This window comes from Bradyrhizobium sp. GW821-FHT12B03, from assembly GCF_058807535.1.
On the sequence record NZ_JBXAQU010000007.1, the window covers coordinates 1 to 56001 of the forward strand.

At 65.1% G+C, this 56001-nt stretch carries 56 protein-coding genes, 1 tRNA gene and 1 pseudogene (1 of these 58 only partly in view); 31 read left to right on the forward strand and 27 right to left on the reverse strand.

Features of this window, described 5'->3' with window-relative positions:
• A pseudogene (locus tag AC1RUR_RS15280) lies at positions 1–473 on the forward strand (hypothetical protein); the annotation flags it as partial.
• Between the two features lie 280 nt (positions 474–753).
• Entirely contained in the window at positions 754–2442 is a 1689-nt protein-coding gene (locus AC1RUR_RS15285) for a methyl-accepting chemotaxis protein (protein ID WP_492845301.1), read from the forward strand.
• A 3-nt stretch (positions 2443–2445) separates the two neighbouring features.
• On the opposite strand, the gene AC1RUR_RS15290 is transcribed toward AC1RUR_RS15285, so the two are convergent.
• The 7 genes from AC1RUR_RS15290 to ygfZ all read right to left on the reverse strand — a co-directional run bounded on the left by AC1RUR_RS15290 (position 2446) and on the right by ygfZ (position 9077).
• Positions 2446–5145, reverse strand: a complete 2700-nt coding sequence (locus tag AC1RUR_RS15290) for a DUF2339 domain-containing protein (protein WP_492845303.1) — start codon at positions 5143–5145, stop codon at positions 2446–2448.
• A gap of 50 nt (positions 5146–5195) precedes the next feature.
• Entirely contained in the window at positions 5196–6164 is a 969-nt protein-coding gene (locus AC1RUR_RS15295; RefSeq protein WP_492845305.1) for an NUDIX hydrolase, read from the reverse strand.
• A 19-nt stretch (positions 6165–6183) separates the two neighbouring features.
• Entirely contained in the window at positions 6184–6690 is a 507-nt protein-coding gene (locus AC1RUR_RS15300; protein ID WP_492845307.1) for a tyrosine phosphatase family protein, read from the reverse strand.
• A 70-nt stretch (positions 6691–6760) separates the two neighbouring features.
• Complete coding sequence (locus AC1RUR_RS15305; protein ID WP_492845309.1) at positions 6761–6934, reverse strand: hypothetical protein; 174 nt, start codon at positions 6932–6934, stop codon at positions 6761–6763.
• A gap of 33 nt (positions 6935–6967) precedes the next feature.
• On the reverse strand, positions 6968–7582 hold the full coding sequence (locus AC1RUR_RS15310; RefSeq protein WP_492845311.1) for a YfbR-like 5'-deoxynucleotidase: 615 nt from the start codon (positions 7580–7582) through the stop codon (positions 6968–6970).
• Positions 7579–8205 (reverse strand): DNA-3-methyladenine glycosylase I, encoded by a 627-nt coding sequence (locus tag AC1RUR_RS15315; RefSeq protein ID WP_492845313.1) that lies wholly within the window; start codon positions 8203–8205, stop codon positions 7579–7581. Before AC1RUR_RS15315 ends, AC1RUR_RS15310 begins: the two co-directional genes overlap by 4 nt.
• Entirely contained in the window at positions 8202–9077 is an 876-nt protein-coding gene (gene ygfZ / locus AC1RUR_RS15320) for a CAF17-like 4Fe-4S cluster assembly/insertion protein YgfZ (protein WP_492845316.1), read from the reverse strand. Before ygfZ ends, AC1RUR_RS15315 begins: the two co-directional genes overlap by 4 nt.
• A gap of 101 nt (positions 9078–9178) precedes the next feature.
• Here ygfZ and AC1RUR_RS15325 point away from each other — a divergent pair, with 101 nt between their 5' ends.
• On the forward strand, positions 9179–10513 hold the full coding sequence (locus AC1RUR_RS15325; RefSeq protein ID WP_492845317.1) for a dihydroorotase: 1335 nt from the start codon (positions 9179–9181) through the stop codon (positions 10511–10513).
• A 194-nt stretch (positions 10514–10707) separates the two neighbouring features.
• Positions 10708–11577 (forward strand): sulfurtransferase, encoded by an 870-nt coding sequence (locus AC1RUR_RS15330; RefSeq protein WP_492845319.1) that lies wholly within the window; start codon positions 10708–10710, stop codon positions 11575–11577.
• A gap of 75 nt (positions 11578–11652) precedes the next feature.
• Here the strand turns inward: AC1RUR_RS15330 and AC1RUR_RS15335 are convergent, their stop codons facing one another.
• The 5 genes from AC1RUR_RS15335 to AC1RUR_RS15355 form a co-directional block, all read right to left on the reverse strand.
• The gene (locus AC1RUR_RS15335; protein WP_492845322.1) at positions 11653–12453 is read right to left on the reverse strand and encodes a toll/interleukin-1 receptor domain-containing protein; all 801 of its coding nucleotides are present in this window, start codon (positions 12451–12453) and stop codon (positions 11653–11655) included.
• Between the two features lie 326 nt (positions 12454–12779).
• Positions 12780–13046, reverse strand: a complete 267-nt coding sequence (locus AC1RUR_RS15340) for a hypothetical protein (protein WP_200453665.1) — start codon at positions 13044–13046, stop codon at positions 12780–12782.
• 210 nt (positions 13047–13256) lie between these two features.
• On the reverse strand, positions 13257–13634 hold the full coding sequence (locus AC1RUR_RS15345) for a TIGR02301 family protein (protein ID WP_270167908.1): 378 nt from the start codon (positions 13632–13634) through the stop codon (positions 13257–13259).
• Positions 13635–13680: 46 nt separating this feature from the next.
• Positions 13681–14115 (reverse strand): NUDIX hydrolase, encoded by a 435-nt coding sequence (locus tag AC1RUR_RS15350; RefSeq protein WP_492845325.1) that lies wholly within the window; start codon positions 14113–14115, stop codon positions 13681–13683.
• A 19-nt stretch (positions 14116–14134) separates the two neighbouring features.
• Positions 14135–14635 carry a hypothetical protein gene (locus tag AC1RUR_RS15355; RefSeq protein WP_492845327.1) on the reverse strand — a complete coding sequence of 167 codons (501 nt, stop codon included), beginning with the start codon at positions 14633–14635 and terminating at the stop codon, positions 14135–14137.
• Positions 14636–14698: 63 nt separating this feature from the next.
• Here AC1RUR_RS15355 and AC1RUR_RS15360 point away from each other — a divergent pair, with 63 nt between their 5' ends.
• Positions 14699–15460, forward strand: coding sequence for an SOS response-associated peptidase (locus tag AC1RUR_RS15360; RefSeq protein ID WP_492845329.1), 762 nt, complete (start codon positions 14699–14701; stop codon positions 15458–15460).
• Positions 15461–15622: 162 nt separating this feature from the next.
• Here AC1RUR_RS15360 and AC1RUR_RS15365 read toward each other — a convergent pair whose 3' ends face one another.
• From AC1RUR_RS15365 to AC1RUR_RS15390, 6 genes are all read right to left on the reverse strand, one after another.
• Positions 15623–16816, reverse strand: a complete 1194-nt coding sequence (locus AC1RUR_RS15365) for a CaiB/BaiF CoA transferase family protein (protein ID WP_492845331.1) — start codon at positions 16814–16816, stop codon at positions 15623–15625.
• A 36-nt stretch (positions 16817–16852) separates the two neighbouring features.
• Positions 16853–17782, reverse strand: coding sequence for a glycine reductase (locus AC1RUR_RS15370; protein ID WP_492845333.1), 930 nt, complete (start codon positions 17780–17782; stop codon positions 16853–16855).
• 276 nt (positions 17783–18058) lie between these two features.
• On the reverse strand, positions 18059–18640 hold the full coding sequence (locus AC1RUR_RS15375) for a GDP-mannose pyrophosphatase (protein ID WP_492845335.1): 582 nt from the start codon (positions 18638–18640) through the stop codon (positions 18059–18061).
• A 13-nt stretch (positions 18641–18653) separates the two neighbouring features.
• Complete coding sequence (locus AC1RUR_RS15380; RefSeq protein WP_492845337.1) at positions 18654–19094, reverse strand: GNAT family acetyltransferase; 441 nt, start codon at positions 19092–19094, stop codon at positions 18654–18656.
• Complete coding sequence (locus AC1RUR_RS15385; RefSeq protein ID WP_492845939.1) at positions 19091–20518, reverse strand: FAD-binding oxidoreductase; 1428 nt, start codon at positions 20516–20518, stop codon at positions 19091–19093. The genes AC1RUR_RS15380 and AC1RUR_RS15385 overlap by 4 nt, the downstream gene beginning before the upstream one ends.
• A gap of 23 nt (positions 20519–20541) precedes the next feature.
• Positions 20542–21531: an L-threonylcarbamoyladenylate synthase gene (locus tag AC1RUR_RS15390; protein WP_492845339.1), complete on the reverse strand. Its 990-nt coding sequence runs from the start codon at positions 21529–21531 to the stop codon at positions 20542–20544.
• Positions 21532–21599: 68 nt separating this feature from the next.
• On the opposite strand from AC1RUR_RS15390, the gene AC1RUR_RS15395 reads away from it, so the two are divergent.
• Together AC1RUR_RS15395 and AC1RUR_RS15400 are read left to right on the forward strand one after the other, a co-directional pair.
• A tRNA-Pro gene (locus AC1RUR_RS15395) sits at positions 21600–21676 on the forward strand.
• A gap of 271 nt (positions 21677–21947) precedes the next feature.
• Positions 21948–22157 carry a hypothetical protein gene (locus tag AC1RUR_RS15400; protein ID WP_492845341.1) on the forward strand — a complete coding sequence of 70 codons (210 nt, stop codon included), beginning with the start codon at positions 21948–21950 and terminating at the stop codon, positions 22155–22157.
• On the opposite strand, the gene AC1RUR_RS15405 is transcribed toward AC1RUR_RS15400, so the two are convergent.
• Entirely contained in the window at positions 22141–22656 is a 516-nt protein-coding gene (locus tag AC1RUR_RS15405; protein WP_492845343.1) for an Lrp/AsnC family transcriptional regulator, read from the reverse strand. The two genes, AC1RUR_RS15400 and AC1RUR_RS15405, sit on opposite strands and share 17 nt — an antisense overlap.
• A 112-nt stretch (positions 22657–22768) precedes the next feature.
• On the opposite strand from AC1RUR_RS15405, the gene AC1RUR_RS15410 reads away from it, so the two are divergent.
• From AC1RUR_RS15410 to AC1RUR_RS15435, 6 genes are all read left to right on the forward strand, one after another.
• On the forward strand, positions 22769–23056 hold the full coding sequence (locus AC1RUR_RS15410; RefSeq protein WP_492845345.1) for a hypothetical protein: 288 nt from the start codon (positions 22769–22771) through the stop codon (positions 23054–23056).
• Positions 23053–24282, forward strand: coding sequence for a thiamine pyrophosphate-dependent enzyme (locus AC1RUR_RS15415; RefSeq protein WP_492845347.1), 1230 nt, complete (start codon positions 23053–23055; stop codon positions 24280–24282). Before AC1RUR_RS15410 ends, AC1RUR_RS15415 begins: the two co-directional genes overlap by 4 nt.
• Positions 24283–24284: 2 nt before the next feature.
• Positions 24285–25298, forward strand: a complete 1014-nt coding sequence (locus tag AC1RUR_RS15420; protein ID WP_492845349.1) for an alpha-ketoacid dehydrogenase subunit beta — start codon at positions 24285–24287, stop codon at positions 25296–25298.
• Between the two features lies 1 nt (position 25299).
• Positions 25300–26565: a dihydrolipoamide acetyltransferase family protein gene (locus AC1RUR_RS15425; protein ID WP_492845351.1), complete on the forward strand. Its 1266-nt coding sequence runs from the start codon at positions 25300–25302 to the stop codon at positions 26563–26565.
• Between the two features lies 1 nt (position 26566).
• On the forward strand, positions 26567–27973 hold the full coding sequence (gene lpdA / locus AC1RUR_RS15430) for a dihydrolipoyl dehydrogenase (protein ID WP_492845353.1): 1407 nt from the start codon (positions 26567–26569) through the stop codon (positions 27971–27973).
• 138 nt (positions 27974–28111) lie between these two features.
• On the forward strand, positions 28112–29563 hold the full coding sequence (locus tag AC1RUR_RS15435; RefSeq protein WP_492845355.1) for an aldehyde dehydrogenase family protein: 1452 nt from the start codon (positions 28112–28114) through the stop codon (positions 29561–29563).
• A 46-nt stretch (positions 29564–29609) separates the two neighbouring features.
• Here the strand turns inward: AC1RUR_RS15435 and AC1RUR_RS15440 are convergent, their stop codons facing one another.
• Entirely contained in the window at positions 29610–30356 is a 747-nt protein-coding gene (locus AC1RUR_RS15440; RefSeq protein WP_492845357.1) for a glucose 1-dehydrogenase, read from the reverse strand.
• Between the two features lie 132 nt (positions 30357–30488).
• Positions 30489–31208 (reverse strand): GntR family transcriptional regulator, encoded by a 720-nt coding sequence (locus tag AC1RUR_RS15445; protein WP_492845359.1) that lies wholly within the window; start codon positions 31206–31208, stop codon positions 30489–30491.
• A 129-nt stretch (positions 31209–31337) separates the two neighbouring features.
• On the opposite strand from AC1RUR_RS15445, the gene AC1RUR_RS15450 reads away from it, so the two are divergent.
• The 8 genes from AC1RUR_RS15450 (at position 31338) to AC1RUR_RS15485 (ending at position 39822) form a co-directional block, all read left to right on the forward strand.
• The gene (locus AC1RUR_RS15450; protein WP_492845361.1) at positions 31338–32759 is read left to right on the forward strand and encodes a sulfatase family protein; all 1422 of its coding nucleotides are present in this window, start codon (positions 31338–31340) and stop codon (positions 32757–32759) included.
• A 117-nt stretch (positions 32760–32876) separates the two neighbouring features.
• Positions 32877–34457 (forward strand): ABC transporter substrate-binding protein, encoded by a 1581-nt coding sequence (locus tag AC1RUR_RS15455; protein WP_492845363.1) that lies wholly within the window; start codon positions 32877–32879, stop codon positions 34455–34457.
• A gap of 31 nt (positions 34458–34488) precedes the next feature.
• Positions 34489–35442, forward strand: a complete 954-nt coding sequence (locus AC1RUR_RS15460; protein WP_492845365.1) for an ABC transporter permease — start codon at positions 34489–34491, stop codon at positions 35440–35442.
• The gene (locus AC1RUR_RS15465) at positions 35435–36343 is read left to right on the forward strand and encodes an ABC transporter permease (protein WP_492845367.1); all 909 of its coding nucleotides are present in this window, start codon (positions 35435–35437) and stop codon (positions 36341–36343) included. The genes AC1RUR_RS15460 and AC1RUR_RS15465 overlap by 8 nt, the downstream gene beginning before the upstream one ends.
• A 3-nt stretch (positions 36344–36346) precedes the next feature.
• A complete protein-coding gene (locus AC1RUR_RS15470) occupies positions 36347–36730 on the forward strand; it encodes a hypothetical protein (RefSeq protein WP_492845369.1) in 384 nt (127 codons plus the stop codon).
• Positions 36731–36732: 2 nt separating this feature from the next.
• Positions 36733–37734 (forward strand): ABC transporter ATP-binding protein, encoded by a 1002-nt coding sequence (locus tag AC1RUR_RS15475; protein ID WP_492845371.1) that lies wholly within the window; start codon positions 36733–36735, stop codon positions 37732–37734.
• Positions 37727–38692 carry an ABC transporter ATP-binding protein gene (locus AC1RUR_RS15480; protein WP_492845373.1) on the forward strand — a complete coding sequence of 322 codons (966 nt, stop codon included), beginning with the start codon at positions 37727–37729 and terminating at the stop codon, positions 38690–38692. Before AC1RUR_RS15475 ends, AC1RUR_RS15480 begins: the two co-directional genes overlap by 8 nt.
• Before the next feature lie 248 nt (positions 38693–38940).
• Positions 38941–39822 (forward strand): toll/interleukin-1 receptor domain-containing protein, encoded by an 882-nt coding sequence (locus AC1RUR_RS15485; protein ID WP_492845375.1) that lies wholly within the window; start codon positions 38941–38943, stop codon positions 39820–39822.
• Positions 39823–40015: 193 nt separating this feature from the next.
• Here the strand turns inward: AC1RUR_RS15485 and AC1RUR_RS15490 are convergent, their stop codons facing one another.
• The 5 genes from AC1RUR_RS15490 to AC1RUR_RS15510 form a co-directional block, all read right to left on the reverse strand.
• Entirely contained in the window at positions 40016–40927 is a 912-nt protein-coding gene (locus AC1RUR_RS15490) for a nucleotide-binding protein (RefSeq protein ID WP_492845377.1), read from the reverse strand.
• Between the two features lie 180 nt (positions 40928–41107).
• On the reverse strand, positions 41108–41434 hold the full coding sequence (locus AC1RUR_RS15495) for a hypothetical protein (RefSeq protein WP_492845379.1): 327 nt from the start codon (positions 41432–41434) through the stop codon (positions 41108–41110).
• A gap of 95 nt (positions 41435–41529) precedes the next feature.
• Positions 41530–41754 (reverse strand): hypothetical protein, encoded by a 225-nt coding sequence (locus AC1RUR_RS15500; RefSeq protein WP_492845381.1) that lies wholly within the window; start codon positions 41752–41754, stop codon positions 41530–41532.
• A gap of 394 nt (positions 41755–42148) precedes the next feature.
• On the reverse strand, positions 42149–43630 hold the full coding sequence (locus AC1RUR_RS15505; protein WP_492845383.1) for an NCS1 family nucleobase:cation symporter-1: 1482 nt from the start codon (positions 43628–43630) through the stop codon (positions 42149–42151).
• Positions 43631–43989: 359 nt separating this feature from the next.
• On the reverse strand, positions 43990–44937 hold the full coding sequence (locus AC1RUR_RS15510; protein WP_492845385.1) for a TetR/AcrR family transcriptional regulator: 948 nt from the start codon (positions 44935–44937) through the stop codon (positions 43990–43992).
• Positions 44938–45017: 80 nt separating this feature from the next.
• Between AC1RUR_RS15510 and AC1RUR_RS15515 the strand changes: the two genes are divergently transcribed.
• The 5 genes from AC1RUR_RS15515 (at position 45018) to AC1RUR_RS15535 (ending at position 49280) form a co-directional block, all read left to right on the forward strand.
• Positions 45018–45977, forward strand: coding sequence for an N-carbamoyl-D-amino-acid hydrolase (locus AC1RUR_RS15515; RefSeq protein ID WP_492845387.1), 960 nt, complete (start codon positions 45018–45020; stop codon positions 45975–45977).
• 559 nt (positions 45978–46536) lie between these two features.
• The gene (locus tag AC1RUR_RS15520) at positions 46537–47091 is read left to right on the forward strand and encodes a TetR/AcrR family transcriptional regulator (RefSeq protein ID WP_492845389.1); all 555 of its coding nucleotides are present in this window, start codon (positions 46537–46539) and stop codon (positions 47089–47091) included.
• Between the two features lie 52 nt (positions 47092–47143).
• Complete coding sequence (locus tag AC1RUR_RS15525) at positions 47144–48337, forward strand: MFS transporter (RefSeq protein WP_492845391.1); 1194 nt, start codon at positions 47144–47146, stop codon at positions 48335–48337.
• Between the two features lie 175 nt (positions 48338–48512).
• Positions 48513–48932: a DUF4118 domain-containing protein gene (locus AC1RUR_RS15530; protein ID WP_492845393.1), complete on the forward strand. Its 420-nt coding sequence runs from the start codon at positions 48513–48515 to the stop codon at positions 48930–48932.
• Between the two features lie 138 nt (positions 48933–49070).
• Positions 49071–49280 carry a hypothetical protein gene (locus AC1RUR_RS15535; RefSeq protein WP_492845395.1) on the forward strand — a complete coding sequence of 70 codons (210 nt, stop codon included), beginning with the start codon at positions 49071–49073 and terminating at the stop codon, positions 49278–49280.
• 254 nt (positions 49281–49534) lie between these two features.
• Here AC1RUR_RS15535 and AC1RUR_RS15540 read toward each other — a convergent pair whose 3' ends face one another.
• Complete coding sequence (locus AC1RUR_RS15540) at positions 49535–50512, reverse strand: LysR family transcriptional regulator (RefSeq protein WP_492845397.1); 978 nt, start codon at positions 50510–50512, stop codon at positions 49535–49537.
• 118 nt (positions 50513–50630) lie between these two features.
• Between AC1RUR_RS15540 and AC1RUR_RS15545 the strand changes: the two genes are divergently transcribed.
• The 5 genes in view from AC1RUR_RS15545 to AC1RUR_RS15565 are tightly spaced (at most 32 nt apart) and all read left to right on the forward strand, a layout consistent with a single transcriptional unit that may run on beyond the window.
• Positions 50631–51668: a class 1 fructose-bisphosphatase gene (locus AC1RUR_RS15545; protein WP_492845400.1), complete on the forward strand. Its 1038-nt coding sequence runs from the start codon at positions 50631–50633 to the stop codon at positions 51666–51668.
• Positions 51669–51680: 12 nt separating this feature from the next.
• The gene (locus AC1RUR_RS15550) at positions 51681–52556 is read left to right on the forward strand and encodes a phosphoribulokinase (protein WP_492845401.1); all 876 of its coding nucleotides are present in this window, start codon (positions 51681–51683) and stop codon (positions 52554–52556) included.
• Between the two features lie 14 nt (positions 52557–52570).
• Entirely contained in the window at positions 52571–54589 is a 2019-nt protein-coding gene (gene tkt, locus AC1RUR_RS15555) for a transketolase (RefSeq protein ID WP_492845404.1), read from the forward strand.
• A gap of 12 nt (positions 54590–54601) precedes the next feature.
• Entirely contained in the window at positions 54602–55687 is a 1086-nt protein-coding gene (gene fba, locus AC1RUR_RS15560) for a class II fructose-bisphosphate aldolase (RefSeq protein ID WP_492845406.1), read from the forward strand.
• A 32-nt stretch (positions 55688–55719) separates the two neighbouring features.
• Positions 55720–56001, forward strand: partial view of a form I ribulose bisphosphate carboxylase large subunit gene (locus AC1RUR_RS15565; RefSeq protein ID WP_492845408.1) — the start only. The gene runs 1179 nt beyond the window's last position; 282 of the gene's 1461 nt are visible here — the first part of the coding sequence; it begins with the start codon at positions 55720–55722; its stop codon lies beyond the right edge, outside the window.

Genomic DNA, 56001 nt, shown 5'->3' on the forward strand with positions numbered 1-56001 from the left:
GCCGCGCAGATGCTGTCCGGCGACAGCAGCCGCCTCAAGCTCGAGGTCGGCAAGTTTCTCGACACCGTACGCGCGGCCTGACGGCGGCCATACTCACCGGTCATCCACTGCAACCGTCGCGCGAGAGCGCGCTCGCCGAGCAGAACGCGAAAGCCACGGGTGAGATCGGCCGACACATCGGCGCGATCAAGGAGATCGGCGACACCATCGCGCGGATGTCGGAGATCTCGTCGACCATCGCAGCCGCGCTGGAGGAGCAGGGCGCCGCAACGCAGGAAATATCCCGCAACATCCAGCACGCCGCGCACGGCACTTCCGAAGCTTCGGCCAATAGCGGCGACGTCCAGCGCGGCGCCGGCGAGACCGGGGCCGCCTCGGCGCAGGTGCATTCGGCGGCACGGTCGCTGCCGCAGGAGGGCAACCGGCTGAAGAGCGAGGTCAGGCGCTTCCTGGAGTCGGTGCGGGCGGCGTGACGCCGTCGGCGACCTCGTTGGGGTGTTGCGAAGCATCAACGGCGTCGCAGCACGGGATATCGGCGCGGGCGCAACAGATGGTTGCAGGGAAAATGACGGCGCGGCGGCGGTTCCGTAATTTTACGTAGGTTCCTGTTAACGGCTGTTTGCAATTATAGGTGCAATCTTACGGGATAAGAACCAGCCAGCATTGATGAACTGCCCTCCGCCCTGTCGTCCGTTGCGACGATTGTGGTGCAGGTGATTTGTGTGTTGCCAGGGATCATCGGGATTTGTCGTGATGTCGAAGTTGTCGATCGTTTTCAAGCTTTTGACCGTGTTGTCGGTGCTCGTGCTGTCGCTCGCCGGCGTCGGCGTGACCGCGATCGGCACCATGCAGAACATCAACGCTCATACCGTCGAGATCGCGGAGAGCTGGCTGCCGAGCGTGCGTGCGCTCGGTTCGCTTCGCGCCGACATCAACGAGCTGCGCGTCGCGCTCCGTCTGCACCTGATGCAGGAAACCGCCGAGGGCAAGGAGGCGGCAGAGAAGCGCCTCGCCTCGCTGCGCGAGCGCATCGAGAAGACCCGCAAGGTATACGAACCTCTGATCACCGCCGCCGAAGAGCGTTCGCTCTACGAGCAGTGGACCAAGGCATGGGCCGAGTATTTGAACGGCGTGCAGGAGGTGATGGCGCTGTCGCGCAAGAGCATCGGCAAGTTCCCGGCCGACGCCAACGAGCTGTTGCAGACCAAGGTCGCGAAGATGGCCCAGGCGGCCGATCCGCTGCTGCAGAAGGGCATCGAGCTCAACAACCGCGGCGCCGAGCTTGAGACGAAGCAGGCGGCCGACAGCTACGCCACGATCTTCCGCGTGCTGGTCGGCATCATCGTCTTTTCGGTCGTGATCGCGATCGGTGCCGCCTATTATCTCGTGCGCGACGTCTCGCGCGGTATCGCCTCGATCATCCGTCCGATGCAGTCGCTCGGTGAGGGCGACCTTTCGGCCGAGGTGCCGCATCGCGGCGAGAAGACCGAGATCGGCTCGATGGCGGATGCACTCCAGATCTTCAAGGAAGCGCTGATCGCCAAGAAGGCCGCTGACAAGGCTGCTGCGGCCGACGCCGAGGCCAAGATCGAGCGCGGCCGCCGCGTCGATGCCATCACCCGCAAGTTCGAAGCCATGATCGGCGAAGTCGTCGGCACCGTCTCCTCGGCCTCGACCGAGCTCGAGGCGTCGGCATCGACGCTGACCAGCACCGCGCGGCGCGGCCAGGAGCTCGCGACCGTCGTTGCGGCAGCTTCCGAGGAAGCCTCCACCAACGTCCAGGCCGTGGCCTCCGCCTCGGAGGAGCTGTCGTCCTCCATCACCGAGATCAGCCGCCGCGTGCAGGATTCGGCACGGATGGCCGCGGAAGCCGTCGAGCAGGCGGCGCGGACCAACGAGCGCGTCAACGCGCTGTCGCAGGCCGCCTCCCGCATCGGCGACGTCGTCGAGCTCATCAACACGATCGCGGGCCAGACCAATCTCTTGGCGCTGAACGCGACCATCGAGGCGGCGCGCGCGGGCGAAGCCGGCCGCGGTTTCGCGGTCGTCGCGTCCGAAGTCAAGGCCCTGGCCGAGCAGACCGCGAAGGCGACCGGCGAGATCGGAGCGCAGGTGTCCGGCATCCAGGCGGCGACGCAGGAATCCGTCAGCGCGATCCAGGAGATCGGCGGCACCATCGAGCGGCTGTCGGAAGTGTCCGCGGCGATTGCTGCGGCCGTCGAGGAGCAGGGCGCGGCCACGCAGGAAATCTCGCGCAACGTCCAGCAGGCCTCGGTCGGCACGCAGGAGGTTTCGGCTAATATCACCGACGTGCAGCGCGGTGCGATCGAGACCGGCGAGGCTTCGACCGAGGTGCTGTCGGCGGCGAAATCGCTGGCGACCGACAGCACGCGCCTCAAGGTCGAGGTCGCGCAGTTCCTGGATTCGGTCCGCGCGGCCTGATCCTCAACTTCCCGTCTGTGGAGCCGGCGGCAGAGCCTGGCGCCGGAACAGGATGCGCTGGTAGAGCCAGCCGATCGCCACCAGCACGACACCGAGGCACATGAACGACAGCGCGCGGTAGACGCCCGTCAGCGTCGACATGTCGATGACGAAGGCCTTCAGGATCGTCAGTGCGATGACGGCGGCAGATGCCAGCCGCGCGCGCTCCGAGTTGACGAGAATGCCGACACCGAGCAGCACCACGCCGAAGCCGAGCCAGCCGATCGAATAGGTGTATTGCTCCGCGCCCGTCGTCGGTCCGGTGGAGAGGATCGGGCCGTGATAGAAGCGGCGGATCTCCAGCGTGACATAGGCGAGCGCGAACACGAGCGCGCCGCCCGCGATGGTGTTGGCGTAGGCCTTGCCGCGCGCGCCGACCACCGCATAGGAGAGCAGCAGCATCAGCACCGCCGGCAGCGCATAGCCGAGCAGCAGCAGGTTGAACACGGCGCCGCCGACGTCAACGTGCCAGATCAGCGGGTTCTCGAGGATCAGCAGGCCGAACACGCTGATGAGGCCCGCGATTGCGGTGAGCACGACCGCGCCGACATTGTGCACGATGCTGTGGCTGCGCAGCCGCAAGCGCTCGAGCCCGATCGCCATCGCAAGCGCAATGCAGACCTGAAGTGCGCATTCGAGCAGTGACGGCGGCGACGTCATCTGGCCACCGGTGGCGAAATGGCGGATCTCCGTGAAGGCGAGCAGCGCCGTGAACAGGATTGCGGCGGCCTCGACCACGCGCAGCGGCGGATCGTCGGCGCGTCGGCGCAGGAAGACGCTCGCGCCCCAGAACGAGGCGGCCGGCAGGCCGTAGCCCCACAGCAGCCAGTTGAAGATCGGGGTCGTGCCGACGGCATCGCCGACGATGCGGGGATCATAGGCGATACGGGCGGTGACGATCGCGGCGAAGATGGCCGCGAGCCGGCGCAGGACCGGGATCGGCCGCTGCAACGAGATCCAGGCGGTGCCGAGCGACATCAGCGCCAGCGCGATGGTGAGCCAGCCCTTTTCCAGCGCAAAAGTCAGTGCCAGCGCCAGCGCACCGAGCGTGCCGGTCGCGAACAGTGCGGTGGAGGTCGCCAGTCCAGGCCGATCTTCGCGGCGGTTAAGCGCCTCGGTTGCGGCGCCAAAGGCCGCGGCAAGCAGCACCGCGAGGATCGCGAACGGGATCGAGCGGTCGAGATGGGCGATGCGCGCATAGAGCGCAACCAGGATTGCGATCGGCGTCGCGACCGCCGCCGCCGACCACACCACCGGAATGATCGCCGAGTTGGACCGGCCCTGCGCGAGGAAGCCCGCGACGCCGAAGCCGGCGGCGAAGATCGCGGCCATCACCAGATGCAGCGTGACCGCACTATCGGTCGCGACCGGTCCCACGCCGGGCAGCGGCCCGCCCGGCAGCACCAGCATGTCAGGATTGGCGCGCACCGCCCACTCGGCGAACACGATGAAGACGGTCGCTGCGGCCGCGCCCAGCGCACCGGTCGCCGCCGGCGCGCGCCAGGCGACGAACAGCGTCGCGCCGACCAGCAGGGTGAAGGCGATCAGCGCCAGATCGGCATGCGCGCTCGACAGCACGATCAGCATCGCGCCGAACAGATAGGCGCCGAGCGCGCCCGACGAGATCGGTTCGATCTCGCCGTCCTCGATGGTGGGGCCGAACATGAAGCCGCAGACGACGAGCAGCGCGGCGAGCACGAAGCCTGCGATCACATGGAAGGCGTGCGGCGCGACCTGCAAGTCGCTGGCGTCGAGACCCGGGAAGATCCAGAGCACGGCGAAGGCGATCGTCGTCACCGCAAGCCAGCGCCACAGCCGGATGCGGGCAAGGCCGAAGCTCGCGGCGGTGACGATCGCCAGATAAATGTAGAGCGCCCAATAGTCCGGCTTGCCGCTGGAGACGAGGACCGGCGTCACGAACGCGCCGACCACGCCGAGACCGGCAAGCGCGGGCCCGTGCAGCAGCGCTGCGGCCAGCGTGCCGAGCGCGACGAGACCGAGCAGCACGAAGGCGGTCGCAGGCACGAGGAAGCCGTAGAGCGCATAGGCCGCATAGATGGTCGCGAACGCCACCGCCGTGCCGGCCGCGGTGAGGATCGCGGGAATGTTGGCGATCGGCAGCGCCGCGATGTTGGAGATGCTCTCCTTGCGTCGCGACCATTCGCCGGCAGCCAGGAGAGCCAGTGCGAAAAGCCCGCCGAGGAACACGCGCACGCCGGGGCCGAGGAGGCCGGCCTCGATCGAATAGCGCACCATGAAGAAGCCGCCGAGCGCGAGCGCAAGGCCGCCGATCCACACCACCCAGCGGGTGCCGAGGCGCTCTTCGAAGCCGGGCGCCGCAGCCGGTACCGGCGGCGGTGCGCTGGTCCCGGGACTCGCTTCGAGCGGCGGCGGCGAGATCTCTTCGGTGACGGGCGGAGGCGGCGCTGGTGCGGCTTCGGGTGCGAGCGGCGGCGGTTCGACGGCGGTTGTTGCGGGCGCTTCAGCCTGCACTTGCGCGGGCATCAGCGGTGGTGGCTGCACGCGCCGCTGCGCTGAAAACATCTCTTCGAGCGAGGCTAGCTGGCGGCGCAGCTCGGCCGCCTGGCTGGACGCCTTGATGGCGATTATGAAGGCGATGACCGCAATGATCAGCGCAAAGACGTCAAACGGGCCGTCGAACATGAAGCCTCCAGGCAACCGGCGGGCAGGGGCCGATCGCGCAAATCTTGGGTCTAGCGCCGGGAGCGCATGCGCAAGCCCGGTGCGGGCCGCTCCTGGAGCACGTCGCGGCGGAAGCGGTAGAGCGCCGCCGGCCGTCCGCCGGTCTGTGTCGACATCACCCCGGTCGGTTCGACCAGAGCTTCCATTTCGACCAGGCGGCGGAAATTCTGTTTGTGCAGGTGCCGGCCGGAGATCGCCTCCACCGTGTGCTGCAACTCAGTGAGTGTGAACTCCGCGGGCAAAAGTTCAAACACCACAGGACGATACTTCAGTTTTGCGCGCAGCCGCGCGATCGCGGTGGCGAGTATCCGGCGATGATCGAACCGCATGGAGGTGCCGAGCGCGGGAAGCGTGTTGCGCGCTAATGCCGCAGGACGGCCGTCGCGCCGCGCCTCCTCGATCAGCCCGGCCTCATAGAGCAGCTCGTAGCGGTCGAGCACGCGCTCCTCGTCCCAGGGCGCACCGTCGAGGCCGAAATAGAACCGCACGCGATCCCGGCGCGGCAGCGCGCGGGTCGTCTCAGGCGTCTCCTGCTCGGCCCAATCGGTCAGCGCCGGAATGATATCGCGGGCGATGATCGCGGGCGGCGCCTCGCGCCAGTCTTCCCAGGGCAGGAAGCGATACCACGGCTCGAAGCTCGCGCCGGTTGCCGCGAGCTCGCCGTCGACGGCGCGTGTCAGTGCGAGATAGCCGATCGACACCATATGCGCGCCGGTGTCGCCGGCCTCGGCATGGCGGCCGCGATCGCCGAACGTGTAGAGCTGCTCGACATAGCCGAGCCGCAGTCCCGCCTGTTCCTCGACCCAGGCGCGCAGGCCGATCTCGAAGGTGCGATGGCTCAGCGCGTCGAACGGGCCGAACGGCAGGCCGGCCAGCCCGTCACTGCCGCGTGCGGTGAGGATCAGCGGCTCATGGTCCTCGATCGCGACGATCGCGGCAGTCAGGCCGATTTCGATCGGCGTCAGCAGCTTGTCGCTCATGCGGGCGATGTCGTGGGTGTCATTCGAGCTCGATCACGAAGGGGCGACCCTCGACCATCATCGCGCCCGGACCCATCTCGTCGAGCGCGCGCAGCATGCGGCCCTCGCGCCCCAGCGCGCGGTCGGCGAGGCCGACGATGCGCCGGTTCGGGGAAGCGATCGGCGAGGCGGCGCGGATCTTCTTCGCGATCTCGATCTCGTCGCGATGCGGATTGAGGGCGCAGGCGGCGGCGAACGCGCTCGCGGTGGAGCGGCTGATGCCGGCATAGCAATGCACCACCAGCGGCGCGCTGCGGTCCCAGCCGCGCACGAAATTCAGCACCTGGTCGATATGAGCCTCGGATGGCGCGGTGAAGCCGTCCATCTCCTCGGTGATGTCGTCCATCGACACCTTGAGATGATTGGCCGGCAACACCGACACCGGCCGCACCACCTGATCGACATTGGCCATCACGGTCAGCACATGGCTGGCCCCGGTCAGGCGGACGGTTTCGGGAAGGGCGGCGAGGGAACAGACGTGGATCATGGGGGACCTTTTTGGTCAGTATAGCCGCCGCCGTAGGGTGGGCAAAGGCGCAACGCGCCGTGGCAATGGCTCAGCTTGAAGTTCGGACGACGCTCCAGCCGGCTCGACGAAGTTCCTGGAGAACGCACCAAGCCATGTAATCGTCGGCCGCAACAGGCTGCCCCGGCTTCGGGTTGCGGCGAGCCACATCGATTCCATGCTCAATGACCGCAAGGATCGGCTCATAGTCAGCGTAGTCGGTCATGCTGATACCTGCTTCCTGTCAAGGACCGGTAGGCTACGCAAACACCACGCCAAACCGCTCCAAAAACTGCTTCTCCGCCCGCGCCGCCGTCCAGGGCGTCAGATAATCGCGCCGGACGCTGTCGGAGAGGCCGGGATCCCGGCCGAACAGGCGCTTGGCCTCGGCATCGCTGAAGCCGGCGAGCTCGGTGGCCTCGAGGTACGCCGCGCCGCGATCGGCGGCCTTGATGGCCAGTGTGATCTCGTCCGGCAGCACCGGCGGCAGGCCGAAGCGGATGTGGATGGCACCGAGCAGGCGCTTCTCGACCGCCTTGTAATGGCCGTCGAGCACGGCCTTGAACGGCGAGATCATGTCGCCGATCACATATTCGGGCGCATCGTGCAGCAGCGCTGCGAGCCGCACGCGCTGGTCGACGCGCGGCGCCTCGTGCCGCATCACGGTCTCCACCAGCAGCGTGTGCTGCGCGACCGAGAAGATGTGCGCACCTGTGGTCTGCCCGTTCCAGCGCGCCACACGCGCCAGCCCATGCGCGATGTCGGCGATCTCGATATCGAGCGGAGAGGGGTCGAGCAGATCGAGCCGCCGGCCCGACAGCATGCGCTGCCAGGCGCGGGATTCCGCGCCACGCGCGGTCTTCTTTGCGCTCATTTGAGCTTGAGGCGCGCTTTGCGCTGCGTCTTGCCGCAGCTCGCGTGGCAATGGCAGTCGACGAGATGGTCGTTGACCATGCCGGTCGCCTGCATGAAGGCATAGACGATGGTCGGGCCGACGAACTTGAAGCCGCGCGAGGACAGGTCCTTGGAGATCTGCACCGACAGCGGCGTCGAGGCCGGCACGCTGGCGGTGGTCTTGAAATTGTTGACCTTGGGCTTCCCGCCCATGAAGTCCCACAGCAGTTTTGAGAAGCCCGGGCCCTTCTCCATGATGTCGAGATAGGACTTCGCGCTCAGGATCGCGCCGTCGATCTTGGCGCGGTTGCGCACGATGCCGGCGTCGTTCATCAGCGCGTGAACTTTCTTTTCCGTGTAGCGCGCGATCTTCTCCGGCTGGAAATCGTCGAAGGCTTTGCGGAAATTGTCGCGCTTGCGCAGGATCGTGATCCAGGACAGGCCGGCCTGGAAACCGTCGAGGATCAGCTTCTCGTAGAGCGCGCGGTCGTCATATTCCGGCACGCCCCATTCGGTGTCGTGATAGGCGACATAGAGCGGATCCTCGCCAGGCCAGGGGCAGCGCGTCTTTCCGTCGGGATGCAGGCGAGGGGCACGGCTCATGCGATGGGTTGCTTCGTTGGAATGCGCACGACCTCGGGTTCCGCAAGCGTCAGTGCAAGCCCACCGGCGGTGAGCGGCTGGCCGGCATCGAGCGCGTCGGCGACACGATCGATACGCACCAGCGCGATGCCCTTTCCTTTCGCCGACGAGCCCATCGTGCCGACGGACTTGTCGCCGGCCATGACACTGACGCCGGCTTCCGGCGAGAGGTCGTCGAGCAGCACCTTCACGCTGCGGGTGCGCGCGGTGCCGCGATGTTGCATCCGCGAGACGACCTCCTGGCCGACATAGCAGCCTTTGTCGAAGTCGACGCCGGCGAAGCGATCCATGTTGGTCTCGTGCGGGAATGCGTCGCTGTACATGAAATCGAGCCCGCCGCGCGGCACGCCGAGCGCGATGCGGTGGGCCTCATATTCGGCGGCATCGACCAGCTCGGCGCCGATGAGATCGGACAGCTTCTGCTTGAGATCTTCGGGGATCAGGATGCGATAGCCGAGTTCGCCATGGCGCGGATCAGCGAAGGCAAGGTCCGGTTGCGCCGCAAGCTGGCCGTCCCAGGCGGCGAGCACGCCGAGATCGAGGTTTTCCACCGTAACCTTGGCGCGCAGCTTGTAGAATTTCAGCTTGGTGGCGAGGCCATCGGCCAGCGCTTTCGGGCAATCGATCAGGAACCCGCCGCCATGGCCGGCCGGCACCTCCGTGATCAGGAAATCGACGATGATCTTGCCCTGCGGTGTCAGCAGCGCGCCGAATCGCCCCAGGCCCGGCTTGAGCCTGTCGAGGTCGGTCGTGACGAGGCCGTTGAGGAAGTTGCGCGCATCCTCGCCCGCGACCTTGACCACGCTCCGGTCGGGAAGAAACGCTGATTTCATGCGAAAATCTCTTGCGACATGTTGCTCCGGAACGTAAGCCCGCGGGGATTAAACGACAAGACCTCGAGCCCTGCGCTTGGGGACGAGAGAGGCCTCCAGCCATGACCCAGCGTTTCGATGTGATCCTCAAAGGCGGCACCGTCGTCAACCAGGACGGCGAGGGCGTTCGCGATATCGGCATCGCGGGCGGCCGCATCGCCGAACTGGGCCCGCTGTCGCAGGCTTCCGCTGCCGAGGTGATCGACTGCAAGGGCCTCCACATCCTGCCCGGCGTGATGGACACGCAGGTGCATTTCCGTGAGCCGGGGCTGGAGCAGAAGGAAGACCTCGAGACCGGCTCGCGCAGCGCCGTGATGGGCGGCGTCACCGCCGTGTTCGAGATGCCGAACACATCGCCGCTCACCGTGACGGAGGCCACCTTCACCGACAAGGTGAAGCGCGCCCATCACCGCATGCATTGCGACTTTGCCTTCTTCATCGGCGGCACCCGCGAGAACGTGCAGGACCTGCCGGTGCTCGAGCGCGCGCCGGGCTGCGCCGGCGTCAAGGTGTTCATCGGCTCTTCGACCGGCGCCCTCCTGGTGGAGGATGACGAAAGCCTGCGCCGCATCTTCCAGGTGATCCGCCGCCGCGCCGCGTTCCACGCCGAGGACGAATACCGCCTCAACGAGCGCAAGCCGCTGCGCATCGAGGGCGATCCGCGCTCGCATCCGGTGTGGCGCGACGAGACCGCGGCGCTGATGGCGACGCAGCGGCTGGTCAAGCTCGCGCATGAGACCGGCAAGCGCATCCATGTGCTGCACATCTCGACCAAGGAAGAGATCGAGTTCTTGCGCGACCACAAGGATGTCGCCTCCTGCGAGGCGACGCCGCATCATCTCACGCTGGTCGCGCCCGAATGCTACGAACGGCTCGGCACGCTGGCGCAGATGAACCCGCCGGTACGCGGCGCCGACCACCGCGCCGGCATCTGGCGCGGCATCGAGCAGGGCATCATCGACGTGCTCGGGTCCGACCATGCCCCGCATACGCTGGAGGAGAAGCAGAAGACCTATCCGGCCTCGCCCTCCGGGATGACCGGCGTGCAGACGCTGGTGCCGCTGATGCTCGACCACGTCAACGCCGGCCGGTTGTCGCTGGCACGTTTCGTCGATCTCACCAGCGCCGGCCCCGCGCGTCTCTACAACATGGCCTGCAAGGGCCGCATCGCCGCGGGCTACGATGCCGACTTCACGGTCGTCGACTTGAAGCGCAGCGAGACCATCACCAACAAATGGGTCGCGTCCAAGGCCGGCTGGACGCCCTACGACGGCGTCCGCGTCACCGGCTGGCCCGTCGGCACCTTCATCCGCGGCCGCCGCGTGATGTGGCAGGGCGAGCTCGTGACGCCATCGCAGGGCGAGCCGGTGCGGTTTCTGGAGACGCTGAAGCAGTAAGTAATTTGCAGTTAGGCAGCACAAGCGCGCAGCAATACTCGATGTCGTCCCGGCGAAGGCCGGGACCCATACCGCGAGGTGTCTCGGTTGCGGAAAGTTGCAGTACCGAACGACTAGCCTCCGCCTAACTTCTCCCTGGGGTTATGGGTCCCGGCTTTCGCCAGGACGACATTGGGGAGACATGGGAGCGCACAATGACTACGCCAGAAGCCCTTATCACCACTGCGCAACTCGCCGCCATGCTCGGCGATCCCAACCTCCGTCTCTACGACTGCACGACCTACAACGAGCCGGTGCCGCCGGGCAGCGACGTGCCGTATCGCGCGGTGCCGGGCGACAAGACGTTCGCGGCGGGCCACATCCCCGGCGCCGATTTCCTCGATTTGCAGGGCGAGTTCTCGGATACCTCCGCACAGCAGTTCTTCATGATGCCCGGCGTGGCGCAACTCGAAGCCGCCTTCGGCCGCCACGGCGCCGACGCATCCAAGACCATCGTGCTCTACAGCATCGGCACGATGATGTGGTCGACGCGGTTCTGGTGGATGCTGCGTTCGCTCGGCGTCGATGCGCGGGTGCTCGACGGCGGCTTCGACAAATGGAAGCAAGAGGGACGGCCGGTCGAGACGGGCGCGCCGAAAGGCTATCCGGCCACGACCTTCAAGGCCACGCCGCGCGCGGGCTTCTTCGTCGACAAGACCGCCGTGATGGCGCGGATCGGCGATCCCTCGACGATCATCGTCAATGCGCTCGGGCCGCAGTTTCATCGCGGCCTCGAGCCGAGCCGCTACGGCCGGCCCGGCCGCGTTCCCGGCAGCGTCAACGTATCAGCCGCAACGCTCGTGAATGCCGACAAGACGCTGACGAGCCTTGCGGATGCCGAAGCAAAATTCACCGCGCAAGGCGTCACGCGCGACAAGAATGTGATCCTGTATTGCGGCGGCGGCATCTCGGCGACGATCGACCTGCTGCTGCTGACCCAGCTCGGCTACGACAGGCTGACGCTCTACGACGCCTCGATGGGCGAGTGGGCGAGGGATCCGGCGCTGCCGATCGAGACGGGATAGGGGCGGGCTCTACGACTCCCGCGCGCTGACGCGCGCGATCTCTGGGAAGATCGCTCGGCGCGTTTCCGCATCGTCCTAGTTCTGCCGGATCTGCTTGAGTGCCGCGTGAATACCGCGACTATACGAACGGCTGCGATAGTAGTGCATCAAGGCCTCGTAGAGACGCCAGGAGCCGGACCATTTTCCTCGGCCGTTGCCTTTTCCGCTGGCCCATATGTCGACGTCGCCATAGAGTTGGATGTCATCGCACAGAAACGCTCTATCCCGTGCGGTGGGTCGGTTCGATGCGCGCTTTGCCGTCCATTTGTTATCCTTGACCCCCTTATCCGGAATCTCGAACGCGACGCTTTCCGTTTCTTTGGGGACCTGCTCCAACCACATCTCCATACAGAGCTCAGGTGTTTTGCCCTTGGTCGCACGGATGGGCTCCCCATTCTCCTCCTGAAATTTGGCCATGAGCACGGGGGCAGATGATGCGCGGGCTCGTCCGATGGCGCGCGATTGGTCTTCAAGTGCCTTCTTGATCTTCTTGGCGACCTTGTCGGGATCTTCGTGCTTCACGGCCTGAAACGGTTGTAGCGGGGCCGGAATTGCCGTGCCGTCCGCGAGGATTGCAATCACCGGGATGCCGGCCCCTCTCGCAAGTGAATATTCGTAAGTGACCCATTCCGAACGTCTGCTGGCTTTGGTGACGAGAACAACGACACCACGCGAAGCGCGAATGCCATCTTCGATGGCGTCGAACCACTTCGCGCCCGGGCTGATGCTGCGCTCATCTCGCGATACCGGCAGCTTCAGGGCCTCCAGGCTGCGCTCAAGAGCGATAGCCCGCGTCTTGTCTTTCGAGGAATAGGACAAAAACAGGCGCTTGGTCATGGATCAGCCCGTCGAAAAGTAATCGATGAATGATCTGATGGTAGCGTGTGAAAATTGGTTCAGCCAGAGGAAGCATGCATCGTCGGATGCGCTGGATCCACGATGGTCGAAGTCAATCCAGCATGAAGGCGACGCTCAGGTCGAGCTGTCAGGGGGCGCGCCTTCCAGATCGCGGCGGGAACTTCTCCCGGGCGCCGCGAGACTAATGCTTGTCCGCCGAAAGCGGCTTCCGTGCGATAAGCGCGGCAGACTTCGCGAAGCCTTTCGCCAAGTCATTCATCCGTTGACTGGCCCCGCCCGTGTGGCGGGGTCATTTTCGTGAGGGCTCACTGCCGCGCGAGCGTGACCGAGAATTCGCCGTTGCGGATCCGGCCCGGAAAGCCCTCGACGAACTTCGCGACCGCGTCCTCGCCATAGGTGCCGACGAGCTCGGCGAAGGCCGCAAACAGGCTCGCCTGCGCCAGGCAGTCGCCGTCGACGCCGTCATGGCGCGCTTCGGCCCAGGCCTCGTTGAGATAGCTCAGTGCGGCCTGTTTCTGCTCGTGATCGGGCAGCGGCGCGCGGGCGGGGGCGTAGGAAATCGGCTGGCTCATGAAACTCGATCAGGGCTGGGGCGCGATCCACGGCGATGCGCTGTGCGAGAGGTGTAGCACGCACGTTAACGACCGCTAGGCCACATCTTTAAGAACGGTTAATGGCTGTGAACAAAGACGATGACAGGGTTCCAATCGCGCGTTCACGTCGACCTTCGCTGTCATTCCCGGGCTCGCACCTTCGTCGCGCCCCGGAATGACGGAGAGAGTTCAGTTCGCGTAACGCGCCGTGAGATCCCGCGAGATCTTCGAGCCTTCCTCGATGTAGCGGCGGATCGCGACGGTGGCAGCCGGGGTGCAGCTCCGATAGGTCTGCTGGAAACCGTTATAGCCGCGGTTGAAGCCGGCGATCATGCGGGTGCGGCGTTCGCCCGAGGGGGTTTCGGCATCGATCAGCGCCTGCATCTCGCTGCGCCATTTGTTGCCCTCGTTCGCCCCGCAGATGCCGCGCAGATAGTGCAGGCCGCCGAGGATCTCGGCCAGCCGCTGCAAATCGGCGTCAAACGGCGCCGCCACGTCCTGGGCCCTCGTGGGCACGGAAGCGCAGGCGAGGATCAGGGCAAAAATGGCCAGAAATCGCGTGGACATCGGCGGGGTGTATGCCCCCTCGGGGCTGGTGACGCAAGGCGGGTGGTCAGGGGCCGATCAGCCGCGCTGCGGACTGGATGACCTCCTCCAGCCCCCCGGTCAGCTTGAGGCCGTCCAGGCTCCCCAGGGCGTCCGGGGAGATCCAGCGATAGTCGTCGAGCTCGTCGTTCAGGGCCGGTTCCTTGGCCACCCAGCGGGCGGCAAAGGACATGATCAGGTAATGGCCGGCGCCGGGCGTGGCCGGCAGCACCTCGCGCCAGCCGGCCAGGCCGATGATCGCGATCGTGAGCCCGGTTTCCTCGTCCACCTCGCGGCCCAGGGCCTGGTGCAGCGATTCGCCGAACTCGACCCGGCCGCCCGGCAGCGAATAAAAGCCCTTGGCGGGGGAGCGGGCGCGGCGGGTCAGGAGCACCTTGCCGTCGCGGAAAATCGCGGCACTGACCGCAAGCTGGGGATGGCTGGGCTGGACGACCGCGGACATTTTCGTAAAGGACCTGGTTCTAGTTCGCCATGATGGTGTCGACGTCGGCTTCCGCGCCGCCATTGATGATGCCGCCGCAGGCCGCGATCAGCGGCTTGACCCAGAGTGTGGCCTGTTCGGCGAGGCGGACGCGGGTCGTGTCCTTCTCGACCTCGCGCATGGCCGAGCCGACCGCGGTCAGGATCGAGGTCATCGTGTCGGTGATATGGTCGAACTGGGCGCGCAAATTGGGATCGGCCTTCTCATAGGCCTCGATGGCCAGATCCCGTGCCTTGAAATTGGACGCGGTGAAATGCTCGGCATAGGACAGCGGCGACCAGGTCAGAAAGTCTTCGGCGCATTCCGGCATGTCCGGGACCATTTCGAGCAGCATCACGGCTTCATTGAAATGGTTGAGATAGTCAGTGGCAAGCCCGGTCCGCGGGTTGATGTTGGCCACGCGCAGCCGTTCGGCCCAGGCCGCAGCCTCGGGGCCCGTCTGTACATGCGCCCGCGCGGGTTGGGAGGCCATTGAGCTCATCCGCCGCAGTGTTAACGTTCGGGGTTAAAAGGACCTGAACGGACCCTATATAGACGCCCCAGGATGTGTGGACGCTTCGTCATAACTTCGGCCCCCGCGGCTTTGCGGCAACTGTTCGGCTATGTCGAGCAGCCGAATTTCCCGCCCCGGTACAATGTCGCGCCGACGCAACCGATTCCGGTCGTGCTGATCAAGAATGGCGCCCGCCATTTCCGGCTGATGCGCTGGGGGCTGCTGCCGGGCTGGGTCAAGGACCCCAAAGGCTTTACGTTGCTGATCAACGCGCGCTCCGAGACGGTGCTGGAGAAGCCCGCGTTCAAACGTGCGATTCGGCGGCGGCGCGGTCTGATCCCGGCCGACGGATATTACGAGTGGAAGGCGGTGGATGGCCGCAAGCAGCCGTTCTTCATCCATCGCGCCGACGGCGGGCCGGTCGGCTTTGCCGCATTGTTCGAGACCTGGGTCGGGCCGAACGGCGAGGAGCTCGACACGGTCGCGATCGTCACGGCAGCGGCGGGCGAGGACCTCGCGAGCTTGCATGACCGCGTGCCCGTCACCATCAGCCCGCGCGATTTCGAGCGTTGGCTCGATATCAAGGGCGACGAGATCGATGCGATCCTGCCGCTGATGACCGCCCCGCGCATCGGCGAGTTCGCCTGGCATCCCGTTTCCACCCGCGTCAACCGCGTTGCCAATGACGACGAGCAGCTGCTGTTGCCGATCAGCGCGGAGGAGATGGAGGCGGACGTGGAGGCGTCGAAGCCGAAGAAAGTGGTGCGGAAGGTTGCTGCGTCGTCAGATGATGGACAGGGCTCGTTGTTTTAGCTGCAGCCACAAAACACACTGTCGTCCCGGCGAAGGCCGGGACCCATACCCCCAGGGAGCAGTTGTGGTGCGAGCTGGTCGTGGGCAATCTTCGCCAAACTCAATTCGGTGGCTATGGGTCCCGGCCTTCGCCGGGTCGACACTGAATGTGTAGCGACAACTCTACACGACTTCCCTTGCCCGCAGCCCCGCGATCTCCGCCGCATCGAAGCCGAGCTCACCCAGCACCGCATCCGTATCCGTTCCCAGCTCCGGCGCCATGCGGTCCAGCCGGCCGCCGCCATGGGCGAGCTTGAAGCCGCTGCCGGCAAAGCGCAGGCGGCCGTAAGGCGTATCCAGTTCCTGGATGGCGCCTCGCGCGGCAATCTGCGGATGATCGATCACCTCCTCGACCTTCCAGATGCTGGCACAGGGCGCGCCCGCGTCTTCCAGAATGGTCTCCCATTCGCGTGCCGGCCTTGTCGCGAGCGCCGCCTCGATGATGGCGCGCAGTGCCGGCTCGTTCTCGTTGCGGGAAAACCAGTCGGCGAAGCGTGGATCGGAGAGCGTGTCCTCGCGGCCGAGCGCGCTCATCAGCGCGCGGTACTGCTTCTCGTTGTTGACGGCGAGCAGGATGTGACCGTCGCCGCATTTGAACAAATTCGCGGTGGTCCTGCGGCTCACCGCCTGGTTGCCCGACAGCTGCTGGCGATGGCCGGCGACCGACCAGTCCGCGATCTGCCCCGAGAGGAACGCCATCGTCGCCTCCAGCATGGAGACGTCGACGAACTGCCCCTTGCCGGTGCGGTCGCGCTGATACAGCGCGCTCGACACGCCGAACGCCGCCGTGGCGCCCGACAGCACGTCGCAGACCGCAAAGCCGGCGCGCGTCGGGCCCGTCTCGGGGTGGCCGGTGATGGCCATGATGCCCGACAGCGCCTGCATCTTGCCGTCATAACCGGGCCGCAAGCGATCCGGGCCGGTCTGGCCGAAGCCTGATACCGCGCAATAGATCAGCTTTGGATTGATCGCCGACAGCGCCTCATAGCCGATGCCGAGCTTGTCCATCACGCCCGGGCGAAAGTTCTCCATGACGACGTCGACTTGCGCGGCGAGCTTCTTCACGATCGCGATCGCGTCTGGCTTTTGCAGATCGAGCGTCAGGCTGCGCTTGTTGCCGTTGATGGCCTGGAACGCCGGCGCCAGCCCGCGCTCGGCCCATTCGCGGCTGAGCGGTGTGCGGCGCATGTCCTCGCCCTCGCGCCGTTCCACCTTGATGACGTCGGCCCCGAGCAGCGCGAGCTGGTAGCTCGCATAGGGGCCGGCCAGCACTTGCGTGAAATCCAGGATCTTCACGCCCTCGAACGGTCGCGTCACGTCGCTCTCCCCGATGATTGTTGTTGCTGGAGGACGTCAGGCGGCGCGGTTGCCGCGCGCGATCTCCTTCTGCTTGTCGAATTCGGCGCGGCGGCGCGCCAGCTCTTCGGCTGAGAGCTGCGCGACGTTGTTGTAGTCGAGCTTCCAGGAGGCGTCCTCGCTCCAGCGCAGCGGCGACTGCATCGTCGTCTGCGGGCCGCTCGCCGTCTCCAGCAGTTTGAGCGCGAGCTCCAGCGTCTGCGCCTGCGAGGTGACGTCGTGCGGCTTGCCGGCGGAGTTGCCGAGCGGGAAGTCGGAAAACAGGAAGCGCGGCACGGCGGCGTGCTCGATGATGTCCTTGGCGCAGCCCATGATCACGGTCGGAATGCCGTTCCGCTCCAGATGCCGCGCCACCAGCGCGGTGGTCTGGTGGCAGACCGGGCAGTTCGGCACCAGCACGGCGGCATCGACCTTGTCGGCAAGGCAGCGCGCCAGAATCTCCGGCGCGTCGGTGTCCAGCGTGACGCGATGGCTGCGGTTGGTCGGCGCGCCGAAGAAGCGCGGGGCAACCTCGCCGATCCGGCCCGCGGCAGACGCCTTCAAGAGCTGCGGCAGCGGAAACCAGGTTCCGTTGTCGGTGGCCGTGGTGTGCTTGCGGTCGTAGCCGATGTGGGAGATGCGAAGGTCGTGCGCTTTCGAGGTGTCGCCGTCATAGACCTGGTAGAACTTCGCGCCGCCATTATACGCCGCGCCCGGCCCCTGGTCGCCCTTGGTGGGATCGTACGGCGCGGCCGTGGTGATGATCGTCACGCGCGATTGGGCCAACGGCTTCTTCAGCGGCTGGAACGGCGCCTCGACATGGTGCGCCCAGCGATACGGCGTGGTGTAGCCGATCGCGGCGTAATAGTCGCGCGTGCGCTGCATATAGGGGACGGGAGAGTCATGGTCGGGCGCAAAGCCGAATTCGTCGTCGCGCGAAGCGGACATGGGGCGCGTCTCCTGGTTCTTGGTTGGGACCAGACTAGAGATAGTCGGGGGTGAGCTCAACGGGGGAGGGGCGGCGCAGGTCAGAATTGCAGATGGGAGGGTGCGGCTTCCCCTCTCCCCTTGTGGGAGAGGGTGGCTCGCCGCGAAGCGGCGAGACGGGTGAGGGGTTGTTTCCGCGAACTCAGCTGCTGCGATGCGCGCGGACGGAACCCCTCATCCGGCGCTTCGCGCCACCTTCTCCCACAAGGGGAGAAGGGAAGAAAGCAGCCTGCAAATTCACCTGAAAATATGCAGCGCCGCATATTGCAGCAGCATGATCGCCTTGGCGTCGATGATCCGGCCGTCGGCGATCATCGCCAGGGCCTCGTCGATGGAAAGCTCCAGCACCTCGATGTCCTCGCCCTCGTGCTCGAGGCCGCCGCCGGCGCTGACGCGCATCTCCGGCTCGTATTCGGCGACGAAGAAATGCAGCTTCTCGGTCACGGCGCCGGGACTCATGAAGGCCTCGAACACCTTGTGGACGTGGTGCAGGCGATAGCCGGTCTCCTCCTCGGCTTCGGCGCGGATGCGCACCTCCGGGGAGGCGTCGTCCAGCACGCCGGCGGCCGCCTCGATCAGCAGATCGTCGTAGCCGCGGAGGAACGCCGGCAGGCGGAACTGGCGCACCAGGATCACGGTGCGTCGCGCGCGATTATACGGCAGCACGGCGGCCGCGTTGTCGCGCTCATAGGTCTCGCGGTGCTGCGTCTGCCACTCGCCGCTGGCGCGCAGGTAGTCGAACGTGGTGTTCTTCAGCGTGGTCCAGTTGTTCGAGAGCACGCGGACGTCCTTGATGCGGACGCGATCGGAAATGGTCATTGATGTTTTCCAGCTACGTTGTGGAAGCGCGGCCGTCGAGCCACTTCTGGAACATCACGGACGTGGATTCCTCGAAGCCGAGCGACTGGTAGAACGCATTGGCCTGCGCATTCTCGCGGCGGACCAGAAGCTGGAGCTTGGCGATGCCGGCCGCGCGCAGCCAGTCCTCGGCCGCGGCCATGATGACGCGGCCATGGCCGCGCTTGCGGCCATCGGGATCGACGGCGACGTAATAGACCCAGCCGCGATGGCCGTCATGGCCGACCATGACAGTGGCGACGATCGCGCCGCCGTCGCGGCCGATCAGCACGGTCGAATTGTCGCGCCGCCGCGCCAGCGCGATGTCGGCATGCGGGTCGTTCCAGGGCCGCGTCAGGCCGCAGCGCTGCCACAGCGCCACGACCGGCTCGACGTCGGCGTCGGAAATCGCATCGATCGCAAGTGAGACGCTCACAGCACCTTCCCCGGATTCATGATTCCCTGCGGATCCAGCATCGCCTTGATGGCGCGCATCAGCTCGATCGCGGTCTTGTCCTTCACCTCGGGCAGCTCGTCGCGCTTGAGCACGCCGATGCCGTGCTCGGCCGAGATCGAGCCGCCCATGCGCAGCACGATCTCGAACACCACGGCGTTCATCTCGTGCCAGCGCGCCAGATAATCCGCGGTGTCGGCACCGATCGGCTGGCTGACATTGTAGTGCAAATTGCCGTCGCCGAGATGGCCGAACGGCACCGGTCGCGCGCCGGGGATCAGCTTGACCACGGCGGCATTGGCCTCGTCGATGAAGGCGGGCACGGCGGCGACGGGCACCGAGATGTCATGCTTGATTGAGCCGCCCTCCGGCTTCTGCGCCGCCGACATCTCGTCGCGCAGCTTCCAGAAGCCGGCGCGCTGGGTGAGGTTGGCCGCGATCACGGCGTCGTCGACGATCTCGTCTTCCATGGCGCGGGTCAGGATCGTTTCCAGGGGCGTGCGTGCATCGTCGCCCGGCGAAGACAATTCCATCAGCACATACCAGGGATGCTTCGCTTCGAGCGGATCGCGCACGTCGATGCCGTGGCGGATCGAGAAGTCGACCGCCATCTCCGAGAGCAGCTCGAAGCTCGTCAGCGCATTTGCAGCTTCACCCTGCGCGATCGTCAGCAGCTTGAGCGCCGCCGCCGGCGACTTCAGCCCGACGAAGGCGGTCTCGACGGCCCGCGGCTTCGGAAACAGCTTGAGCGTCGCCGCCGTGATGATGCCGAGCGTGCCTTCCGCGCCGATGAAGAGGTTGTGCAGATTGTAGCCGGTGTTGTCCTTCTTCAGCTTCGACAGCACGTTGAGCACGCGCCCGTCGGCCAGCACGACCTCCAGCCCGAGCGCCATCTCGCGCGCGACGCCATAGGCGAGCGCGGCGGTGCCGCCGGCGTTGGTCGAGAGATTGCCGCCGATGGTGCAGCTTCCTTCCGCGCCGAGCGACAGTGGAAACAGCCGGTCCACGTCCGTCGCCTTCTGCTGCGCGATCTGCAGCACCACGCCGGCCTCGCAGGTCATGGTGTTGGAGGCGGTGTCGACCTCGCGGATCCTGTCGAGCCGGCGCAGCGACACCACGACCTCGCCATTGTGCGGCGTCTGCCCGCCGACGAGCCCGGTATTGCCGCCCTGCGGCACCAGCGCGATCCTGTGATCGGAAGCGAGCTTGCAGATCGCCGAGACCTCCGCAGTCGAGCCCGGGCGCAGCACCAGCGGCGAGCGGCCGTGGAACAGATTGCGCTCCTCGGCGACGTAGGCCTCGATGTCGGCCGCATCGGTGATCGCGTGGCGGTCGCCGACGATCTTGCGGAATTGTTCGACCAGCTCGGGCGCAAGCGGAGGGGTAGCGGGCTTGTTGATGTTCATCTCGTCGTCTCTCATTCCGCTTCTTATCGCGCAACCGCAGCCCGGCGCAGCCGGTCATTGATCGCTTCGCCCAAATCGTCTTCGGGAATCGTCATCACCGCGATGGTCCGCGACCCCTTCGCATCGAGGGCGCGAAGATAGCCGAACAGGTTGGCGGCCGCTTCATCGAGATCACCGGTGGGCGACAAATTCATGACGGCTGACGCGGCGTCAAGGCCGGGCAGGCGCGCGGGGCCGAATGCCAGCAGCGCTTCGCCAGGCGCGACGTCGCGCGCATTGAGCCGCACGCTGGCACGCGGCGCGTAATGCGAGGCCAGCATGCCGGGCGCCAGCGGCTGGCTGTCGTCGCTCTCGGCCTCCGCCGGCGGCCGCGCCAGGGCTGCGCCGAGCACGGCCTCGATCCGCTCGCGCGACAGCCCGCCGGGCCGGAGCAGGATCGGTGCGTCGAAGCAGCCGACAATGGTCGATTCGACACCGACCGTAACAGGCCCGCCGTCGACGATCAGGTCGATCCGCCCCGAAAGGTCGCTCTCGACATGGGCGGCCAGCGTCGGCGAGACGTGACCTGAGATGTTTGCGGACGGCGCCACCACCGCTCCGCCAAAGGCGCGCAGGATCGCCTGCGCCACCGGGTGGGCGGGGATGCGGATCGCGACCGTGTCGAGGCCCGCCGTGGCGAGATCCGCCACCGGGCAGCCGCCCGTCTTCGGCACCACCAGCGTCAGCGGCCCCGGCCAGAACGCCTCGGCAAGCTTCAGGGCCGGTGCATCGAACCGGCCGATGGCCTGCGCGGCGGCAATGTCGGCGACATGGGCGATCAGCGGATTGAAGGCCGGCCGGCCCTTGGCGGCGTAGATATGAGCGACCGCGGTGGCGTTGGCGGCGTCCGCGCCTAGCCCATAGACCGTCTCGGTCGGGAACGCGACCAGGCCTCCGGCCGCGAGCGTCCGGGCGGCGGCTTCGGCGGCAGCGTGGCCTGCCGGTAAAATCAGCGTTTCAAGACCCGTTTTCACAGGGATAAAATTCCTCAACTCGGCCGCTTGCGGTGCGCCAAGCCCGACGCTATAAGCCGGCCTCTTGTCGGAGTGTGGCTCAGCCCGGTAGAGCACTGCGTTCGGGACGCAGGGGTCGCAGGTTCGAATCCTGCCACTCCGACCATTATTTCAAGTACTTATAGTTTCGATGTTTTTTGTGCGCAATGAAATGCGCAATGATTTGAGGCACATCAGCCATGCCCGTCGATCTTGAGGCGTACGCCAAGGACGTCAGGAGCAGGTAAGGCAGATTCGTGATGACCTTGAGCCGCTCGAAGCCGGAAGAAGGGCGATCGGCGCGCGCGAGGGAGACGGACCTGGCGCGATGTCGCCGAGGACACGATAAAGCACCAAGTCCTCCCTTCGGACCTGCGAGCTGATCACGTCAACGGACCGTGCGGAAAAAATTCTGCGGCAGCCTCGACAAGGGTCATCACTTTGTTCTCTCCCCATTGGGTCGGATCGGCGCGGGCGGCCTCGTCGCGATGGTGATCGCCAATGTCGTCGCCTTCTTCCTGGTCCGCATCGCCGGGGGGGCGAGCCGCGGTGCGCCCGCCAGGCTTTTCGATAGCTTTGGTACGGTGAATATTAGATACCCCCATTGATGAGCAGCGGATCGGCTGATGTCACGAGCTTCAGGGTCCGCAGCGAAAAGGTCGATCGGGTGTGCCGGATGCCCTGGATCCGGTAAAGCTTCTCCCGGAGAAAGCGCTCGTAATGCGTGGTGTCGGCGACCGCGACCTTGACCAGATAGTCGTAATCGCCGGTGACGAGATTGGCTTCGATCACTTCCGGGATTTTTGCAAGGGCGTCGCCGAACCGGGCGAGTACCTTGTCATCGTGCTTGTCCAGCGTCACTTCGATGAAGACGATATCCTTCAGCCCGATGGCGACGTGGTCGATGATCGCCGAATAGTGCTTGATCGCGCCGATCTCCTCCAGGCGCCGGACCCGCGACCAGCACGGCGACGACGACAGTCCGACCCGATCGGATAATTCGTTGATCGTCAGCCGTCCTTCGTTGCGGAGGATCGAGAGGATCTTTCGATCGACCAGGTCGAGGTCCGCCTTGGTGCGCGGCTTCGCGCGGGAAGACGATTTCATCAGATATCTCCGGATATGCAGACGATTCTTCTGCAAAACATGACCATCCCACAAAATATCGGGAAAATCACCCGTTGACCCGGCAGTAGAGTCCTGTCGAGGAGATCAGCCAATGTCGTCAGCCGCCTGTCGCGCTTCGTCCGTCGTCTTCAGGGCCGTTGCCACGGACTCACTTGCCGCGGCGTCCCAGCTTCTGGACGATGTGCAGCGCTTCGGATTGCAGATGATCGAATTCCGGATGCTGGTCGATGAGGAAGGCGGAGCGGCCATCGACTTCGGCATCGACGCAAGCCCGGACCGCGATCCCTCGGTCCTCTGCTCCCGCTTCGCACGACATCCCGCGCTCCGTTCGGTCGAAATCGTCAGACGAACGGTCGAAACCGAGGATACGGTGGCATGAACGTTCAACCTCTCACCCTGCATGTTCCCGAGCCGCAGCCTTGTTTCGGCGGCACGGCGGATTTCAGCGGCTTTCGGCTGTCGGATGCGGGACGGGTTCGCCGCCCGGCGATCGATGTCGAGGCGGGCGAGATCCGCGATCTCGCCTACGAGCTGATCCGGGTGCTCGATGCCGACGGACATGCGGTCGGCCCTTGGTCCGAGGCATGTCCCGTAAATCAGCTCCGCTCCGGCCTGCGCGCGATGCTGAAGACGCGGGCTTACGATGCCCGCATGACCATGATGCAGCGGCAGCGCAAGACCTCCTTCTACATGCAGTGTACCGGAGAGGAGGCGATCGCCTGCGGCTTCCAGTCGGCGTTGCAGGCGGGAGACATGAACTTCCCGACCTATCGCCAGCAGGGGCTGCTGATCGCGCAGGACTGGTCGCTGGTCGACCTGATGTGCCAGGTGCTGTCGAACGAAAAGGACCGCATGAAGGGCCGTCAGCTCCCGGTGTTCTATTCGGCGCGCGAGGCCGGCTTCTTCTCGATCTCCGGCAATCTTGCCACCCAGTATGTGCAGGCGGTGGGTTGGGCGATGGCGTCGGCGATGCGGGGCGACAGCCGCGTGGCCGCAGCCTGGATCGGCGAAGGTGCGACCGCCGAAAACGACTTCCACGCCGCGCTGGTGTTCGCCTCGGTGTACCGCCCGCCCGTGGTCCTCAACGTGGTCAACAATCAATGGGCGATCTCGACGGCGCAGTCCGTCGCCGGCGGCGCCCAGGCGACCTTTGCGGCGCGCGCGCATGGCTACGGAATTCCTGCCCTGCGCGTCGATGGCAACGATTATCTCGCGGTTCACGCGGCGGCGCGCTGGGCCGTGGAACGCGCCCGCCGCAATCTCGGGCCGACGCTGATCGAGTGGGTGACCTATCGGGCCGCACCGCATTCGACCTCGGACGATCCGTCGAAATATCGCCCGCCGAATGATCGGGCGGCCTGGCCACTCGGCGATCCCGTCGAGCGGCTGAAGGATCATTTGATCGGGATTGATGCCTGGAGCGAGGCGCGTCACGTCCAGCTCAAGGCCGAACTCGAGGAGGAGATCGCCGTCGCGGCCAAGGAGGCGCAGGGTTTCGGGACGCTGGTCGAGGGCTCGAAATGCAGCCCGGCCTCGATGTTCGATGACGTCTACAAGACAATGCCGCCTCACTTGCGCGAACAGCGCCAGGAGCTTGGGTTCTGAGCATGCCGTCCTTGACCATGATCGAGGCGATCCGCGATGCCATGGACGTGATGATGGCGCGGGACGACCGTGTCGTGACGTTCGGCCAGGACGTCGGTCGCTTCGGCGGCGTGTTTCGTTGCACCGACGGCCTGCAGGGCAAATATGGATCATCGCGCTGCTTCGATACGCCGATCTCCGAAAGCGGCATCGTCGGCATCGCCGTCGGCATGGGCGCCTACGGCCTGAGGCCGGTCGCTGAAATCCAGTTCGCCGACTACATGTATCCGGCCTACGACCAGATCGTGTCGGAAGCCGCGCGCTTGCGCTTTCGCTCGGCCGGCGAGTTCAGCGCCCCGATCGTGGTGCGCATGCCCTGCGGTGGCGGCATCTTCGGCGCGCAGACCCACAGCCAAAGCCCGGAGGCGCTGTTCACCCATGTGGCGGGGTTGAAGACGGTCATTCCCTCGAACCCGCATGACGCGAAGGGATTGCTCATCGCCGCGATCGAGGACGACGATCCGGTGGTCTTCCTCGAACCGAAGCGAATCTACAACGGCCCGTTCGACGGTCATCACGATCGGCCGGTCGTGCCGTGGTCCAAGCACGAGCTGAGTGAAACGCCGCAGGGGTATTACACCGTGCCGATCGGCGAAGCGGTGGTTCGCCGCGAAGGCACGCAGGTGTCGATCCTGGCCTATGGCACCATGGTCCATGTCGCCGAGGCGGCATGTCGGGCGGTTGGTGTCGATGCCGAAATCATCGATCTCAGGTCGCTCGTTCCGCTCGATCTCGACACCATCGTGCGATCGGTCATCAAGACCGGCCGCTGCATGATCGTGCACGAAGCGACCCGCACGTCGGGCTTTGGCGCCGAGCTGTCCGCATTGATCCAGGAAAAATGCTTCTATCATCTCGAGGCGCCGGTCGTGCGGGTCACAGGCTGGGACACGCCTTATCCGCATGCGCAGGAGTGGGACTACTTCCCGGGCCCGGATCGCGTCGGCCGCGCGCTGATCCGGCTGATGGAGAATTGAGATGCCGGTCGAGCTGGTCAAGCTGCCCGATGTCGGAGAGGGCGTTGCCGAGGCGGAAATCGTCGAATGGCATGTGGCCGTCGGCGAGGCGGTCAAGGAGGACCAGATCCTGGCCGCTGTGATGACTGACAAGGCGACGGTCGAGATTCCGTCGCCAAGGGCTGGCGTGGTCGTCAAGCTCGGCGGAGAACTGGGCGCGCGTCTGGCTGTCGGCAGTGCGCTGGTCGGAATCAGGTTTGGCGCCGACGATGAGGGCGTCGCAAATGGGCACGACGCTGTCGCGCGCATCGTCGTTGGCGCCGGTTCGGAACCGAACCCGGTTGCCCCGGACGTGACGCAACCGACTGCAGCGGATCGGCGCGACGCTACGGCTAGCGCCAGCGCACCGCCGGCGCTGTTGCGTCCGATTGCGTCGCCCGCTGTGAGAGCGCGGGCGCGTGAGTCGGGGATTGATCTCCGCCTGGTTTCGGGCTCGGGCCCTGCGGGCCGGATCACGCGTGATGATCTTACTGACTATGTTCGCCAATCGAAGGGCGTTGGTGGCCCCCGGATCGTGCAGCGTAATGATGCTGTCGAGCAGATCAAGGTCGTTGGTCTGCGTCGCAAGATCGCCGAGAGGATGGCGGCCTCGACCCGGCGTGTGGCGCATTTTTCCTACATCGAGGAGATCGACGTCACGGCGCTCGAGGAATGCCGCAAGCAGCTCAACACGCGGTTTGCCGACAGCCGCCCGAAGTTGACCGTCTTGCCGTTTGTCGTCGCGTCGCTTGTCCTCGCGCTGCGCGATTTTCCGCAGGTGAACGGAACCTATGACGACGACCAGGAGGTCGTCAGCCGCCACGGTGCAGTTCATGTCGGCATCGCCACACAGACGCCATCCGGCCTGATGGTGCCCGTGCTCTTCCATGCCGAGACGCGCGATCTCTGGAGCTGCGCGGACGAGATCAGGCGGCTCGCGACGGCGGCGCGCGATGGCAGTGCGAAGCGCGAGGAGCTGGGCGGTTCGACCGTCACCATCACCAGTCTCGGCGATCTCGGCGGGATCGCAACGACGCCCGTGATCAATCGACCGGAGCTCGCGATCATCGGCGTCAACAGAATGATGATCCGTCCCGTGTGGCGCGAAGGCCAATTCGTTCCGCGCATGATGATGAACCTGTCGTCGTCATTCGATCACCGCATCATCGATGGCTTCGAGGCCGCGCAATTCATCCGGCGCATGAAAGAGTTGCTCGAGGCGCCGGCGCTGCTTTTGGTTGGAAACTGACATGCATGAGAGCTCCGCGGAGGTCGTGATCATCGGCGGCGGGCCCGGCGGCTATGTCGCCGCCATTCGTGCCGGGCAACTGGGATTGCGAACCGTGCTGATCGAGCGTGCCGCTCTGGGCGGGACCTGTCTGAACGTCGGCTGCATTCCCTCCAAGGCGCTGATCCACGCCGCGGATGCGTTCCACGTCGTCAATAGGCAACGTGAAACCACGCCGTTTGGCCTGAGTGTGGGGGAGGCGAGGCTCGATTTCGGGCGGACCGTCGCGTGGAAGGACGCGATCGTGAATCGCCTGACAGGCGGGGTTGCCGGGCTTCTGAAGAGAAGCGGTGTATCGGTAATCTCAGGCATGGCCGAAATACTGGATGGCAAGACCGTCAAGGTCGAGACGGCCGATGCGACGATACGTGTTCGCGCCAGGCATCTTGTTCTCGCAACAGGTTCGGTGCCGCAGGCGGTGCCCACGCTGCCGTTCGGCGGCAATGTCATCTCGTCGACCGATCTGCTCTCGCTGCCGGAGAGGCCGCGCAAGCTCGTTGTTGTCGGCGCCGGCTATATCGGCCTTGAGCTCGGCATTGCCTTTGCAAAGCTCGGATCTGACGTAACGGTCGTCGAGGCCGACGAGCGGATTCTGCCGAGATGGGACGCGGCATTGACGCGACCTGTGGTGAGGCGGCTCGAGGAGCTAAGGGTCAGTGTCGTCACCTCGGCATACGCTCAGGGGCTGACGCGCGATGGCGAAAGCCTGTTGATCGAGCAGCGTGGGCAGGGCCCGCGCGAACTGCCGGCGGACAAGATACTGGTTGCGGTCGGGCGCAGGCCTTGCACCGAGGGCTTCGGCCTGGAACGGCTGGATCTCGCGATGGACGGAAAATTCGTTGCGATCAATGATCGCTCCGAGACATCGATGTCGAATGTCTGGGCGATCGGCGACCTCACCGGAGAGCCGATGCTGGCGCATCGCGCCATGGCGCAGGGCGCGATGGTGGCGGAGATCATGGCCGGACATCGCCGCTCCTTCGATGCCAGGGCCATTCCTTCGGTCTGCTTCACCGATCCGGAAGTGATCTCGGTCGGACGCACGCCGGAAGAGGCCACGGCAGACGGCAAGGCGGACGGTTACGAGATCAAGGTCGCGATGTTTCCCTTCGCTGCGAATGGCCGGGCCCTGACGCAGATGGATGAAGAGGGATTCGTGCGGATCGTCGCGCGCGCCAGCGATCACCTCGTGCTGGGGGCGCAGGCGGTCGGGGCGGGAGTCTCGGAACTGACGTCGTCGCTGACACTTGCCATCGAAATGGGGGCGGTGCTCGAGGACATTGCCGGCACCATCGGCGCCCATCCGACGCGGAGCGAAGCGATCCACGAGGCTGCGCTTGGCGCGTTGGGGCAAGGCTTGCATTTCTGAAAGGCTTGCATTTCTGAAAGGCTTGCATTTCTGAAGGGCCTGCATTTCTGATGGACGCGAAAGCGAATTTGGTGGAAACAAACTTGATAGAAGCGTCTTGCAGGACTTGCAGCAGGATCAAACTCTGGAGCGCGGACCTTGTCGAAATCTGAACGGACTTACCGCAACCACATCGCCGGCCGCTGGGTCGATGCCGCCGATGGACGCCGTCTCGAGATCCTGGATCCGTCCGACGGTTCGCATCTTGCCGATATTGCCCGCAGCAGCAGCGAAGACATCGATCGCGCGGTGCGGGCGGCCCGAGCGGCGCTGGCCGGTGACTGGGGGCGCATGTCGGCGACCGACCGTGGCCGTATCCTGCACCGGATCAGCGAGGGTGTTCTGAAGAACGTCGATCTGCTGGCGGATCTCGAAGCGCGTGACGTCGGCAAGCCACTCAGGCAGGCGCGGGCCGATGTCGAGGCGCTGGCGCGCTACTTCGAATTCTATGGTGCTGCAGCCGACAAGGTTCACGGCGACACCATCCCTTATCGTTCCGGCTTTACGGCCATCACGCTGTATGAGCCTCACGGCGTGACCGCCCATATCATTCCCTGGAACTATCCGATGCAGATCATCGGACGCAGCCTTGGTGCAGCCCTTGCCATGGGCAACGCCGCCGTCGTGAAGCCGGCGGAAGAAGCCTGCCTCACGGTGATCGAGTTCGCCCGCATCGCGGAGGAGGCGGGGTTGCCGCACGGTGCGTTCAACCTTGTCACGGGGACCGGTGAGGAGGCAGGCGCGGCCTTGTCCGGCCATCCCGGCATCAATCACATTTCCTTCACGGGTTCGGTGGCGACCGGTGCGCTGGTGCAGGCCGCCGCGGCGCGCAATGCGGTGCCGGTGACGCTGGAGCTTGGCGGCAAGTCGCCGCAACTGGTGTTTGCCGATGCCGATCTCGATCGGGCTTTGCCGTTCCTGGTGATGGCGGGCATTCAGAACGCGGGCCAGACCTGCTCCGCATCGTCGCGGATCCTGGTCGAGAAGTCGGTCTACGAAGAGGTTGCGGCACGCATGACCGATGCGTACCGAAAGCTGAAGGTGGGACCGGCGCTGTCGGATCTCGATGTCGGTCCCGTGGTTTCGCGCCGCCAGAAGGACATCGTCGACGGCTATATCGGCCTTGCCGAGCGTGACGGCGCGCGTCTCGCCGCGCAGGGCACGATCGTGCCGGATGCGCCGGCGGGTGGCGCCTATGTCAAGCCGACGCTGATCCGCGACGTTTCGCCCAGCCACCGCCTCGTGCAGGAAGAGATCTTCGGTCCGGTCCAGGTGATCATGCCCTTCGACAGCGAGCAGCACGCGCTCGAACTGGCGAACGGTACGCCCTTTGGCCTTGTCTGCGGAATCTGGACCCGGGACGGCGCGCGGCAATTCCGCCTCGCGCGCGGGATTCAGTCAGGCCAGGTCTTCGTCAACAACTACGGCGCCGGCGGCGGCATCGAGCTGCCGTTCGGTGGCGTCAAGCGTTCTGGTCACGGCCGCGAGAAGGGCTTTGAAGCCCTTTACGGCTTTGCAACGACCAAGACGATTTCAATCTATCACGGCTGACGGCAGCGAGTGCCGGCGGTGATCGCACCGCCGGCATTTGCTTGCGTCAGATACAGCGGCCGCCGTCGACTTCCATGGCGACGCCCGTGATCATGCTTGCTTCGTCCGAGCAAAGGAAAGCGGCCGCGTTGCCCATGTCTTCAGGCGTGGAGAAGCGGCCGAGCGGAATCGTCGACAGGAATTTGGCGCGGATCTCCGGCGTGTCCTGACCCATGAAGGTCTTCAGGAGCGGCGTTTCGCCGGCGACGGGATTGATGGCGTTGACGCGGATGCCGAACGGGGCGAGCTCGACGGCCATCGCGCGCGTCGCCGTGATGACCCAGCCTTTCGAGGCATTGTACCAGGTCAGGTTCGGTCGCGGGCTGACGCCGCCGGTGGAGGCGACATTGAGCACCACGCCGGATTTCTGCTGCTTGAAGTGCGGCACGATGATCTTTGCACCGTAGTAGATCGACTTCATGTTGACGCCGGCGATCCGGTCGAACATCTCGTCCGTCACCGTTTCGAGCGGTTGCGGTGTGTGACCGACGCCGGCATTGTTGACGAGGATGTGGAGCCCGCCGAATTCCCGCTGGGCCTTTTGCACGACTGAAGCGAAGCCGGATTCGGCGGAGATATCCGCAACGGACGCAATCGCCTTGCCGTCGAACAAGCCGGCTACGCACTCGGCCGCCACCTGATCGCGATCGGCCACGACGACGCGGGCGCCTTCGGCGACGAATTTACGGACGATGCCTTCGCCGAAGCCGGAGCCGCCGCCCGTCACGATTGCGATCTTGTCTTTCAGTCTCATGGCGGTCCTCATTGTTGTAAAATCTGGAGATGGGTTGACCGCGGGCACCGCTTGCATGGCAATGCGATCGCCGGTGAAGGCGGGAGAGATGCATCGCTTTGCAGACGAATGAAGGTGAGGGGGCCGTCGCGGTCAGGACGAGTCGTCGAGAATTCCGACGGTTGCCGCCTGCGCGGCGTTGTGCCGGCCGCCCCATACGTCGCGCGACCTTTCGAGGTGCCGTCGGATGGTCGCTTCGGCGCCGCTGCGGTCCTGCTTCGAGATATAGTCGAGCAGCTTGAAGTGTTCGTTGGCGGATTGCTTGAGAAAGTCTCGCGGCGACTCGCCGCTCGCAAAGCCCTGCAGCCGCACACGGTCCCTGAGCGTCTCGACCAGTTTGGCGAGATAGTGATTGCCGAGCGTGGCGATCAGCTGGACGTGGAATCTGAGATCGGTATCAAGGAAGGCAATCAGATCGCCGGTATCCGCCGTTTGCCGCGTGGCCTCCGCCAACTGACGAAGCTCGTCGAGTTGTCCGCCCGACAAGCCGCCCTCCGCGATGTCGCCGACGCTCGGCACTTCCAGCAGCAGCCGGACCGAGAAAATGTCATTGAGTTCGTTGAGCGAGAGCGACACCACGCGAAAGCCGCGATTGCGCTCCGCCTCGAGCAGGCCTTCGCGCTCGAGATCAAGCAGGGCCTCTCGAACCGGGGTCGCTGACACGCCGAGTTCGCCCGCCAGTCGCGGTACCGAGTAGAGCTGATCCGGTTGCATCTGCCCGGTGATCACGAGCCCGCGGATCACCTGCCGCGCCTGCTCGCGCAGACTTGGCGCCGAAACCAGCCCGCCTGAGCCCTTGCGCATCGTTTCCATGCATTTCCCCTAGCACAGCGGTATGAAACCCCGCAATATAAAATGTGATGTGTGATATATTATAGCTTGACGCCAAAAGTGTGATGCGTGATATTTTATTCCAGAAGAAAAAAACCAGGGAGGTCATAAATGGCGGTAGATCGCATCCTCATGATCGTGTCCGACACCGTGCGGACCGATATGCTCGGGTACAACGGTGGTGGGGTCAGAACCCCCAATCTCGACAAGCTTGCCGCCAAATCGATGGTTTTCGATCGCTACTACGCGTCGAGCTTCCCGACCGTCCCCGCGCGCTACGATTATCTGACCGGCAAGCCAGCCTTCGCCGGCGTAGGCTGGGGTGCGCTGCCGCGTGCGGATCGCTCGATCGCAACCACGTTGACCGAAGCGGGCTACACGACCCTCGGCGTGGTGGACACGCCGTTCTATCAGGTCAACGGCTACTCATATGATCGCGGATTCAATTTCTTCTACGACATGAAGTCCCAGCTGTTGGGAACGCCGCACTATTCGTCCTACAGCGCGCCCAACAAGACCAAGCGCCAGGGCGAAGGCAAGCTGCCGCAATGGCCGATCACCGGCAAGGTGAAGCCCGATCCGCGCACGGGCGAGATGGACTGCCCGGCGCCGCTCACCATGGTGCAGGCCGCCAAATCCCTCGAGCAGATTTACGAGGACAAGTTCTTCGCGCTGGTCGACACCTGGGATCCGCACGAGCCGTGGGACCCGCCGGCCTATTACGTCAGGCACTATCTTCCCGATTATGCCGGAGAGCGCGTGCATCCGCCCTATGGCGAATGCAAGAAGCACGGCATGACCGATCGCGATATCGCGGTGGCGCGCGCGCTCTATAGCGGCGAGCTCGAGCTCGTCGATCGCTGGATCGGGCATCTGCTCGATCAGCTCGTCTACCTCGGCATCGAGGACTCCACCGCCATCATCTTCGTCTCCGACCACGGCTTCCTGCTGGGAGAGCATGGGCTGATGGGCAAGATGGTCCGCAGGGCGCCCGGCGAGGCGACGTGGATGCGCTCGCCGCTTTACGAGGAGATCGCCAAGGTACCGCTGTTGATTCATGTGCCGGGCGCAAAGGCCGGTCGAACCGGCAAGCTTGCTTGCGCGCTCGACCTCGCGCCCACGATCTGCGACATGGCCGGCCTGCCGCGCCAGGCGGAGATGCAGGGGATCTCGCTGCTCCCCGCAGTCCAGGGCCAGCCGTTCGAAGGACGCGATCACGTGCTGACCGCGCTGCCGCTCGCCAATCCCGGCGATACGGTTGAAGTCGTCGACGATCTGATGCGCACGGTGGTCGAATGGCAACCCGTCACCATCACGACGGAGCAATGGTCGCTGCTCTACGCGACGCCGAACGATCCGGTCGAGCTCTATGATTTGCGTTCCGACCCGAAGCAAGCGACCAACGTCGCGGCAAAACACCCCGACGTCATCCGCTCCCTGCTGAAGCTGTATGCGGAAGACCTGCGCCGCGCCGGCGTCACCAGGAAATACAGCGATCCGCGCCTCGCCGCCCTGCTCGAACCCGCATCCTAGTTCGCGTGAAGACGACGCGCCAAAACAGGAATCCGCAGCGTCGGTTCTGATTCGATCAGAACCGATCATGCTCCCGTTCGTCACTGCGGCAAGCTCGATCGACTGATGGAGTGAGACATGAGGGGCGACTTCACGCGAAGGCAATTCCTCGGCTCCACCGCGACGGGGCTGATTGCTCTCGGATATGGCGCCGGGACGCCGTCGATGGCGGCGGAGGGCGAGGGCCCCACGCCGAAGCGCGGCGGCGTGCTGACTGTCGGTCAGGACGAGAATCCGATCGGACTCGACCCGCACAAGACGGCGGCGTTTTCGACCACCAACATCGCCGAGCATATCTTCAGCTGCCTGCTCAGATGGGATGCGACGGTGAGCCGTGTCGAACCGGACCTCGCAGTTGCCTGGGAGAATCCGGATTCGCAGACGTTCATCTTCCATCTGCGCGACGGCGTGAAATTCCACAATGGTGACGCGCTCACCAGCGACGACGTCAAGTTCACGTTCCAGCGCATGGTCGATCCCGCGACCCGCTCGCCGTGGGCCTCGATCTTCTCGGTGATCCGCGAAATCGAGACGCCGGATCCGCGGACGGTGATATTTCGTCTCGCCAATCCGTTCTCTCCGTTCCTCAACTATCTCGCCACGGTCAGGTACACCGCGATCGTCAGCCGGGAGGACGTCAAGCGGCGCGGTGACCTCGTCACCGGCGGCGTCGGCACGGGGCCGTTCATGCTGGAGGATTTCCGGCCGAATTCGCTGATACGGCTGAAGCGCAATCCCTACTATTATGAGCCCGGATTGCCTTATCTCGACGGCATCGACTTCCGCATCATTCCCGATGAGGGCAGCCGGATGGCGGCTTTGCGGGCGGGCAGCGTCCAGCTGACCTGGCTGGGCCGCCCCGATTCGGCTGCGCAGATGCGCGATGTCGCGGATATCGTGGCGCCTGAACCCGAAGCCTATTCGCGGCTGATGCTGCTCGAATTCGATCAGCGCAAGCCCCCTTTCAACGACGTTCGCGTTCGCCGCGCCTTCAGCCTCGCGCTGAACCGTGAGCTGATCGTCAAGGTGGTCTGGCGCGGCCGCGCCGGCCTCGCGGCCGCGCTGCCGCCGATGCAAGCGCCTTTCGCGGTCCCGAGCGGCGAGGTGCCCGGCTTGCCCTATGCCAGGGAAGACGTGGCCGCGGCCAAGGCGCTGATGGCGGAGGCCGGCTTTGCCGGCGGGTTCGACACGATTTTTGCCGTCTCGCCGGCCAACTATGGCGACGTTCAGATCGCCCAGATCATCCAGCAGATGGTCGGCCGTGTCGGCATCAGGATCAAGATCCTGCAGAAGGAATGGAGCAATCTCGTCGCCGATTTCCAATCGACGGAATCTCCGATCTCGATGGCCGGCCTGGTTTGGGGACCCGACCCCGACACCAATATCTCGATCCGGCTGGACTCTCGCTCCACGGTCAACCCGGGCAAGACGGCCGATCCCGTGCTGGACGATCTGCTCGCCAAGGCGCGCCAGAGCTATGACCCGGCCGAGCGTGTCCGCCACTATCGCGCGGTCCAGCAGCGCGTCGCCGACATGGCTTACGTCATCACACCCTGTGCCGCCCCGCTGCGATGGGAGATGTGGTCGACGAAGTTGCAGGGCTACCGCGCCTTGCCATCGACGCTGCGCGTCTATCTTCGGCAGGCCTGGTTGCAATAGGTGCAAGCGCGGGACTTGAATGGAGGTGTCGATGCTCAGATATGCCGCTGGGCGCATCGTTCTCACAGTGCCGGTGCTGTTCGGCGTGTCGCTGATGAGCTTCGCCATCATTCATCTGATCCCCGGCGATATCGTCAGCGTGCTGGCCGGCCCCACGGTGGCGCTCGACTCCGAAGCTGCCCAGAACATCCGCCGCGCCCTGCATCTCGATCAGCCGCTGCCGGTCCAGTACGGCATCTGGCTGATGGGCGCGCTGCGCGGCGATTTCGGCAACTCGCTGGTGATGGGGTTTCCGGTCGGCCCGCAGATCGCCTCGCATCTCCCGGTGACTCTGGTCCTGACCGCGTCGTCGCTGGTCATTGCGGTCATGATCGGATTGCCCGGCGGCGTCATTGCAGCGACGACGCGCGGGCGCTGGCCCGATCTCGCCATCCGTGGTGTTGCGCTGCTCGGCCTGTCGACACCGCCGTTCTTCGTCGGCGTGGCCGCGGTGTTGCTGCTCTCGATCTATCTGCCCTCGTTCAAGACGCTGGGCGCCGTCGACCTCCATCACGATCCGCTCGGAGGGCTTCAGACCCTGCTGCTGCCGGCCTTTGTGCTGTCGCTGGCGTCCGCCACGACGATCATGCGCTACACGCGTGTCGCCATGCTCGAAGTGCTGGCGGAGCCCTACATGGCGACGGCGCGCGCCAAGGGCGCCGGTCGTCTCCGCGTGCTGGTCCGGCACGGCCTTCGCAATGCCCTGTTGCCGGTGGTGACCGCGGTCGGTGTCACCGCCGCCCACCTTATTGCAGGTGCGGTCGTGGTCGAGCAGGTGTTCGGCTTGCCCGGGATCGGGCAGTTGATGCTCAATGCGATTTATCACCGCGACTATACCCAGGTTCAGGCCACAGTGCTGGTGATCACCACGCTCGTGGTCCTGATCAATATTCTGGTCGACCTCAGCTATTATTTGCTCGATCCGAGGATTCAGCAGCATGGCTGACGCGCATCCGACTGTGATCGACGTGCCGGACCCAGCCGGTCTGCAGCTGAACCAGCCGGCGGTTGCCGACGACTCCGATCCGGTGTCCTCGCGTTTCCGGCTTCGCCTGAATCTGCCGCTCCTGATCGGGGCCGCGATCGTGCTGCTGTCGATCGCCCTCGCGCTCGCCGCGCCCTGGCTGACCCCGCACGATCCACTGGAGATCGCCGACGCATCGCTCTCGCCGCCGTCAAGTCAATATCTGCTGGGCACGGATCAGCTCGGACGCGACGTCCTGACGCGGATCCTCTACGCGGCGCGCAGCTCGCTCGCGGCCGCCTGCCTGAGCGCGGTGCTGGCGTTTGCATCGGGCACCCTGATCGGCCTCCTCGCCGGATATTCCAGCGAGCTGCCGGATGCCTGCCTGATGCGCGTGCTCGACATCCTGCAGGCCTTTCCCGCGCTCTTGCTGGCGATTGCGCTGGTGGCCGCGCTCGGGCCGAACCTGCCCAATCTCGTGTTCACCATGGGCCTGTTGTTCATGCCGCGCTTCGCCCGCGTTGCGCGCGCCTCGACGCTGTCGGTGCGGGAGCGGGACTACGTCACCGCGTCCATCGGTCTTGGCGTGTCGCGCGCGCGAACCCTGTGGCGGCACGTTCTGCCGAACATCGCGTCGCCCCTGATCGTCGAGGCGTCGTTGACGGTGACGATCGCGATCCTGACCGAGGCCTCGCTGTCGTTTCTCGGGCTCGGCGTGCAGCCGCCCGATCCGACCTGGGGCGGCATGATCGCCGAATCCACCTCGGTGATGGCGCTCGCGCCATGGCTCGCCCTCAGCCCGGGCTTTGCCATCGTGTTTGTCGTCGTCGGCTTCACGTTGATGGGCGATGGCTTGCGCGATGCTCTGGATCCGAGAGGTTGATCGATGCTCGACAAATTGAAGACTGGTGCAATGCGCGACCGGTTGTCCGATCTACACTTCATCGAAAGGATCGAGAAGCTCGATCGACGCTTCCACTCCTTTTTTACCGGGGCGGCGGACGGGGCGCTCGAACCGGCCACGGTGATCGATCGAGGGATCGATCACGGCGCGCTGGCGGTTGCGCCGGTGTCGATCAAGGAACGGTTCTGGACCAAGGGCATCCGCACCATCAGCGAAGCGCGGATCCATGCCGGCCATGTGCCGGCGGAATCGTTCGCGCGCCTGCACGGAGTGGACCGGACACGGCAGGCTCGCCTCTGGATCATTTCGACCGAATTCCTGATCGAAACCGGGCCGGACGAAGGGCCGTGGTTTAGCGGGGCGTAATCATGTCGCTGCTGCGCGTAGAAAATCTGCGGACCTATTTTGACACGCGATCCGGCGTGATGAAGGCCGTCGACGGAATTAATCTCGAGGTTCGCGAGGGCCGCACGCTCGGGATCGTTGGTGAATCCGGCAGCGGAAAGAGCGTCACCGCACTTTCGATCATGCGTTTGATCGAGCGGCCGGGCCGCATTCTGCCCGGCAGCCATATCTACTTTGAAGGCAAGGATCTGGCGGCGATTTCGGAACGGGAACTCGAGGATGTCCGCGGCAATCGAATGTCGATGGTGTTTCAGGAGCCGATGACCTCGCTCAATCCGGTCGTTACGGTGGGCAACCAGATCGTCGAAGCGATCCGGCTGCATCGTCGCATCAGCGCGCGCCAGGCGCGCGCGCGCGCGATCGAGCTGCTCGATCTGGTGGGGATTCCGTCACCCGAGCGGCGCGTCGACGCCTTTCCGCACCAGATGTCGGGCGGCATGCGGCAACGGGTCATGATCGCCATGGCGCTGGCCTGCGACCCCAAGCTCTTGATCGCGGATGAACCGACCACTGCGCTCGATGTCACGATCCAGGCGCAGATCCTCGAGCTGCTTCGCCAGCTGCGGGACAGGTTGGCGATGGCGGTGATCCTGATCACCCATGATCTCGGCGTCGTCGCCGAGATGTGCGACGACGTTGCCGTGATGTATGCGGGGCAGGTGGTGGAGCACGGCTCCGTCGAAGCCGTCTTCCGCAGCCCGCAGCATCCCTACACCGAGGCATTGCTGAGGTCGATCCCACTCCTCGGAATGACGCAGGCCGAGCCGCTCAACGTGATCCCCGGCATGGTCCCCAGCGCGCTTCAGTGGCCAGTGGGCTGCCGGTTCGCCCCGCGTTGCAGCTACGCGTCCGACCATTGTCGTCGCGAACCGCCGGCGCTGTTCGCAACCGACTCGGGATATGCAGCCTGCTGGCTGCGTTACGCTGCGGAGCAATCGCAGCGGGGAGCAACTGCAAATGCATGAGCCGTTGTTGCGTGCCCGTGGCGTCGAAAAATACTTTCCTGTTCGTAGTGGCCTATTGCGACGCGACGTTGTGTATGCGCGAGCGGTCGACGGTATCGACCTGGACGTCGGCCTCGGAGAGACACTCGGTCTGGTTGGCGAATCCGGCAGCGGAAAATCCACGCTCGGACGGATTCTGGTGGGGCTGATGAAGCCGAGCGCCGGAGAATTGTCGTTCGACGGCACGAAGATGGCCGATCTGAACGGGGCGGAATTGCGCCGCTCGCGCCGTCAGATGCAGTTCATCTTTCAGGATCCCAGCGGATCGCTGGATCGCCGGATGAAGATCCACGACATCATTGGGGAGGGTCTCCATGCCCAGGGCATGGAGCGTCCCATGCGTGACAGGCTGATTGCAGAAATGCTCGACAGGGTGGGGCTGCGCCGGGAGGCTGCACACCGCTATCCTCACGAGCTGTCAGGTGGCCAGCGTCAACGTGTCGGAATTGCGCGGGCGCTTGTGCTTCGACCGAGACTTGTGGTTGCCGACGAACCCGTTTCCGCGCTCGACGTCTCGATCCAGTCACAGGTTCTGAACCTGCTGGTGGAATTAAAGCGCGAGCTGCGCCTGACTTACGTTTTCATCTCGCACAATCTCGCTGCGGTCAGCTATGTCAGCGATCGGATCGCGGTGATGTATCTTGGCAAGCTTGTTGAACTGACGTCGACCGAGCGGCTCTGCCGCGCGCCGCTTCATCCCTATACTCAGGCGCTGGTGTCGGCGGTGCCAGAGCCGATTCCAGGCCGCCAGCGGCGGGCCGTCGTGTTGCGGGGGGACATTCCCAATCCGATCCAGCCTCCCTCCGGTTGCCGCTTTCGGACGCGCTGTCCACTGGCGCAACCGATTTGCTCAGAAAGAGAGCCGCAGCTGAAGGTGGTTGGAGCGGCAGATCATCTCGTTGCCTGCCATTTCGCATGATCGGCCCTGTGGCTGTGCTCAAGTACCGCCATTTTGGACGAGGCTCCACTGACCCGACCCCGATAACCGCGATAGCGGCCCACGGCCCTCAACACACGCGACGCGGGGGCGGACGCGGCCCCGACGCTTGCTCCGCTTCAAGAAAGCCGCAACGATAGCGCAACCCGGACGGCCCTGACTTCCTCGATCCGGCAATGCTCGTGTACAGTTCCAGGGCGGGCATCGCGCCGTTGGGGAGGAGCTTGGCCATGACGAGATATGTCGACGTCTTCATCTCGCACAAGATGGAGGACGCGGAGAAGGCAAAGCAGCTGAAGCAGCGCATCGAGGGTCTTGGCCTCTCCTGCTGGATCGACGACGACGATGCGGAGATGAAGCGGATCCAGACGTCCGCTCCCGTCGACTACGCGGCCCTCACCGACCGCATCCGCGAGAACCTGCGCACCTGCCGCTGCCTGATCTATGCCTACACCGCCCGCTCGCGTAGCTCGCGCTGGATGCCGTGGGAGCTCGGCTTCTTCGACGGACGGTGGGGGCGCCGGCTTGTCGGCCTCTACGATCTCGACGAGGGCGTACAGAAGGCGGAGTCGTTGGGCGATGAGGCCGGAATTCCGGAGTTTCTCCAGATCTACACCGAGTTGCAGCCGGCGACGCTCGAGGACTTCCTGCAATATGTTCGCTCGCCGCGCGCGCTGTCTGATCGCGCGGACGTGGACGTCGATCGCTGGGCCAATCTCGCCGCCGGCCTGATGCGCGATCCCGTCAATGTCTCGATCGACGCGATGCAGTTCTGGATCGCTTACCATCAGGCTTTCTTCGGACGCGCGTTCGGCGCGTCCGGCCCCGATTTCAGCCGGCCGCTGCTGGCCTGGACCGAGATGGCCCGCGCAGCGATGGCGCCGTTCGGGAAGCTGATGCAGCCGGCCGCGCCGGGCGCCCTTGACTGGTGGATCCAGCGGCAGGCCGGCGCGAGCATTGCCGCGCAGAGCGAAAGCATGATGCTTCCCGACTTGCGTCAGTTCGCGCCGCATTTTGCCGCAGCCGCGATGCAGTCGCCGTTCGGCGATCCCGATCGAATGGTCAAGCTGCTTCATGACGCCAATGCGGACGCCATCAAGGTCAGTCGCTGAGCCGCCGGGCTGGCGGTTCTGCCGCGGACTGTGATGCTGCGGCCCTGCGAAAATGCCTTGTCCGGATGGGGCGCGTGCCTTGGCGGAGCGCCAGATGTTTCGGCTGGAGTAGCTTCGAGATGACGCAACGAGGAGGCGCGGTCACGAAGACATGCGGCAACTGCCGCGAGGGTGTCGTCCTCGTGAAACGCGCTCAGATCGACTCCACGAACGCCTTCAGCGACCGCTCGATCGGTTGGATATCGCCCTGCGTGGGCAGGGCCGCATAGATGTCGCCGCCGAGATCGGCCGGCAGTTTTGATCCGGACTCCCGGATGACCAGAACGTTGTTCTTTCCTTTCTGGCCGATGAAGTAGCCCGCTTCGAACACGACGTTGTCACGCGGCACCGCCGCGACGCCGGGCGGCGGGTCGGCGAGATCATCGTCCTTCGTGAAGAGAAATATGCCGCCGATCGATCGCGCAGCCGCCTGCTCGATCTGATTCAGAATGGTCCGGCCTGGAATGAAGTCCGTTTGCCAGTCCAGCACCTCGGCCCCGAGGCTCTTCAAATAGGTCTTGATCGATTGTGCAGTCTGGCTCGACGTGCTCGCGTAGCCGAGAAATACGTCCTTGCGTTCCCTCAGCTTGTCCAGCCAGTAGTTGAACGGCACCAGAAATTCGTCGGTGTGCAGCCATTCGACGTCTGCATTGCCGTCAAATCCGCCGACGAACCCGGCAAAGTTGAGGTCGAAGACGACGCGGCGTTTGATGTCGCGCTGCGCCAGCACCAGCATCGGCAGTCCGAGGGTCCGGGTGAGAGCTCCCTCATAGTGGTTGAATTCGGTCGGCAGAAGGACGGGCTGCGAATTCGCGTCATTGAAGTTCCAGCGGGCCATGCCGAGCAGCGCGGCGCCGACGCAGCGTCGGGCGATTTCATCTGCGTCGCGAGGGTGCCAGGATCGCGACGATGCCAGGCCAGGCTTGCCCCTTGGATTGGTAAAGACCTCCGGGACGAAATTATGCTTTTCGATCTCGTCGACGATGGCCCATTTCAGGCGATTGAGGTTCGGCGGCAACCAGGGGTCTGCGGGCAGGCTCACGTAAATCCGACGCGTGACCGGCATTTTCTATCCTGACAATCAACTACATCCAAAAGGTGTGTGGGCGAGATATGTCTACCAATCTGGCAGGGCGCCTCACCGGAGTCAAAGGCGTTCTTCGAGCGGCGGGTCGACGGCCGCCTGGGCGCGTCGAGGCAGCCCGTTCAGACCCATGAAGCGGTCAGGATCCGCGTCCCCCGAGCTTCACCGCCGTGCCACCAGCACCCCCACCAGAAACGCCACCATCAGCGAGGGCAACGGCGCCTCGCGCACCATGCCGCGCACAATGTCAGGCCAGCGCTGCTCCGGGACCAGTCTGGGCGATCGCACGTTGGGCATCGGCTCGATGCCCCAGTGTGAGGCGAGCTCGGCGACTTCGCTCGACGCCAGCCGCACACCGTCGCGAACGAGAAAGATCGCGGCCTCCGATCGCTCGCGCGGCGCGAGCTGCATCAGCGTCGCGATCGCCGTCCGCAACGTCATCTCGCCGAAACCTTGCAGCCTCACCTGCTCCTCGGGATCGGACGTCATGCGAAAGCCCTCACAGCGCCAGATTCATGCTCTGCATGGAAAATGGTGGCGGCGGACGTTGGTTCCCGGCGCAACGCCGAAACGTCGGGTCGCGCCTATTTTCGCAGCAGCTCGCTCAACGCCGCCGTCGCCTCGGCGCAGCGGATGTCGTCGATCTCACGCGAGAGGCCGAGCGCATGCGATCTCAGCTCTTCGACCTTCCAGCTGTCGGGATGCTGGCTTTCGAGCTGGCTGAGACGCTTGTTCAGATCGTCCAGTCTGGATTGAAGCTGACCAATGCTGGCCGCCCCGTTCACTTTCCAAACGCGTTGTGCACGCATCGTAGTTCCCCTGTCGTCTCACGGCGTTGTGAGAGCGGTTCGTGGCCGCAATGGGAGTTTCTTTTGTCCGGCTTCAGACCGTGGGGAACCGTTGCAGATCGGCAACGCGGATCCATGTGCGCTGGCCGTCGCAGACGAGAGAGCGGTTTCCTGCGAAGTGGACACCAGTTCGCGCAAGTAAAACGCGTCAAAACAGGAATCTAGTCGGAACGGGGCTCTAGAGCTATCGCCCGAGTTCGCCTGCGGGTAAGTCGCGTCGTCCGAAGGCGAGGGCGGACTTCGACTGCGGCTCGTCAATCGCGCAGATTGAGATGATATCGCCTTGATTGAAGCAGCCTGACCGATGCGCCGGCCGAACCGGCTGGTGCCGGCTCGGCCGTCTGGATCCTGATTGTCATTCGCTCGCGGGGAGAGCGGCAATGACGCTGCTGTCCTGTTTCGAGAGCGCGCTGTAAGCGATCGCTCCGACGCTGGCGCCGATCAACCAGCCCCAGTCGCCAACGTTGAACATCAGCCCGTAGGCGCCCGCCAGCGACAGCCCGATCGACAGCGTGCCGGATACGGCAAGAGCAATCAGCGCCTTGTGGTTCCAGCCGCCGTCATAGTGGAATTCGCCGCTCGGCGACATCGTATAGAGGTCCTCCAGCACGACGATCTGCCGCTTCACAAGGTAGTAGTCGGCGATCATGATGCCGAACATCGGCCCCAGTGCCGAGCCGAAGATGCTGACGAACAGCGTGATGGCCGATGGGCTTGCGACGAACAGCCACGGACACACCAGCACCGACAGGATCGACGTGATAAGGCCCCCCAGCTTGAAATTGATTCGCTGGGGATTGAGGTTGGAGATGTCGTAAGCCGGTGAAACGAAGTTGGCGACGATGTTGATGCCCATCGTCGCGACGATGAAGGTGATCGATCCGATGATGACGACGAACGGATTGCCGATCTTTTCCACGATCAGTACGGGATCCATGATCGCCTCCCCGAACACCTTCAGTGTACCGGCCGTCACGATCACCGTGATGATCGAGAAGACCAGGAAGTTGACGGGCAGGCCGAGGAGATTGCCCATCTTCATGGCTTGCTCATCCTTGCCGAACCGGGCGAAGTCGCCGAAATTGAGCAGGAGGGCCGAGAAGTAGGCCACGATCAGCATCGCGGCATTCGCCATCACGCCAATCGTCGCGGCGTTGGAGGCGGCCGGCGGGCTGAGCTGAAGGGACAGGCTCGAGAATCCGGCTTGCCACAGCATCCAGATCGCCAGCGCGAACATGACGACGTAGACCACCGGCCCGCAGAAATCGATGAAGCGGCGGATGCGCTCCATGCCGCTCAGGAAGATGACAAGCTGGAACAACCACATGAAGAGGAAGCTGAACCACGCGAGCGTGGACAGGCCGACGATGCTGTTGTGGGTGAGATCGGCGGCCGACGGCACCAGGGTGACGATCAGGACCTGCACGGCCTTCGAGGCGAAATAGGTTTGCACGCCGTACCAGACGATCCCGACGACGCCTCGCACCATGGCGGCAAGATTGGCGCCCATCACCCCGAATGAGATGCGGGCCACGACCGGGAACGGAATGCCGTAGCGCAGCGACGGGCGTCCGATCAGATTCATCAGGAAGTAGACCGCCGTGATGCCGACCAGCATGGAGATCAGCACCTGCCAGCCGGTCAGGCCGAGGAAGAACAGGCTCGCAGCGAACGTGTAACCGCCGACGGAGTGGACGTCCGACATCCACATCGCAAACAGGCTGAACACGCCCCAGGTGCGGCCCTCCGGGGCCGTCGGCGCGAGGTCGTGGTTATAGAGTTTCGGGTGAGCACCGGTAATGACCAGGGTCGGAACTTCGCCGCTCTTGGATGACATAGCCTGTACCTCAACTGCTGGCCGCCGGGTGCGATTGCTCTGCGGCAATTGTTGCGCTGTCGGGGAGCCCGCCGATTTCAGCGGTGGTCCCCGTGTCGATGCCTGTACTGCGAGGCGACCGGAGCGCAGCAAACATCGTACCAATTTCTAACGATCGGTAAAATTATTTTACAAGTCCGGTTTTGAGCTGGCGAAACCTGCTGTTCACCAGCGAACCTGGCGCGGCGACAGGCATCGACACATCGATCGTTTTGAAGGGATTGGAGAGAGGCCCGTCGTAACGCCAGGTCAGCACCGGCTGGCGCAGAGAAAGCCCCACAAAACAAAAAGATGCGCGCCCTCGCGGGCGGCGCCGAGGTTCACGCCTTGTGGCGGTCGCCGGCCTTGCGGGGACGGTTGGATTTGGCGGGAGCCGGTCCATCGCCTTCGAGGCCCAGACCTCCGAGGACGAGTTGGACGATCGTCGCCTTGGCCGCGTCGTAGTCGACCTGTTCGAGCTGCCGCTTCTGCTTCATGACGGTCATTTGGCTCGAAAAATCGGCATATGCCTGGGTCATTGCCCAGATACAGAAGAAGAGATCGGCCGCGCTGATCGGCCGGATGGCTCCGCTCGCCACCCACTGATCGACGGTTTTCACCTTGTCGAGCAGCAGCGGGGTTGAAACTTTCTCGATGAAGCTGCCGATATATTGAGCGCCGCTGATGATTTCATTGGCGTAGATGCGCGACAAATGTGGGTGATCTCGCGAGAAATCGACTTTCTTGTGGATGTATTGGGTGAGGATCGTCTTGATGTCGGTCGCGGTATCGAGGCTGTCGATATCTCTGGCCCACATGTTCATCGCGCGCTCCAGGATCGCGCGATACAGGTCCTCCTTGTCCTCGAAGTAGTAATAGATGTGCGGCTTCGCGATCGATGCCTTCTTGGCGATCAGCGCAGTCGTTGCGCCACGGAAGCCGAAATGCCCGAAAACGAACTCGGCGGCATCGAGGATCTTTCCTTCGATATCCGGCCCTGGAGGCGGCTTGCGCCGGCCCTTCGGAGCAAGGCGGATACGAAAGAGCTTGAGTTTGTCGGCTGACGTAGCGGGCATGACGCCTTCCTGGAAAGCATTGTCCGTCCGCTCGGCAGGGCTGAACGGGTCACAGGCTCGGTTGCGTGGGCGATTCCAGGCCGCAAATTGCCCCGCCCATCCCGGTTTATCAAGCGGCGAGGCGGACTGTCGACGGCCTGAGGGGGAGAGTACGGCATAACGCGCCGTGGGACTGCGAAGTCGTATCCGAGGTATGCACATCCGGCTCAGCACCTGAGCGGCCTGTGCGCGTGGCGTGGCGCGCGCTAAGCTCGGCTCAATGCGATCGAAGAACCAAACGAAGGAAAAGACGCGTGGCGAGATTTGTGAATGTTGCGGCTGGCCAGCTTGGCCCGATTGCGCGCGCCGAGACGAGGACTGCGGTCGTGGCGCGGCTGATGGCCCTGATGCGCCAGGCCAAGGCCAACGGCTGCGACCTGATCGTCTATCCCGAGCTCGCGCTGACCACGTTCTTTCCGCGCTGGTATTTCGAGGATCAGGCCGAGATCGACAGTTTCTTCGAGCGCGAGATGCCGGGGGCAGAAACGCGAGGCCTGTTCGACCTCGCGCGCGAGATCGGTATCGGGTTCTATCTCGGCTATGCCGAGCTGACGGTCGAAGCCGGAATTGTCAGGCGCTACAACACCGCCATCCTGGTGGACAAGAGCGGCGCGATCGTCGCGAAATACCGCAAGGTCCATCTGCCCGGCCATGCCGAGCACGAGCCGTGGCGCAAATTCCAGCATCTGGAAAAGCGCTATTTCGAGCCTGGCGCCGGCTTCGGTGTGACCGACGCTTTCGGTGGCGTGATGGGCATGGCGATCTGCAACGACCGCCGCTGGAGCGAAACCTATCGCGTGATGGGCCTCCAGGGCGTCGAGATGGTGATGATCGGCTACAACACGCCGGTGCACAATCCGCCCGCGCCCGAGCACGATGACCTCTCGCTGTTCCACAATCATCTGGTGATGCAGTCCGGCGCCTATCAGAACGGCACCTTCGTGGTCGGCGTCGCCAAGGCCGGCATCGAGGAAGGCGTCGACCATATCGGCGGCAGCTGCATCATCGCGCCCTCCGGCGAGATCGTCGCGCGATGCACGACCAAGGGCGACGAGATCGCGCTGGCGCGCTGCGATCTCGATCTCTGCCAGTCCTACAAGCGCACCACCTTCAATTTCGACATCCACCGCCAGCCCCGCGCCTACGGGATGATCGTGGAGCGGAAGGGCGTGACCACCATGGCGGACGGCACGCCGGTGCGGCCGAAGGGGTAAGCCGCTCTGTTGCGTTGGTCTGCGCTGCCTTCCAACGTCGTCCTGGCTTTCGCCAGGACGACAATTGCCCCGACGGGCAAAACACCTGCACGGCTGTCCCCGCCTTCGCGGGGAATGACAGTGGTGCCTGGAGGACGAAGCCGCTGCCCCTTGCTCCGTCATTGCGAGCGCAGCGAAGCAATCCAGAATCCCTCCGCGGAAAGGCTCTGGATTGCTTCGTCGCAAGGGCTCCTCGCAATGACGGCATTGAGAGAACGTGCCCCACGCTCCACTCTCGTGCCCCGGACGCAGCGCAGCGTCACTTCGACGGTGCGCTGCTGAGCCGGGGCCCATGTCGCCGCGTTAGACTGGGTCGTTTCTGGGTCCCGGCTCTGCGCAGCAACGCTTACGCGTTGCCGCTTGTCCGGGACACGAGAGCTGGCAATTGTGCTTATCCACTCTCATCACAACCACGTGTCTTTATTCGGAAACGATCATTCCCTATTATCCCGCAATGCAAAAATCCGCCCGCCGATCGCAAGCCGTTTCCCAGCCACCCGGTCGTCCCCGGGAGTTCGACATGGACACGGCCCTGGACGGGGCGGTGCGGGTGTTTTGCGAGCGCGGCTATCATGCCACCTCGATCGGCGACCTCACCGCCGCGATGCGGCTTGCCACCGGCAGCGTCTACAAGGCGTTTCGCGACAAGCATGCCGTGTTCCTCGCCGCCTTCGAGCGCTACGCCACGGTGCGCCGGGAGCAGACCCGCGCTGCTGCCGCGCGCGGTGCCAATGGCCGCGAGCGGCTGCGCCATATGCTGCTGTCCTATGTCGAGCACTCCCAGGGCAGCGAGGGGCGCCGCGGCTGCATCGTGGTCGGCAGCGCGGTCGAGCTCTGCGCGGTCGATCCGGCGGTCCGCGCCCGCGTCAATGCGCAGCTCGCGACCAACGAGAGCTTCATCGCCGGCCTCATTCGCGAAGGCCAGGCCGACGGCTCGATTCCGGACCATGTCGCGGCCGACGACACCGCGCGGCTGATGATCTGCATCACGCAGGGCCTGCGCGTCGTCGGCAAGGCGCGCCTGCCGCTCGACGGCGAGCGCCTTGTCGGCGTCGCGATGAAGCTGCTCGACTGAATTCATGTCCTATTAGGGAACGATCGTTCCCGATATTTCGGAGACCGTGTAAATGACGATGAATGCCACCATCGAGACCGCGCCCGAGCCGGATGCGGTGTCGCAGCGCCTGACCTTCGTGCTTGCCGCGGCCTGTGGCATGGTCGCCGCCAATATCTACTACGCCCAGCCGCTGATCGCCCCGATCAGCGCTGCGCTCGGCCTGTCGCACGCGGCGGCGGGACTGATCGTCACCATGACGCAGATCGGCTACGGCACCGGGCTGCTCCTCATCGTGCCGCTCGGCGATCTCGTCGAGAACCGCACGCTGATCTGCTCGGTCATCACGCTCGGCGCGGCGGCACTGCTCGCCGCCGCGTTCGCGACGCATGCGCTGCCGTTCCTGATCGCGGCGTTGTTCATCGGGCTCGGCTCGGTCGCGGTGCAGATCATCATTCCCTATGCGGCGCATCTGGCGCCGGAGGCGATCCGCGGCCGCGTCGTCGGCAACGTCTCGACCGGCCTGATGCTCGGAATCATGCTGGCGCGCCCGGTGTCGAGCTTCGTCACTGCGGCCTCGTCGTGGCATGCGGTGTTCTTCGCCTCCGCCGCGCTGATGATCGTGCTCGCCGCCGTGCTCTGGATGGTGCTGCCGAAGCGCAAGCCCGTGGCGCGCATGCATTACGGCACGCTGCTGCTGTCGATGCCCCATCTGGTGCGCACCATGCCGCTGCTCCGGCGCCGCGCGCTCTACCAGGCCAGCCTGTTCGGCTGCTTCACGCTGTTCTGGACGGTCGCGCCGCTCCAGCTCGCCTCCGTGTTCGGCTTCTCCCAGCGCGGCATCGCGCTGTTCGCGCTGGCCGGTGTCGCCGGCGTGTTCGCCGCGCCCATCGCGGGGAGGCTCGCCGATCGCGGCCACAGCCGCATCGCGACGCTGATCGCGATGTTGCTGGCGGCCATGGGCTTCCTCGTGACTTATGTCGGCGCGGCCGGCTCGATGCTGAACCTCGCCTGCCTGGTGGTGGCCGCGATTGTCATCGATATCGGCGTGCAGGGCAACGTCGTGCTCGGCTTCCGCGCGATCTTCGCGCTCGGGCACGAGCACCGCAGCCGCCTCAACGGGCTCTATATGGCGACCTTCTTCGCGGCCGGCGCGGCCGGCTCTGCGGTCGGCGCCTGGGCCTTCGCGCAAGGCGGCTGGGCGCTGTCCTCGGCCATTGGCCTCGCGCTGCCCGTCGCGGGCCTGCTCTATGCGGCCACCGAGTAGCCGCCAGCCACGGCCGGAATTGAAGGCCGGAATTGCACGGTGGGGGCGTTTACCAAGCCTCGGAGACGTGGCCCTGCGAGGCCTGGGCCGGCGCAATTTCCACCTCGCGGTTTGCCTGCCGCTGTAGTACTTTGGTCGCAAGCGGGCCCGGTCAACGGGCGGCAGGGGGAGGCTGATGAGGCGTGCGGGGCTGTTTGGCGTACCGCGGGTACGGCCATGGTCGTGGCAGGCGTTCCTGCTCGGATTCGTCGTCGTCGGACTAGCGGCGGTGCTTCAGGGCATTTGCGTCGCGCTCGGCGCAAAACTCTATTTCGCGGCGTTCCTGCCCGGCCTGTTCGTGCTCGGACTGGTCGCGGGCGCGCCGGCGGCGGCATTCGCCGCGGTGCTCACCGTTCCGCTGGTGTGGTGGGCGTTCATACCGCCCGTCTTCCAGTTCACTCCGCTCTCCAGCGCGAACGCGGATTCCATCAACCTGTTCTGTCTCCTCGCCGTGCTCCTGATCGGCCTTGCCGATCTCTGCCGCGAGACGATGACGATCATCAGCCGCGGCGGGCTGAAGCGTTCGGGCGAAAGCGCGGCAACGAATTCGCAATAAATGGACGCCGCGCGGCAGCGCGCGTTGCGCCCACGCAACAGTCCGGCAACCATCCGCGCGTTTGCCGGACGCTGCTAACTTTTCGAAAAAGATTTGGCCGCAATTTCTCCCCCGGGAATGACGAGGGAGTTTTCGGACATGAATGGCCAAGTCAACGGGCACGCCATCCTGAAGAACGTGCGCCGCTATCGCGGCATCGCATCGCTCTATCGCCAGACCGCTGCATTCCGCCCGGGCCAGAGCTGGTCGCTGCTGGAGCAGGCGAGGGACTGGGAAGCGCGGGCGCTGTCGGAGCTGGAAGCCTATTTCGCCGCGCGCATGGACTACGCGGCTCCGCTTGCGGCTTGATCGTTAACCATCGCCGCGAGATCGGCGACGAACAGCGGCGATCGCTGGCACTAGTCGGGAGCAGAATCCGTGGCGACTACGGAGTTACCCCGGCGCCCGCACATGATAGCAAGTCGCCCGAATCTCCTTCACGCCGGCCGGGGGCGCGCGATGACCACCTTCAACCGCATCTTCACCACAGAGCGCCTGCTTCAGATCATCGTCATTCTCGCGGCAACGGTCGCGATGAAGCTGATGGGCTGAACGTCGGCGGGCTACCGCTCGCCGAACTCGGGCACGTCGGGCAGATAGTTCGACCCCTCCGAGCCCAGAAAATCGAACATCGCCTGCGCCGGCGGCAGCAGCACCTTGTCGCTGCGGCGGATCACGTACCATTGCCGCACGATCGGCAGGCCCGCGACGTCGAGCACGATCAGGCGGCCTTCGGCGAGCTCGTGCGCCACGGTGTGGGCCGAGATGAAGGCGATGCCGAGCCCGGCGATGACCGCCTGCTTGATGGTCTCGTTGCTGCTCATCTCCATGCCGATGACCGGCTCGAGGTCCGACTTCTGGAACATGCCCTCCATCAGCGTGCGCGTGCCCGATCCCGGCTCGCGCGTGAGGAAGGTCTCGTGCACGAGGTCGGTCAGGCTGAGGCCGGAATCCTTCTCCAGCCAGTGTCCCTTGCGGGCGACGATGATGTGCGGATTGCGCCCGAGCTGACGGACGTCGACGCTGACGTCGGCCGGTGGCCGACCCATCACCGCGAAATCGAGGTCGTAGCCGTGCATGGCCTCGCGGATCTCCTCGCGATTGCCGATGGTCAGCCTGATCTCGATCTTCGGGTACCGCTTGGTGAACGCCGCAATCGCATGCGGGACGAAATACTTCGCGGTCGAGACCGCGCCGAGATGCACGGTGCCGCCGGTCCGCCCGGCGAGCAGGTCGAGCGCGCCCTGGCAGTCCATGATCGCGGCTTCGACCCGCTCGGCCAGCGCCAGCACCTCCTTGCCCGCCTCCGTCAGCAGCATGCCGTCACCGGTCCGCTGTACCAGCGGCAAGCCTGCAAGGTCCTGAAGCTGGCGAAGCTGCTGCGTCACCGCGGGCTGCGTCAGCCCGAGCTGGCTCGAGGCCGCCGTGACGCTGCCCTTGGCCGAAAGCGCCGCAAGCGAGCGCAGCTGCCGGATCGTCAGATGCCGGAGCTGGGCCGTCGCGTGGCCAGGACCATTATAAGAAAATTCTTTGGCGCTCATTATGAATAGAAATTTTCCTTATTAAGCCTCCGCTGTCAATCTCCTGATGCCGGGACCGACTGCACCGACCTCCGCCGGGGAGGGAATGGGTGCGGCGCCGGCCAGGGGATGGACGCAGATGACCGGGCAACTCAGGCTGGACGATCACCTTCAACGGTACTCGGAGACCGCGCCCCACGCGCTGGTGGTGGCGACCGCAGTCGATGCCATCGCGGCAGCTGCGATCGAGATCGCCGACCTCATCGGCACCGGCGATCTCGCGGACGCCTCGGGCCTGACCACCGGCCGCAACAGCGACGGCGACGTCCAGCGCGATCTCGACGTGCAGGCGGATGCGATCCTGCGCCGCTGCCTCGGCAAGCTGCCGATCGCGGCGCTGGCGTCGGAGGAGATGCGCGAGCCGCAGATCTGCGACCGCGAAGGCCGCATCTGCGTCGCGATCGATCCGCTCGACGGCTCCTCCAACATCGACATCAACATGACCGTCGGCACGATCTTCTCGATCCTGCCCGCGCCTGACGATCTCGCGCTCGCCTTCCATCAGCGCGGTTCGGCACAGCTCGCGGCGGGCTTCGTCACCTACGGTCCGCAGACCTCGCTGGTGCTGACGCTCGGCGACGGCGTCGACATCTTCACGCTCGACCGCAAGGCCGGCTGCTTCCGCCTCGCGCGCAGCGCCGTGCAGATCTCCGAGGCGGGCGAGGAGTTCGCGATCAACGCGTCCAATCGCCGGCATTGGGATCCGCCGGTGCGCGCCTTCGTCGACGAATGCCTCGCCGGCGTCGAAGGCCCCGCCAATCACGATTTCAACATGCGCTGGATCGGCTCGTTGGTCGCCGAGGCCTATCGCATCCTCACCCGCGGCGGCGTGTTCCTCTATCCCTCGGATGCGCGCCCAGGTTATGGCGACGGCCGGCTGCGCCTCACCTACGAAGCGCACCCGATGGCCATGATTATCGAGCAGGCCGGCGGCTCCGCCACGACCGGGCGCGAGCGCATCCTCGACCTATCAGCGCAAAGCCTGCACCAGCGCGTGCCGCTGATCATGGGCTCGAGCAACCAGGTGCGGCGCGTCGAGGAGCTGCATTGCGATCCGCTGCTGGTTGCCAGCGTCTCGGCGCCGCTGTTCGCGCGGCGCGGCTTCTTCCGGCTGTGAGGAGGGCGACACATGTCCAGGAAGCATCCGATCATCTCCATCACCGGCTCCTCCGGCGCGGGCACGACCTCGGTCAAGAAGACGTTCGAGCAGATCTTCTTCCGCGAGAAGGTCAACGCCGTCTACATCGAGGGCGACGCCTTCCACCGCTACGACCGCGTCGAGATGCGCACGCAGATGGCGAAGGAGGCCGAGCGCGGCAACAGGCATTTCAGCCATTTCAGCCCCGAGACCAACCTGTTCGAGGAGCTGGAGCGTGCCTTCCGCGACTACGGCGAGACCGGTACGGCGACGACGCGGCACTATGTGCACGATGCCGAGGAATCAGCGCTGCACGGTGCGGCGCCCGGCACCTTCACTGAATGGGAGCGGCTGCCGGAGAATTCGGACCTGCTGTTCTACGAGGGCCTGCACGGTGCCGTCGTCACCGACAAGGTCAATGTCGCGCGTTACGCCGACCTGAAGATCGGCGTCGTGCCCGTCATCAATCTCGAATGGATCCAGAAGCTGCATCGTGATCGCAGCGCGCGCGGCTATTCGACCGAGGCCGTCACCGACACGATCCTGCGGCGGATGCCGGATTACATCCACTACATCTGCCCGCAATTCACCGAGACCGACATCAACTTCCAGCGCGTGCCGACGGTGGACACCTCCAATCCGTTCATCGCGCGCTGGATCCCGACGCCGGACGAATCGATGGTTGTGATCCGCTTCAAGAACCCGCGCGGCATCGACTTCCCCTATCTGCTCTCGATGCTGCCGCACAGCTGGATGTCGCGCGCGAACTCCATCGTGTGCCCCGGCGCCAAGCTGGACCTTGCGATGCAGCTGATCCTGACGCCGCTGATCATGCAGCTCATCGAGCGCAAGCGAAACCTGAAGTGAAGAGGGAGGATCCAATGAACATCTCCGTCCACGCCGAAGCCGACCTCACGGCGGTCGCGCACAACGACCTCGCCAACGCCGTCCGCTTCCTCGCGGTCGATGCCATCGAGACGTCGCAGTCCGGTCATCCCGGCCTGCCGATGGGCATGGCCGATGTCGCGACCGTGCTGTTCTCGCGCTTCCTGAAATTCGACTCCGCGCACCCGAACTGGCCGGATCGGGATCGCTTCGTGCTCTCGGCGGGCCACGGCTCGATGCTGCTCTATGCGTTGCTGCATCTGACCGGCGGCGCCGTCAGCCTCGACGACATCAAGGCCTTCAGGCAATGGGGCTCGAAGACGCCGGGCCATCCGGAATACGGCCACACGCCTGGTGTCGAGACCACGACTGGGCCGCTGGGGCAGGGCATCGCCACTGCCGTCGGCATGGCGCTCGCCGAGCGCATGGCCAATGCACGGCATGGCGACGGGCTCGTCGACCACTTCACCTATGTCATCGCCGGCGACGGCTGCCTGATGGAAGGCATCAGCCAGGAGGCGATTTCGCTCGCCGGCCATCTCGGGCTCGGCCGCCTGATCGTGCTGTTCGACGACAACGGTATCTCCATCGACGGTCCGACGTCGCTTGCGACATCGGACGACCAGCTCGCGCGCTTCGCTGCGTCCGGCTGGTCGGTGCGCCGCGTCGACGGCCACGATCCCGAAGCGGTTGCACGGGCGATTGCCGAAGAGCGCGAGACCGCAAAGCCGTCGCTGATCGCCTGCCGCACCATCATCGGTTATGGGGCGCCTGATAGACAGGGCACCGAGAAGGCGCATGGCGCGCCGCTCGGCAGCGAGCAGACCGCGGCGGCGCGCCGAACGCTCGGCTGGGACTATCAGCCCTTCGTGGTGCCTGTCACGATCCTGAAGGCGTGGCGGATGATCGGACAGCGCGGGCAGGTCGAGCGTCTCGCCTGGCTCGATCGCTACGAAAGTGCGACGCCCGAGCAGCGTGATCTGTTCGTCGAGGGCAAGGCCGTCGCTCTTCCCGCCACCTTCGCGCTGGCCGCGGCGAAATTGCGCGAACGCTTTGCCAGCGAACGGCCACGAATCGCGACGCGGCAGGCCTCGCAACAGGTGCTCGACGGCATCGCCGGGACAATTCCAGGCCTGGTCGGTGGCTCCGCGGACCTGACTCATTCGAACCTGACCCACGCGAAGGTGCAAGTCCCGGTCACGCGCGGCGCGTTCGCCGGCGACTACATCCACTACGGCATTCGCGAGCACGGCATGGCGGCCGCGATGAACGGTCTCGCGCTGCATGGCGGCTTCATTCCCTATGGCGGGACGTTCCTGGCGTTCTCCGACTACAGCCGGCCGGCGATCCGACTTGCGGCCCTGATGCGTCTGCGCGTCATCCATGTGATGACGCACGACTCCATCGGCCTCGGCGAGGATGGCCCGACGCATCAGCCGGTCGAGCATCTCGCGGCGCTGCGCGTCATTCCGAACCTGCTCGTGTTCCGGCCGGCTGACGCCGTGGAGACGTTGGAGGCCTGGGATTGCGCGCTTGCGGCGGAGCACCGTCCCTCGGTGCTCTGCCTGTCGCGGCAAGCCCTGCCGACCTTCCGCAGCGATGCGCGCGGTCAAAACCGCGTCGCGCGCGGGGCCTATCTCGCCGTCTCGCCGGATGGCGGCCGCGACGTGACGCTGATGGCGACGGGCTCGGAAGTTTCGATCGCGCTGGAAGCCGCCCGCCTGCTCGCGACCGAACACATCCGCGCAGCCGTGGTCTCGGCGCCATGCTTCGCCCTGTTCGAAGAGCAGCCGGAGGATTACCGCGCCGCCGTGCTCGGCACCGCGCCGCGTGTCGGGATCGAGGCGGCTGTGCTCGGCGACTGGCCGCGCTGGATCGGTGCTGAGGGCGAGTTCGTCGGCATGCGCGGTTTCGGCGCCTCGGCACCGGCGCCGGTGCTGTATCGCGAGTTCGGCATCACGCCGCAAAACATTGCGGAAGCCGCCCGCCGGGCGATCGCCCGCAAGAGCCAATAAGGAGGACGACCCGTGGCCCGTATCACCCTTCGCCAACTGCTCGATCACGCCGCCAGCCATGGCTACGCGGTGCCGGCGTTCAACATCAACAACATGGAGCAGGGCATCGCGATCATGCAGGCGGCCGCCGAGGTCGATGCGCCCGTGATCATCCAGGCCTCGCGCGGCGCGCGCAGCTATGCCGGCGATCTCATGCTCTCGCACATGATCGACGCGCTGGAGCGGACTTATCCTGACATCCCGCTCTGCATGCACCAGGACCACGGCAATGACGAGGCGACCTGCGCCAGCGCCATTGCCCATGGCTTCACTTCGGTGATGATGGACGGCTCGCTCAAGGCCGACGCCAAGACGGCGGCCGACTACGACTACAATGTCGCGATCACCCGCAGGGTCGTCGATCTCGCCCATTGGGTCGGCGCCTCGGTCGAAGGCGAGCTCGGCGTGCTCGGCTCGCTCGAGCATGGCGGCGGCGAACAGGAGGACGGTCACGGCGTCGAGGGCAAGGTCAGCCACGACCAGCTGCTGACCGACCCCGACCAGGCGGTTGATTTTGTCCGTGCGACAAAAGTCGATGCGCTGGCCATCGCGATGGGCACCTCGCACGGCGCCTACAAGTTCAGCCGTAAGCCCGATGGCGACATCCTGGCGATGCGCGTGGTCGAGGAGATTCACCGCCGGCTGCCGAACACGCATCTGGTCATGCACGGATCGTCCTCGGTGCCGCAGCCGCTGCAGGACATGTTCAACCAGTTCGGCGGCGAGATGCCGCAGACCTGGGGCGTGCCGGTCGAGGAGATCGTTCGCGGCATCAAGAGCGGTGTGCGCAAGGTCAATATCGACACCGATTGCCGGTTGGCGATGACTGCGGTGTTCCGGAAGGTGGCCGCGCAAACGCGCTCCGAGTTCGATCCGCGCAAGTTCCTCAAGCCCGCGATGGACGCGATGCGCGAGCTCTGCCGCGACCGCTTCGAGCAGTTCGGTACCGCAGGTCACGCCAGCAAGATCAAGGTGATTCCGATGAGCGAGATGGCGCGGCGCTATCGTGCCGGCGAGCTCGATCCGCGCGTCGACGCCCGAGAGTCGGTCGCGGCCTAGATCATTCAGAGAGAGAAGAGCAGGAGAGAGCCATGAATGCACATGCAGGAACCGTCCGCGGCAAAGAGCGCTATCGATCGGGCACGATGGAATACGCGCGCATGGGCTATTGGGAGCCCGAGTACACGCCGAAGGACACCGACGTCATTGCACTGTTCCGCGTGACTCCGCAGGAAGGCGTCGATCCGATCGAGGCATCCGCTGCCGTTGCCGGTGAATCCTCGACCGCGACCTGGACCGTGGTGTGGACTGACCGGCTGACGGCCGCGGAAAAATATCGCGCGAAATGCTATCGCGTCGATCCGGTGCCGGGC

Coding starts and splice junctions, on each gene's coding strand:
- AC1RUR_RS15310 (WP_492845311.1), bottom strand. CDS start 7,582: ATGAGCGCAAAGAAGACCGCGCGTGGCGCGGAATCCCGCGCCTGGCAG.
- AC1RUR_RS15410 (WP_492845345.1), top strand. CDS start 22,769: ATGTCGTCAGCCGCCTGTCGCGCTTCGTCCGTCGTCTTCAGGGCCGTT.
- AC1RUR_RS15535 (WP_492845395.1), top strand. CDS start 49,071: ATGAATGGCCAAGTCAACGGGCACGCCATCCTGAAGAACGTGCGCCGC.
- ygfZ (WP_492845316.1), bottom strand. CDS start 9,077: ATGAAATCAGCGTTTCTTCCCGACCGGAGCGTGGTCAAGGTCGCGGGC.
- AC1RUR_RS15475 (WP_492845371.1), top strand. CDS start 36,733: ATGTCGCTGCTGCGCGTAGAAAATCTGCGGACCTATTTTGACACGCGA.
- AC1RUR_RS15500 (WP_492845381.1), bottom strand. CDS start 41,754: ATGCGTGCACAACGCGTTTGGAAAGTGAACGGGGCGGCCAGCATTGGT.
- AC1RUR_RS15450 (WP_492845361.1), top strand. CDS start 31,338: ATGGCGGTAGATCGCATCCTCATGATCGTGTCCGACACCGTGCGGACC.
- AC1RUR_RS15385 (WP_492845939.1), bottom strand. CDS start 20,518: ATGAACATCAACAAGCCCGCTACCCCTCCGCTTGCGCCCGAGCTGGTC.
- tkt (WP_492845404.1), top strand. CDS start 52,571: ATGAACATCTCCGTCCACGCCGAAGCCGACCTCACGGCGGTCGCGCAC.
- AC1RUR_RS15440 (WP_492845357.1), bottom strand. CDS start 30,356: ATGAGACTGAAAGACAAGATCGCAATCGTGACGGGCGGCGGCTCCGGC.
- lpdA (WP_492845353.1), top strand. CDS start 26,567: ATGCATGAGAGCTCCGCGGAGGTCGTGATCATCGGCGGCGGGCCCGGC.
- AC1RUR_RS15405 (WP_492845343.1), bottom strand. CDS start 22,656: ATGAAATCGTCTTCCCGCGCGAAGCCGCGCACCAAGGCGGACCTCGAC.
- AC1RUR_RS15335 (WP_492845322.1), bottom strand. CDS start 12,453: ATGACCAAGCGCCTGTTTTTGTCCTATTCCTCGAAAGACAAGACGCGG.
- AC1RUR_RS15355 (WP_492845327.1), bottom strand. CDS start 14,635: ATGAGCTCAATGGCCTCCCAACCCGCGCGGGCGCATGTACAGACGGGC.
- AC1RUR_RS15285 (WP_492845301.1), top strand. CDS start 754: ATGTCGAAGTTGTCGATCGTTTTCAAGCTTTTGACCGTGTTGTCGGTG.
- AC1RUR_RS15300 (WP_492845307.1), bottom strand. CDS start 6,690: ATGATCCACGTCTGTTCCCTCGCCGCCCTTCCCGAAACCGTCCGCCTG.
- AC1RUR_RS15325 (WP_492845317.1), top strand. CDS start 9,179: ATGACCCAGCGTTTCGATGTGATCCTCAAAGGCGGCACCGTCGTCAAC.
- AC1RUR_RS15540 (WP_492845397.1), bottom strand. CDS start 50,512: ATGAGCGCCAAAGAATTTTCTTATAATGGTCCTGGCCACGCGACGGCC.
- AC1RUR_RS15505 (WP_492845383.1), bottom strand. CDS start 43,630: ATGTCATCCAAGAGCGGCGAAGTTCCGACCCTGGTCATTACCGGTGCT.
- AC1RUR_RS15445 (WP_492845359.1), bottom strand. CDS start 31,208: ATGGAAACGATGCGCAAGGGCTCAGGCGGGCTGGTTTCGGCGCCAAGT.
- AC1RUR_RS15520 (WP_492845389.1), top strand. CDS start 46,537: ATGGACACGGCCCTGGACGGGGCGGTGCGGGTGTTTTGCGAGCGCGGC.
- AC1RUR_RS15340 (WP_200453665.1), bottom strand. CDS start 13,046: ATGAGCCAGCCGATTTCCTACGCCCCCGCCCGCGCGCCGCTGCCCGAT.
- AC1RUR_RS15495 (WP_492845379.1), bottom strand. CDS start 41,434: ATGACGTCCGATCCCGAGGAGCAGGTGAGGCTGCAAGGTTTCGGCGAG.
- AC1RUR_RS15490 (WP_492845377.1), bottom strand. CDS start 40,927: ATGCCGGTCACGCGTCGGATTTACGTGAGCCTGCCCGCAGACCCCTGG.
- AC1RUR_RS15350 (WP_492845325.1), bottom strand. CDS start 14,115: ATGTCCGCGGTCGTCCAGCCCAGCCATCCCCAGCTTGCGGTCAGTGCC.
- AC1RUR_RS15425 (WP_492845351.1), top strand. CDS start 25,300: ATGCCGGTCGAGCTGGTCAAGCTGCCCGATGTCGGAGAGGGCGTTGCC.
- AC1RUR_RS15290 (WP_492845303.1), bottom strand. CDS start 5,145: ATGTTCGACGGCCCGTTTGACGTCTTTGCGCTGATCATTGCGGTCATC.
- AC1RUR_RS15345 (WP_270167908.1), bottom strand. CDS start 13,634: ATGTCCACGCGATTTCTGGCCATTTTTGCCCTGATCCTCGCCTGCGCT.
- AC1RUR_RS15485 (WP_492845375.1), top strand. CDS start 38,941: ATGACGAGATATGTCGACGTCTTCATCTCGCACAAGATGGAGGACGCG.
- AC1RUR_RS15330 (WP_492845319.1), top strand. CDS start 10,708: ATGACTACGCCAGAAGCCCTTATCACCACTGCGCAACTCGCCGCCATG.
- AC1RUR_RS15465 (WP_492845367.1), top strand. CDS start 35,435: ATGGCTGACGCGCATCCGACTGTGATCGACGTGCCGGACCCAGCCGGT.
- AC1RUR_RS15550 (WP_492845401.1), top strand. CDS start 51,681: ATGTCCAGGAAGCATCCGATCATCTCCATCACCGGCTCCTCCGGCGCG.
- AC1RUR_RS15415 (WP_492845347.1), top strand. CDS start 23,053: ATGAACGTTCAACCTCTCACCCTGCATGTTCCCGAGCCGCAGCCTTGT.
- AC1RUR_RS15375 (WP_492845335.1), bottom strand. CDS start 18,640: ATGACCATTTCCGATCGCGTCCGCATCAAGGACGTCCGCGTGCTCTCG.
- AC1RUR_RS15315 (WP_492845313.1), bottom strand. CDS start 8,205: ATGAGCCGTGCCCCTCGCCTGCATCCCGACGGAAAGACGCGCTGCCCC.
- AC1RUR_RS15455 (WP_492845363.1), top strand. CDS start 32,877: ATGAGGGGCGACTTCACGCGAAGGCAATTCCTCGGCTCCACCGCGACG.
- AC1RUR_RS15530 (WP_492845393.1), top strand. CDS start 48,513: ATGAGGCGTGCGGGGCTGTTTGGCGTACCGCGGGTACGGCCATGGTCG.
- AC1RUR_RS15360 (WP_492845329.1), top strand. CDS start 14,699: ATGTGTGGACGCTTCGTCATAACTTCGGCCCCCGCGGCTTTGCGGCAA.
- AC1RUR_RS15470 (WP_492845369.1), top strand. CDS start 36,347: ATGCTCGACAAATTGAAGACTGGTGCAATGCGCGACCGGTTGTCCGAT.
- AC1RUR_RS15420 (WP_492845349.1), top strand. CDS start 24,285: ATGCCGTCCTTGACCATGATCGAGGCGATCCGCGATGCCATGGACGTG.
- AC1RUR_RS15370 (WP_492845333.1), bottom strand. CDS start 17,782: ATGTCCGCTTCGCGCGACGACGAATTCGGCTTTGCGCCCGACCATGAC.
- AC1RUR_RS15480 (WP_492845373.1), top strand. CDS start 37,727: ATGCATGAGCCGTTGTTGCGTGCCCGTGGCGTCGAAAAATACTTTCCT.
- AC1RUR_RS15305 (WP_492845309.1), bottom strand. CDS start 6,934: ATGACCGACTACGCTGACTATGAGCCGATCCTTGCGGTCATTGAGCAT.
- AC1RUR_RS15460 (WP_492845365.1), top strand. CDS start 34,489: ATGCTCAGATATGCCGCTGGGCGCATCGTTCTCACAGTGCCGGTGCTG.
- AC1RUR_RS15545 (WP_492845400.1), top strand. CDS start 50,631: ATGACCGGGCAACTCAGGCTGGACGATCACCTTCAACGGTACTCGGAG.
- AC1RUR_RS15295 (WP_492845305.1), bottom strand. CDS start 6,164: ATGAGCGACAAGCTGCTGACGCCGATCGAAATCGGCCTGACTGCCGCG.
- AC1RUR_RS15525 (WP_492845391.1), top strand. CDS start 47,144: ATGACGATGAATGCCACCATCGAGACCGCGCCCGAGCCGGATGCGGTG.